Raw genomic sequence first — 57,671 nt, forward strand, 5'->3', positions numbered from 1 at the left:
CTTTGATTTCAGATGTGCTTACCATTTTAATGCTAACGCCTTGCTCTGCCAGTACGGCAAACATTTGCGCAGCAACACCCGGATGGCTAACCATTCCTGCACCTACAATGGAAACCTTCACCAAGTTTTCCTCAGACGTTACTTCACGGTACGGAAGCTCTCCACGAATACCTTCCAGCGTCTCCAGTGCCGCTTCACGATCCGTCAGAGCTACTGTAAAGGAGAAATCCGCTTTACCAGCTTCAACCCCGCTCTGTACAATAATGTCTACATCAATTTTGGCTGCCGCCAGTGTTCCAAATACTTTCGCCAGTACGCCGGGAATATCGGCGACGCCCAAAATACTGATTCTTGCTACATTTTTATCATATGCAATCCCACTGACTACAACGCCTTGTTCCATTACTGCATCCTCCTTTACGACCGTTCCTTCATTATGGTTAAAACTGGACCGCACGATCAGCGGTACCCGGTTATGTTTGGCATATTCTACCGCACGAGGATGCAATACAGCTGCACCCAGATTAGCTAATTCCAGCATTTCATCATAAGAAATTTCTTTTAGCTTACGAGCAACCTTCACGATCCGTGGATCTGTTGAATAAATGCCGTCCACATCCGTGTAAATTTCACAGGCATCCGCTTGAATCGCCGCCGCCAGCGCAACCGCCGTCGTATCAGATCCACCACGTCCCAACGTCGTAATGTCTCCCTCTACAGACATCCCTTGGAAACCAGCTACAACAACGATCTTGTTGCTGCTCAGTGCATCCAGCACACGCTGAGGTTGAATATCCGTAATCCGTGCTCGACCAAAGTCAGATTCAGTACGGAAACCAGCCTGCCATCCCGTAAACGATACCGCTTCATGACCCAACTGCTGAATAGCCATCGACAACAAGGCGATTGAAATTTGCTCACCTGTCGTCATCAACATATCCAACTCACGTGCAGGCAACTGCTCATTCAACAATTTGGCCTGGTCAATCAGTTCGTCTGTCGTGTCTCCCATTGCGGAAACGACCACTACACATTGATGCCCTTCACTCTGTTTCTCCACAACGCGTTTTGCCACGCGTTTCATGCGCTCCGTGTCACCGACGGAACTGCCTCCGAATTTCATGACATACAAAGACAACGATATTCACTCCCTCAGACTCAGTATGTAACCTTGAGATGGCACCCAACGACTTGAACGTGACATCCTGCGGAATAACTTTAGTACAGTATAATACGAAAGTGCTGTGCGGAGCCATTGTTTTTTAATATTAGTGCTTATAAAAATATCCCCTGCCCTTCACAAGGACAGAGGAAATCTAAAAGCAGCAAATTTTATGCGCGAGACATGTATTTGCCGTCACGTGTATCAATTAACAATACGTCATCTTGGTTAATGAACAAAGGAACTTGAACATTCAAACCCGTTTCCAATTTGGCATTTTTGGTAGCACCTGTAGCTGTATTACCTTTAATACCTGGTTCTGTTTCGATTACTTTGAGTTCCACGCTGGTAGGCAGGTTAATACCCAGGATTTCGCCATTATAGCTAACGATATTTACATTCATGTTTTCTTTCAGGAAGTTAAGTTCCCATTTCAGTTGATCGCTGGACAATGTGAATTGATCATATGTTTCATTATCCATGAATGTATGATCGTCTGCACTAGCATACAGATAAGATACACCGCGGTTTTCGATTTGCGCCCGACCGATCGTTTCACCCGCACGGAATGTACGTTCAACGGTGTTACCGTTACGCAAGTTTTTCAACTTGGAGCGTACGAATGCTGCACCTTTACCCGGTTTTACGTGTTGGAAATCCAGCACCGTAAAAATATCTCCGTCTACCTCGACGGTCAAACCTGTTTTAAAATCATTAACGTTAATCACTAAAATACCCCTCCTACAGGACTGTTATCGTTATTAAACGACTGTAAATTCTTTGCTCGAATGTGTTAATAATTTGATGCCGCTATCTGTAATAACGATATCATCCTCGATCCGTACACCGCCCAATCCAGGCACATAGATACCTGGCTCGACCGTTACCACCATACCCGGCTCCAGAATATCATCACTCGCCTTCGACAGGCGTGTAGATTCATGTACTTCAAGACCCAGACCATGACCTGTACTGTGCCCGAAATTGTCTCCATAGCCATGGCTTGCAATAATATCCCGGGTCAGTGCATCCGCTTCACGGCCTGTCATGCCCGGCTTAATATGTTCAAGTGCGTGAAGTTGCGCCTTAAGTACAATATCGTAGATCTCACGCAACTGGGGCGCTAAATCCCCTTGTGTGGCCACTGTACGTGTCAAATCGGAGCAATAGCCATCCAGCAACGCACCAAAATCAAACGTAATCAGCTCGCCTGCTTGTACTAACTTAGCACTGGCTACGCCATGAGGCAATGCCGAACGAACCCCAGAAGCCACAATTGTGTCAAATGAAGAGGATGTAGCTCCCTGCTTGCGCATGAAGAATTCCATTTCCAGATCCAGCTCACGCTCGCTGACACCTGGCTTGATGTAAGGTAAAATGTGTGCAAAAGTAGCATCTGCCAAATCCGCTGCCCGCTGCATCACTTCCAGCTCTTCTGCATCCTTGTACACCCGTAATTTCTCTACAATGCCCGACACCGGAACCAGTGAAATAGGTGACAAATCTTCGCTATAAGCTTTATGCGTCGCAACAGTTACAGCGTCTTGCTCAAAGCCTGTTTCGCTGATCTGATGGGAAGACAGCAATTCTTTCACCGTTTCCATGACCTGTGCAGCGTGCTGCACTACCGTGAAGCCTTCGGCTTGTTCGGTCGCTTGCGTCATATAGCGAAAGTCAGTCAGCAAATAGCTATGGGATTCCGTAATCAGCACATAACCTGCCGAACCTGTGAAGCCTGTCAAATATCGACGATTGACAGGGCTAGTAATCAGCATAGCCCGCAGATTATGCTCGCCCAGCGCCAGCCGCAGCTTTAACACCCGGTCATTCTTCATCTTTCATTCCGCTCCCCTCTGTCAAATAACCAAATGCTATTTTAACACAGGGAATAGGCGCTTGAGAAGTTTTTGTTACGTTCAGCTCTCAGCTTTCTCAGGCTCGCGCTTTCTTTCATCCGTATACTCGACAGCAACGGTATATCCGATAAATAGTCCCCACAGTAAAAACACACAAATTTCCGTATACAGGGAATTCCATGTTAACCGATCAGGAGCATTCATCATCCCTAGCTTAGGACCTGTTAATACAAATAAAACAACCCACCAAATCAGGCCATACACAATGCCGGGTAAAGGACCCTTAAATCTGCGCAGCAACAGAGTGTACACCAGTGAAGCTACGACGGATAATCCAATAAAAAACAGTAGCCCTACCAGATGTCCCGCCATGGTGTTCATAAATGAATGCTTGAAAAAAGGCTCTGCGAGAAAGCCAGGCGCTACTACGGTAAAGTGCAACTTATAAAACAGCCAGCGCAGCAATCCCCAGAGCAAACCCGAAAAAAAACCCAACTCAAGCGCAAAAGGAATGAGAGGCGTATGTATTTTGCCTGACTGCTGCCTGCCTCTACCACTGTCGTTATGATTACGTTGATCCTGAGATCCACGAGGTTGCTCCTGTTCATGTCCTATCTTGGGTATAGAGAAGGTTTCGCTCATGTTGTTTAATCCCCTTTCAATATGAAAACTTTTTCCCATCGTAAAGACTATCGCAATCGGATATGCATGTACTTCCATCGGATTCTGCATTCCATTTTGCTGGTAGTATGCTCCAAGGGGGGAGAGTTTAACAACGAACAGGAATGCTGAATAATGGCAGCTTTCGACTTGAGGGTACGGACCCGTTTTTTACATTGACAAAATTTCAATCCTCTATCATAATATAATGGTGAAAATGATAATCATTATCATTTTATAAAAACATATATACGGGAGAACGCTTCTATGAAAAAGGGATTCATCGGGATTTTATTGTTAATGGTTTTTACGCTCACTCTGGCAGGTTGCGGAGCAGCCGACAATGCATCGGACAAAGATCAGGTAGCCACATCGGGTAGTAAACCGACTGACACAGCGACCGGTCCTGTGACGGTAAAGCATAATCGTGGTGAGATCACGCTCGACAAGCCCGCACAGCGTGTCGTAGTGCTGGAATGGACATTTACAGAGGATTTGGTTGCGTTGGGCGTTCAGCCAGTGGGTAATGCTGACAATGCCAACTACAAGGTATACGTGACACCGGAGGCGGCTCTGGATAGTAGCGTGGTCGATGTCGGCACGCGTAACGAGCCGAATCTGGAAGCGATTGCTGCATTGAAGCCGGATCTGATCATTTCCAATGTTGATGGGAATGAAGCTATCTATGAGCAACTTAAGGCCATCGCTCCTACGATCGAATATAATCTGAACAATGGTAATGGCTACGATCATGATAAAATGGTAGAAATTTTTAATAGCATCGCGGTTGCTCTGGGAAAAGAAGACAAAGCTAAGCAGGTGCTTGCCGAACTGGATCAGCATTATGCTGAAGCCAAAGAAAAGCTCGCCGCTGCTGGCAAGTCGGATTATCATTATGTACTGACACAAGCTTTCACTTCGCAAAATGCGGCCAGCCTCCGTATGTTTTCGGATAACTCAGTCGTCGTGGCAACACTGGCGAAGATCGGTATGATTAATGATTGGAAACCAAGCAAAGTTGAACCGTATGGCTTTACAACCGTCGGTATTGAAGCTCTGTCTGCTGTTCAGAACAGCAACTTTATCTATATTGTGCAGCCGGACGATGATGTTTTCGGGGCACCTATGAAAAATAATTCGGTCTGGAACGGTCTGAATTTCGTTAAAGAAAAACGCACCTATCCACTGAACGGTACGACATGGACATTTGGCGGCCCCCTCTCATCAAAAGGACTGGTTGACCAGGTTGTTGGGGCAATTACGCAATAGGTTGTTTCCGAAGTTTTATAATGAGTAGCATTTATGTGAGCAGTCTGACGCTCCATAAATGCTTTTTTTATAAGCCTGTGGTTACACCAGTTTCATCTAACTAGATATTCCCTTCCAAATTCGATACAATATACAAAAAAGCATGTATTAAGAGAGGTGAGACGGTTGTCACAAGCATCCAAGCCTGTGAGCTACGGTGGTCAGGCAGTCATTGAAGGTGTCATGTTCGGCGGCAAGCGTGTCAATGTCACGGCAGTTCGCCGCAAAACTGGCGAAATCACATATTTGGAAGTACCACGCAAGGAGCAATCCTGGGTATCCAAATTCCGCAGAATTCCTTTATTGCGGGGGATTGTAAGCATCATCGACTCCAGCGCCAAAGGTACCAAGCATTTGAACTATTCAGCCGATGCGTATGCTGATGATGAAGTAGATCCGGAAGAACGCGCTGAGCAAAAGAAAAAAGAAGAATCTCGCTGGAGTCTGAGTATGATGATCGGTGTAGCGGCAGTCGGGATTATCTCCTTTTTGTTCGGCAAAATTGTGTTAACCCTCGTTCCGGTTGTTGTAGAAGACTTCCTGTTCGACGGCTTGTTTCACAGCCAAATTTTGCATAACCTCGCCGAAGGAGCCATTAAGCTGATTCTGCTGCTGGCTTATTTATGGGGCATTTCCCAAACTCCATTGATCAAACGACTGTTTCAATATCACGGTGCAGAGCATAAAGTAATTACGGCATTCGAAGCTGGAGAAGAACTAACCCCGGCCAATGTGCAAAAATACAGCCGTTTGCATTACCGCTGCGGTAGCAGCTTTATTATGCTGACCGTGATCATCGGGGTACTAGTCTATTCCCTATTCACCTACGATAATCTGTGGGAGCGTATGGGGCAACGGCTTCTACTGCTTCCGATCGTACTGGGGCTTTCTTTTGAATTTCTCAAGCTGACCAATGCTCTTCGTGAAATTCCGGTACTTCGTTATTTAGGTTACCCCGGTCTGTGGCTGCAACTACTTACCACCAAAGAACCGACTGATGATCAAGTGGAGGTATCCATTGCCTCATTTAAGCGTATGCTTGAATTGGATGCTGAGTTGGAAAATGTACCTGTAAAGGAGACCTTCAACAGTCCTGCACTTGATCCTGTGAAAGGATGAGTGAATAATGAACAGACATGCTGTTATTTTCTGGCTTACCCTTGCTTTGGGTGCATATGGGATTGTGGATATGCTGTGGAGAGGAAGTTGGGGCTTTCTCATGAGTTTACTCATTCCCGTCCTTGTTTTTGCAGTTATATTTCTGCTATACAAATACCTGCCAGGACAAAGCAATCGTACTCCCAAAATCAAACCCTCTGTGCGCACCATGGCTAAAACAGCCAACGCACGTAAGCAGCAGACTACGGGCAAGCGCAAAGCGTATCCTTTTCATGTGATTGAAGGTTCCAAGGGCAAAAATGAAGAAGAACAACCTAAATATCATTAACGATAATAATCATCCTTTAAAATGCAGCACAAAGGAGCCGTCACCCGCATATTCAAATATGACCGGGAAGAGGCTCCTTTTTTACACCCTTTTAAATTACTTTAACTGCCAATTAGTGTTCATTTCATAGCGTACATGGTATCCTTCATCAATTGGTATTTGCTATACTGCTGCTGGTAAGAAGTGATGCTCCATTTGTGGAAAAAAGCATCCCCTGCCTGCACACCGGAAGCATACAGCAAATCACTTTGCACTGTAGAAATGTTAAATTGTGCAGTGCGGATCCCCAATGTTGGAATTTTAATCGTCCGATACCGATTCTCCTGCTCAATATATCGTTCATCGTGTGCTGATAGCATGGTATCGAAAATAGCCTGCAGCATGGTCAAAGGACCCCGTATATAAGAAACTTTGGTCTCCGTACCCGTCTTGCCCACCATTTGAAACCCTACCGTTGGAATCGTTTTGGCCTCACGTTCATTTACAGGCTCATCAAAAAGCCACAAAGGCAAATTGCTTAGTAAAGCCCCATCAACTACAAATATAAATTGCTGAGAAAAGGTCTTTCCCTTGGCAAGTGCAGAATCAAGCCTTAACATAACGGGATCAAAAAAATAAGGGATACTTGTGCTCATCCGAATGGCCTTGGCTACCTCCAGTGAAGAGGGATTGATACCAAAACGTTTGATATCCTCAGGTAGCACCAGAATGCGTCCATTCGTGATATCTGATGCAATAATGCGCAGTTTGCCAGGAGGTAAATCCGCAAACGTACGCACTCCCTTAGCTCGTAACAGCTCACGTACCCAGTGCTCCAGTGCCTCCCCTGAGTAGAGACCTTTTTTAAGAAAGATACGAGCTGCTGGTCCAATCCACTTAATATTGAACACTGGAGAACGTCGTAACAACTTGACCAAGGGGGTTTTCTCAATTACGGCTTTCATTTCATCCGCAGAGTATCCCGCAGCCAATAAAGCAGCTACAATAGCACCTGATGATGTACCTGCTAAACGATTGAATACAATTCCATGCTCCTCCGCAGCCTTAACTGCACCCGCCAGCGAAATTCCCTTAACCCCTCCACCCTGGAACACAGCATTGATCAGCATAGATCAAAAAACCTCCGTTCTCTTGGGAGTAAGCAGTTCTACTGCTTATCTATGAGAACGGAGGCCCAAATAGAACCTATATGATCCAATTTATATCACATTTGATAATAATTTTGAAGAAGCTGAATGAGTCCATATGGATTTTTACGCAAATGCTGTGCACTAAAGTAAATATCCCCTTTGACCTGTTTATAATCTTTGTTCAGTTCAAGCTGCTTAATTAGCTCTTGAGCCGTTTGCCAGCCCTTTTCAGGGGTGCCGATTTTATACGGAGAATGACCGATATACAGCTTAACATCTGAATTTTTGACCTCATTGGACCACCATGCGACAAGCTTGTCATATCCCGCCGCAGGGAAACCGATACTCCAGTAAACTTGTGGAGCTACATAATCAATCCACTCTTTGTTAATCCAGGTTCTCACATCCGCAAACGTCGTATCATACGCTGTAACGCCTGCCTTCGTGTCTGAACCCGTTAAGTCCTGAGATTTGTTACGCCATACCCCAAAAGGGCTAATTCCGAATTGAACCTTAGACTTGCTGGCATGAATGCTTTTGCCCAAATCGCGAACAAAACTGTTCACATTATCTCTCCGCCAGTCGCCCTTATTAGAGATTTTGTTGGCATTATATGCTTTGAAGGTCGCATCATCATCAAAAGTCCCGCTGTAAGGATAAAAATAATCGTCCAAATGGACGCCGTCAATATCATATCCGTTCACGACCTCCATAATCGCCGCAATGACATGCTGACGTGCAGCCGGAATTCCTGGATTGATGTACAATTGGCTACCATTCTTAACAATCCAGTCCGGGTGTTGATTAGCCACATGGTTTGCAGCCAAACCGCTGGTTGTTCCTGTAGAATTCGCACGGAACGGATTAAACCAGGCATGGAATTCCATCCCTCGCTTATGCGATTCGCTAATCATAAATTTCAAGGGATCATAGCCTGGATTTTTACCTTGGGTGTTGGTCAAATACTTGCTCCAGGGTACGAGACTTGACGGGTAGAGCGCATCACCGCTGGCACGAACCTGAACAAATACCGCATTGATGCCCATCCCCTGCAAATCATCGAGCATTTTAGTAAACTCCTGCTTTTGCTTCTCGGAGCTGCTTCGGGCAGCGGAAGAAGGCCAATCTCCATTGATGGTAGAAATCCATGCCCCACGCATGGAAGTTGAAGCCTTTACCTGAACAACATTTGCCTGTGAAGAACTTGAACCGTCCTCACTAGTAGACGTTGACGGTGAAGTGACAACCGTCTGCTCATTATCGCTGGCTCCCTGATCCGTACTTACACTCTCCTGATTGCCAGATGCAGACGTATCTGATGTGGAAGCACTGTTTCCCGCCGAGCTACTCCCACCCGTAGAGACACCTTCCTTACCACTGCTTAACGTAATGACTCGCTCTGAAGCTTGCCAATCCACTTTTAATCCCAACTCTTCCCCAACAAAACGCAGTGGCACCATGACTCTTCCGCTTGTCATACGGGCAGATGCATCCAGTCGAACTGACTTACCATTCACCGTAGCGCTTTGTGCACCATTCTCCATAGATATATTTTTGTTCTGTGCTGTAATCGTTACCGTACCGGACGATTCCGACCAGTTGACCTGAGCGCCCAATCCCTCACTAATCACTCGCAAAGGAACCATCGTAACATTGGCTCCCTGTACAATATACGGTGATGCGTCACTTTGCAGGGACTGTCCGTCCAATATAATTTCAATATCACCAGTTGAAGCTGCTTGGACTCCAGGAACGATGGCAGTCTGCACTGCTAAGAGTATGCCTGCAGCCAATGCCACTATTTTCTTTCGATTCATATTATTACAATCCTCCGCTAACCCTGTTAATTTTAACCCCTATATTGTCCTGCTATATAATGGATAGACGCTAATCACCGGATATTTGTTGCGGTCGGAACAAATAAAAAAGCATCGTCCATAAGGACAGATGCTTTTAGGAATCTCCACTCAATTCCTTGTGTATGTCATGAAGCTGGCGCAAGCGATCTTCATCCCGACGAAAATATTCAACCAATGTTTCGATACGGGTGATGGAATCCCAGCTCAAATGATGCTCAATACCTTCCACATCTTTATATATCAGGTCCTTCTCAACCCCAATCATATCCAGAAATTGCTCTAATAACTGATGGCGATCAACCAACCGTTTGCCGACCTTTTTCCCTTTTGGTGTCAAAATCAGTCCCCGATACTTCTCATATACAAGATAATCGTCCTTATCCAACTTCTGAATCATTTTGGTGACGGACGAAGGATGCACCTCTAAACCCTCTGCGATGTCCGAGACACGAGCATATCCCTTCTCATCAATCAGTTGGTAAATGCGTTCCAAATAATCTTCCATGCTTGGCGTTGGCACTTGTTTCCCTCTTTTCTGTTATTGAACGGGCGCTTACCGCCTTCATTTCCTGCGTTAAACCTACTATGTAATGATACATGTTATCATTGCCCATTGGCAAGTCTCATCCCTTCACTCACATCTATTGCCACGATTTGTTCAATTTAAGCCGGGTACACTAATATCGTCGTCCCTGTATCGTTTACTTCTGCGGCAATATGTTAAAGTTGGACACCAGAGCACTGTGGATTTATTTTGAAAGGAGCGTTAGCCATGTCTACGCTTGAGCGTACTCCTGTCCAAACCAGAGGAACCAAGCCATTTTTGCCTGACCTGGTGTTTTTTGAGCCAGACGCACTAAATTATCCCAAGGGCCAGCGTATTATGGATTGGGTTAAAGCCAAGGATATTCCGTACCGGATGACTACCTCTCACAACCGAATTACCAATTTACCAGGTGAAACTGAAGTTGAAAAGTACCGAATGGCAAAAAAAACTTTGGTAGTTGGTATCCGTAAAACGTTAACTTTTGATCAATCCAAGCCTTCTGCTGAATATGCCATCCCCATTTCGACTGGTTGCATGGGGCATTGTCACTACTGTTATTTACAAACAACCTTGGGAGCAAAGCCGTATATTCGTGTATATGTCAACACTGACGATATCTTATCAGCAGCTAAAGCTTATATCGAGGAGCGTGCGCCTGAAATTACCCGTTTTGAAGCAGCTTGTACCTCCGATCCGGTTGGTTTGGAGCATATCACCGGAACGCTTGGAGACTTGATTCGTTTCATGGCAGATGAGGAATTTGGCCGTCTGCGTTTTGTTACTAAATATCATCATGTTGATCCATTGCTGGATATTAAACATAATGGTCATACTCGCATCCGCTTTAGCATTAATTCCGATTATGTTATTAAACAGTTTGAACCTGCAACTTCCCGCTTCGAGGAACGTATTGAAGCCGCGGGCAAAATCGCACGAGCCGGTTATCCGCTGGGGTTCATCATTGCACCCATCATCTGGTATGACGGCTGGGAAGAAGGTTACGGCGAGTTACTGCGCAAATTGGGAGAAACCTTGCCCCAGCATGCTACAAAAGATTTGACGTTCGAATTAATACAGCATCGCTTCACCAAAACATCCAAAGCTGTCATCGAGAAACGTTATCCGAAAACCAAGCTGGAGATGGACATAGAGAAACGCAAGAAAAAATGGGGACGCTGGGGACAAAACAAATACGTTTATCCCGATGAACAGCAAAATGCACTGCGAGAGTTTATCACAGAGCGTATTTTTGAACATTTTCCTTTAAGTCGTATTGAGTATTTCACATAACTAGCATCCAACCCGGGGTAATCCGTTGTAAAAATAGCGTTACATCGGTCATATGATCCGTTACCAGTAAAATGCCAGTGATAACAAGTAGTATGCCACCTGTTTTGATGAGGATGGAGGTATAGCGAGAGGATAGCCGAACAGAGCCTACCAGCAAAGCTAATACAAAAAATGGAATCGCAAACCCGAGCGCATAGCCTGTAATCAGTTTGAACCAAATGTGATGCTCTACTGCAGCCAAAGCGATAATAGCTGTTAGCATGGGACCGATACAGGGCGACCAGCCTGCCGCAAAACCAATTCCGATTACAAAGGAACCGGCGTACCCGGCAGGCTTCCATGTCCAGCGAAGCTTATGCTCCCTCATTAGAATCAAAGGACTTACCACACCGAGAGATACCAGTCCCATTAGTAAAATAAGTAACCCTGCTACCACTCTTAGCGTATCCCCATAATTGGCAAACCATTCTCCAAGCAACCCGACACCTGCACCCAGTGAATAGAAAACGACCGAAAAGCCCAGTACAAAAGCAAGTGTATGCCCCATCGTACGATAACGAACCTCGGCCTTATGCCGTCCTTCAGCCAGTTCACGCGCAGACATCCCTGTCATATACGATAAATAAGATGGATACAGCGGTAAACAACACGGTGAAAAAAAAGAAACCAGTCCGGCTACGATCGCCAATCCGGCGTTAATATCTGTCATCCTCATTTCCTCCCCTGTCTTAAGTGAACACGAGCAAACAAGCCCTGCCTACTAAACATACGTGTAGCGGGAGCAAAATATGATGCACGCCAAAAAGCGCATGCCCAAGAAGAATGATTCTCGGGCATACGCTCATTACGTTCTTTTATTAACTAGCGTACTACTTTACAACTGCACCATTCGGCATACCTTCCGGTACGGTGGCGAGCGTAAGCTGATCTCCATGTGAAGCTGCCAAAATCATACCTTGCGACAGCTCTCCCCGAAGTTTTACCGGCTTAAGATTGGTCACACAGATCACCTTGCGCCCAATGATATCTTCAGGTGTATAAAACTTCGCAATCCCTGATACTACTTGCCGCTGCTCATAACCAAGATCAAGTTGGAGCTTCAACAGTTTATCTGCCTTCTTCACAGGCTCGCAAGCGACGACCTGAGCAACGCGCAGTTCTACCTTGGCAAAATCCTCAATGCCAATCTCTTCCTTTGCCTCCGGCGCTTCCTGGCTCGTCTCAGATGCATTCTGTGGTTGAACTTGTGTCGTAGCTTCCTCTGGTTTCTTACCTCCTGTCATTGCTTCCACGATAAAAGCAACCTCTTGCTCTGAATCCAGACGTGGGAAGATCGGATTACCTTTGACCAACTGTGTTCCTTCCGGAATACGACCAAACTGCTTGCCGCTATCCCATGTAGTCAGCTCACCTTGGCTAATACCGAGCTGTTCCCAAATTTTATGAGGAGCACGGGTTAAGAATGGCTGAAGTAAGATGGAAGCGATGCGCAAGCTTTCTACCAAATGCAACATAACCGATGCCAATTCACGACGTTTTGCCTCATCCTTAGCCAAATTCCATGGTTGCGTCTCGTCAATATATTTGTTGCTACGGCTAATAAATTGGCTAATCGCCGTTAATGCCACGGAAAACTCCATGTTTTCCATGGCTTCTTCTACTTTGCTATAAGTCGATGTTGCCATGTCTTCCAGAGCTCCGTCGAATTCTGTTACATTTGCTTCATAAGCCGGAACCTTGCCGTCAAAATATTTATCTACCATCGCCACGGTACGATTCAACAAGTTGCCCAGATCATTTGCCAAATCCGAATTAACTCGATCTACAAAACTTTCTGGTGTAAATGTTCCATCTGCCCCAAAAGGCACCTCGCGCAGCAAGTAGTAGCGAAGTTGGTCCAGACCATAACGGTCAATCAACGTTACCGGGTCTACCACATTGCCTTTAGATTTCGACATTTTACCATCTTTCATAAGTAACCAACCATGTGCAAATACTTTTTTAGGTAACGGAAGATCCAATGCCATCAGCATGATTGGCCAATATATCGTGTGGAACCGTACAATCTCTTTACCCACGATATGCACATTTGCTGGCCAAAATTTATCGTACAGCTCAGTATTAGAAGAACCATATCCCAAGGCTGTGATGTAGTTGGAAAGTGCGTCAATCCAAACGTATACGACATGCTTCGGGTCCCCCTTGACCTTAACACCCCAGTCAAAAGTTGTACGGGAAACAGCCAGATCCTCTAGCCCCGGCTTGATGAAGTTGTTAATCATTTCTTTTTTCCGGGATTCCGGTTGGATAAACTGCGGGTTCTCTTCATAAAATTGCAGCAACCGATCAGCATACTTGCTCATGCGGAAAAAGTAGCTCTCTTCCTTGACCAATTCTACAGGGTGTCCACTATCCGGGCTCTTACCTCCAGTCACATTGCCTTCAGCGTCCTTCACCACGTCAACCAGCTGAGTTTCTGTGTAGTACGTCTCGTCAGGGATGCTGTACCAGCCTTCGTATTCTCCCTTGTAAATATCACCTTGTTTTAATAAACGATCAAAAATTTCCTGTACGACAGCCTTATGACGTTCCTCCGTAGTACGGATAAAATCGTCATTGGAAATGTCGAGCTTCCGCCACAGGTCTTGGATGCCTGCCACAATGTCATCTACGAAACGTTGTGGCGTTTTGCCAGCTGCACTTGCCTTTTGCTCAATCTTCTGACCATGCTCATCCGTTCCTGTCAAATAACGCACTTCATAACCGCGTAGCCGCTTGTAACGGGCCATTGCATCTCCCGCAACTGTCGTGTAAGCATGACCTATATGTAGCTTGTCGCTCGGATAATAGATCGGTGTCGTAATGTAAAATGTGTTCTCATTGGACATGTATGTTGCCTCCTGTTTTGTTCACGGCAGCTCGATAAGACCTGCTGACATGATGGTACTCCAATTTATGAATTTGGAACAAATTGGGCACAAAAAAGACCCCCGCCCCTATGGGACGAGAGTCACCTCACGCGTTACCACCCAATTTTCCTGTATCCTCGCAGACTACAGGCTTCACCGGTCACATCTGACCGCCCATTAACGCTGGAACACGCCTCCCCCTTACGTTTGCCTCCCGTGCACAAATAACTGTGGCAAATACGCTCGAAAAAGGTTCCTCCAGGACCATATTCAGGCTTCGCTCCAGACCGGTTTGCAGCTAACCCCGGCTCTCTGTACTGGACAATTCACCCTACTCATCCCTTCGCAGGAAAACAATATTAACCAAAATATAACCAAATCCGCATAGCGCTGTCAAGTCAGACTCTTCTCGGAATGAGTAGCCAAACGATCTTCGCTAGACCTGTCTGTCTCCTTTTTTGCAGGAGGAACCAAATCTACGCCTCCTGGATGAAAGGGATGGCATTTGGCTATACGCTTAGTAGCAAGCCATGAACCTTTGAGCGCACCATGCACTTCTACCGCCTCCAACGCGTACGCTGAACACGTTGGATAGAATCGGCAGGTAGCCGGCTTTAACGGTGAAATATAGGAACGATAAAACTTAATCGGAGCCTGTACCACTCTGCGTGTGGTGATTTTCATTTCAGTAGCCCCCGTGGCTGTGAGTGTGAGTGTGACTGCTCGTCTGTCTGAATCCCCCATCCGAATTACTATCAGTATGTCCATTCTTCTGTTGACATTCTTTACAATAACCAAAAATTTCAAACTTGTGCTCGACGATTTGGAATTGATCCGTTGTATCCGTCATTTGCATTGGGCAAAAAGAAATCGGTAATGTTTTCTGACAGCTCAAGCAAATCATATGGTGATGGTGATGATGCTCATTACAGCTCACCTTGAACTTCATTCCATCCTCAAAAGATACCTGTTCCAGCACACCTAATTCCTGCATTACACGCAAATTACGATAAACTGTATCAAAGCTAAGTCCACTGTACTTCTTACCCATATATTCATAAACGTCTTTGGGGGACAGATACCCTTCATTCTCGGAAAATAACGTGGCCAACGTTTTGCGCTGATCTGTAATACGCAGCCCCTGAGCGGACATTGTTGCAATAATCTCATCCTTTGTCAGCATGCGTTTCACCCTCCCCTGTCTGTAGTTTCAGGTTTTCTGATGCAGGCTTAGGCTTGCATCTATTTATTATACCACGATTAAAGTCAATATTATAAGAGATATTCGCATCTATACATAAGAAAAAGACGCTCTCCAGCGCTACGATCAAATTCGCAGCAGGAGAACGCCTATATTCTGCAAGTGACATCGACTTTTAAACGGTGAATGACGAGACCCAAGGTCTAAGCCGGTAAACAGTACCGGTTAATTCATATTAATTTTTAATAGCTGGTAAAGGCATAACTACTACGGAAACCGGCAAGTTACTTCCTGCAGCAGCAGTGAAATACATCTCTACACTTTCCTCGATATGCCCTGTGCGATACAGCACACTCATCTCATTTGGAGCCCATACCGAGCCGTTTGTCGGGATACCCACAACCTGATTGTTTACCATCGCATAGCCGGAATATTCGCCTCCACGCGGGTTGAACGTAATCAGTGAATACGGCGCTACATGATCCAATTTAACTTTATATACAACACCAAAATTACCGGCATTGGAAGCAGAAGAGCCGTCCAGACCATCCGTACCAATCAGGTTCGGGTCTACCTTATTATCGCCAAGAACGATACGTTGAGCTGTTTTACCAACCTCTTCGGTATAATTGAGTGAGATATCCGAATTAGCGTACGTTCCACGGTTATGAATACCGTCCTTAGGCAGTTTTGCCAAAGTAGGCAACACGGTCAACGGATCTGTATTTGCATCTAACACAATAACCGTGTATTGAATAGGTTGATCCGTATATAAATCGGATAACAGAGAAATGACTTGTTTTTGCTTGATTTTTTGTGCGTTCAGATCCTGTAAAATAACGCGGCTTTCGCCAGGATTTAGAACTGTGCTAGAACGCTTGCTTCCATCCTGCATGGATTGAAAATATCGTTGAATCGAGACTTTACCCGCAGCCGTTGCAAATTCAGATGGTCCGGCAAAACCGGAATTTTCGACATTCATGTTGGCAGGAGTAATATTGTTGTTGGTTGCAATCACGTACATTTTCACATCTCGACCCGTTTCATTCACATGATGGACGAGTATGCGCGTGCTTCCTGATCCGGTTTCCTGATACACAATTCCGTCCTGAAATACACGTTCCGGGCTGTTAGCACGGATCAAAAGACGCGGTGAAGATGTACTTGTCAAAGGAATGGTAGCCATGGTAGGCACCTGACTGCCGTCTACTGTATATTTATCACCATATGGTGTGAAGATTTTATTGAAATCATCTTCGTTGTACAGCAGTTCATTCGTAATTTTAATCGTTTCACTTTTGGTACCTGTTGCGCCGTGCTTATCAGTCACGGTTAACGTAATCGTTACATCACCTGGTTGGAAGAAGGCAAGTTTCTTGTTCTCCCAATCACGCTTAGTAATAGCATTCTCATCATCCGTACTCAGGTCCGTAATGGTGATCTTTTCACCCATCTTGTACTCTTTTTTATCTGTAGTAAACAGAGCGACTGGCGGTTGGTTCGGCGGTCTTACTGTAATTGTAACTGAGTAAGGATCACTCCAGTTTCCAGCAGAGTCAAGAACAGAATAGGTAACTACATATGTACCCGGCTCCTGAAATACGTCCTGCTTACCTTCCCAACGTTGGTTCACAATCGGTAGACCTGTAGGAGAAGATTCCTTCGTCAAATACGTAACTTGGGTTTCGCCCGCATAGATATCTTTTTGCTGAACCGTGAAGGAAGCTTTAGGCTTCTGATTCAAATCCATGATAACTTGTTTAGTCGTATTATTCACAGTATAAGGAATATTTAAGGCCTGTGTAATCGAGGTCAACGGCACCATAAATACGTTCTTTTGCTGAAAAGCCGGTCCCTTCATTTGTCTGGCTTCACCGTTAACCGTATAAACCTTGCTGTCTGTTTTGAAGCGCATGACATTTGTTCCTTGTGTGATTACGGTTTCTTTGGTGGCAGTGTCATAACTAAACTGCAATCCGACACGGCTGACAAGTGAACGGATAGCTACATAGGAAACTCCGTCCTTAACAGTCATCGGCTGAGTTGCCGTATACACCTGTCCGTTTTGTTCCATTTTCGCGCTGTTTAAATACAAAATCAGTTGATTAGCACCCATGTTTGTTGGAGCTCCACCAGGATTGGTGATCGTTCCGTCTCCACCGTATACATCATTGGATACGTTCGATCCGTTGGTTGTATCCGTAGGTAGGCCAGTCAATGGATCATTGGTTACGCCTGTGTTATCTGGTGTTACCGTGTTGTTTTGTGTGCCTGTTCCCTCTTGAGCTCCGATACTATTCTGAACGCTGGAATCAGCAACATTGGTCTGAGCCTGCTGTGCGCTAACCGAATCGGTGGATTGAACGGTTGTTGATGCTGCTTCTGCTCCTACAGGGGCTACTGCGGCCACCTGAGCTACCGCCAAAGCGGTGAGCATGGTCCATTTCTTGAAATTCATTGTCTGTCTCCTTCTATCACCAAATTATTATCATTCCCGTAAAAAGTCATACTATTAGACGCGTCAGTTGTTAAAAAGTTTCTGGAAATTTTGCTTATCATGAAAAAAAGGGAACTTTCTCCTGTGACTGCAAAAAATTCAACAACAAAAAACCGCCACCCATCTGACCTGATGTGGCGGCGGCTTCATTACTAAGAAATAGCTTTTGCACCATTTACATTATGATGGACGACAGACAGCATTCTTTCCTGCAGTCTCCAGACGACCCTCTTCAATGAGTCGGTAAGCACGTTGAACTTCTTCGTCTGTAGGAGATGGAACTCCCTCCAACGGATACTCCTTACCGAGCATTTCCCACTTGTAAACACCCATTTGATGGTAAGGTAAAATTTCGAATTTCTCGACTCCGTTCAACGTTCCGATAAACCGTCCCAAATTCAATAAATCTTGCTCGTCATCATGAATACCCGGTACAAATACGTGTCTAATCCACATTTTACGCCCTTGCTCAGACAACCAGCGAGCTGTGCTTAGCATACGGTCGTTGGACTTGCCTGTAAGCTTAATATGCTTGTCGTTGTCAATATGCTTAATATCAAGTAACACCAAGTCTGTTACGTCCAGCAGATCATGGATACGGCCCGCATCATTAAAGCCATTACTGTCCAGTGTCGTGTGCAAATTCCAGCGACGTTTCACTTCTTTGAACAGCTCTGCTACAAAATGAGCTTGCAATGTCGGTTCTCCACCGGATACGGTCAATCCGCCTCCCGAAGAACGGTAATAGGCTAAATACGGTTCAATTTCAGCCAATACTTCCTCTAGGGTCATTGGATTGCCTTCATTCAAGGCCCAAGTGTCCGGATTATGGCAATACTGACATTTCAACAAGCATCCTTGCATAAAGAGCACGAAGCGGATGCCGGGACCATCGACGGTCCCGAAGGTTTCCAATGAGTGTATGTGTCCTTTCAACATGTTGCATCATCCTTCCCGCATCCGCTATGCGTGCGTCATTGTAATACTTATTTACATTGTACCGTGGAAAGTACGGTTAATAACATCCAATTGTTGTTCACGAGTCAGCTTGATAAAGTTAACGGCATAACCGGAAACACGGATCGTCAGCTGTGGATAGTTTTCTGGGTGTTCCATTGCATCCAACAGTTGTTCGCGAGCAAACACATTGACATTCAGATGATGTGCGTGGCTTCCAAAATAGCCATCCATCATCGAAACAAGGTTTGTTTTGCGTGTTTCTTCTTCTTTACCCAGTGCTTTAGGCACGATAGAGAAGGTGTTCGAGATACCATCCAGACTGTGTTCATAAGGCAATTTGGCTACGGAACTCAGAGATGCCAAAGCACCTTTTTTATCACGGCCGTGCATTGGGTTTGCCCCTGGTGCAAACGGTTCGCCTGCTTTACGTCCATCCGGTGTTGTACCTGTTTTCTTACCATACACCACGTTAGAAGTAATAGTCAGTACAGATTGAGTAGGAAGCGCATTACGATAAGCTTTATGCTTGCGAATCATGCTCATGAAGCTCTCTACCAGTTCCACAGCGATGTTATCTACACGGTCATCGTTGTTACCGTAGCAAGGGTATTCGCCTTCAATTTCAAAGTCAACAGCAATCCCTTTTTCGTTACGGATTGGTTTAACTTTTGCAAATTTAATGGCACTCAAGGAGTCGGTAGCAACTGACAGACCCGCAATACCACAAGCCATGGTGCGGAGAATATCACGATCATGCAACGCCATTTCAATGCGTTCGTAGCTATATTTATCATGCATGTAGTGAATAACATTCAAAGTGTTCATATACAGTTTGGCCAACCATTCCATCATAGGTTTGAAGCGACTCAACACTTCTTCATAATCCAGAACTTCACCTGTAATGGCTGGGAATTCAGGCCCTACTTGGACGCCAGATTTTTCATCTTTACCACCGTTAATTGCATACAGCAGAGCTTTAGCCAAGTTAGCACGAGCACCAAAGAATTGCATTTGTTTACCGATTTTCATTGCCGATACACAACAAGCAATACCATAGTCGTCTCCATAAATCGGACGCATCAGATCGTCATTCTCGTACTGAATGGAGCTAGTTTCAATAGAAACTTTCGCACAATATTTTTTGAAGCCTTCAGGCAATTTTTCCGACCACAGTACAGTCAGGTTCGGTTCCGGTGCAGGTCCCAGATTGTAGAGGGTGTGCAGGAAACGGAAGCTGTTTTTAGTTACCCGAGTTTCTCCAGTTACGGACATACCACCAATGGACTCAGTAACCCAAGTTGGATCTCCACTGAACAGTTCATTATAGTCAGGTGTGCGCAAGAACTTAACAATACGCAATTTCATAACAAAATGATCGACCAGTTCTTGAGCTTGTTCTTCTGTCATTGTACCCTCTTCCATATCACGTTGAGAGTAAATATCAAGGAAGGAAGATACACGTCCTAAGGACATTGCTGCACCATTTTGTTCTTTGATTGCTGCAAGATATCCAAAATATACCCATTGGAAAGCTTCTTTCGCATTGTTAGCAGGTTTTGAAATATCAAAACCGTGCTCAGCAGCCATTTGTTTCAGTTCATTCAAAGCACGAATTTGCTCGGAAATTTCCTCACGCAGACGAATTACGTCTTCTTCCATGGAATCAACTTCAAGGCTTTTCAGTTGCAGCTTTTTATCTTGGATCAAGAAGTCTGCACCGTATAAAGCTACACGACGATAGTCACCGATAATACGACCACGGCCGTATGCATCTGGCAGACCAGTAATGATACCAGCTTTACGAGCCGCTCTCATTTCATCTGTATAAGCGTCAAATACACCTTGGTTGTGAGTTTTACGAATATGAGTGAAGATATCAATGATACTTTCTGGCACTTCAAAACCATAGGCTTTGCAAGCGTCGATCATCATTCGAATTCCGCCAAACGGCTGTAAAGAACGTCTGAATGGAGCATCTGTTTGTACACCGACAATTTGCTCTTTATCCCGGTCTAGATAACCCGGTTTATGTGAAATAATAGTGGATGGCGTATTCACGTCTACATCAAGCACGCCGCCGTTTGCCAACTCTTTTTTGGTAAGATCGGATACAATATCCCACAATGCAGTTGTGTTGGCCGTAGGACCAACCAAAAATTCTTCATTGCCAACATAAGGTAAGATATTGGTTTCAATAAAATCGTTGACGTTGACTTCTTTAGTCCATTTGCCTTTTTTAAAACCTCTCCAGCCAGATTGTTGCTCTTGTAATTCTCTCTCAATCACCGACATGTAAATCCCTCCAAATTGTTTGGTCTTCCGGACTTGTGATTTTTTTCACGATAAAGCTATTTCTTGAGCCCGGCCTGTTCACCGATGCCTTACGCTCAGTGTCGGGACCTTTCTTACACCCTTATTGTAGAATAATGATAGAGTGTAGTATGTGACAAAAATCACAATATGAGTGATTTTTGTCACTTTATTTTCCCTAGCTTCGCACCTATATCCTTAGCCTTGCCGTTCACCTCCCTTCCCAAACCAACAGGCCCTCTATATAGAGAGCCTGCATCGGTATTGAACGAGAAAATGCTTTTTCACAAGCCTCTTCTTACCTATTATATTATTGGTCAAAACGTCCGTAGAAGGCATTGCGATAGACATCAGCCAACTCAGTAACCAGTGGCAACTTAGGATTCGCAGTTGTACATTGATCTTCAAATGCGCGGTCAGCCAGATAATCTACACGTGATTCGAAATCTTTCGCATCGAAACCGATTTGTTGGAACGATTCCTCGATACCGAGTGTTTTGTTCATTTTACGGATCGCTTCGATCAAGCTGTTAACCCCTTCTTCGGTGGTGCGTGCAGGCAGTCCCAGTATGCGCGCGATTTCTGCATAACGCTCATCCGCAACAAAGTGCGAATATTTAGGGAACGAAGCAAATTTTGTCGGTTTTTTCGCATTATAACGAATAACGTGCGGCATCAAAATGGCATTCGTGCGGCCATGCGCTGTATGGTATTGTCCACCCCATTTATGTGCAAGACTGTGGTTAATGCCCAAGAATGCATTAGCAAACGCCATACCAGCAAGTGTGGAAGCATTATGCATTTTTTCACGAGCCAGCTTATCACCGGTCAGAGCCGATTGTTCTAGGTATTGGAATACCAATTGAATGGCTTTAATTGCCAGACCATCTGTGTAGTCATTAGCCATTACGGACACGTAAGCCTCGATAGCATGTGTCAGAACGTCCATACCTGTGTCCGCTACAGCTGTTTTAGGCAGCGAATATACAAACACTGGGTCAATAATTGCCACATCAGGAGTCAACTCATAGTCAGCCAGTGGGTACTTCGTGTCGCCCAGGTTTTTGTCCGTAATTACTGCGAACGATGTAACTTCGGAACCTGTACCCGATGTTGTAGGGATAGCTACAAATTGTGCTTTTTGGCCCAGACGTGGGTACTTGTAAATCCGTTTACGGATATCCATGAATTTTTGTTTTAAGTTATTGAAATCAGTATCTGGATATTCATAGAACATCCACATGCCTTTAGCGGCATCCATTGGCGAACCGCCGCCCAGTGCGATGATGCAATCCGGTTGGAAACGTCTCATCATTTCAGTACCACGTTCTACCGTAACTGTCGATGGATCTGGCTCTACTTCAGAGAACACTTCGATAGCTACTGGTGTTTGGCGCTGATGCAGATAATGAATAACACGATCTACATATCCCAGTTGTACCATCATAGGGTCTGTGATAATAGCTACACGTGTGATATCAGGCATTTTAGCAAGATACTGTGTCGAATTTTTTTCAAAATAGATTTTGGAAGGTACTTTGAACCATTGCATATTCACCGTCCGTTTCGCCACCCTTTTCACATTAATCAGATTGACTGCCGATACGTTCGACGAAGTCGAGTTACGACCGTACGAACCGCAACCAAGTGTCAACGAAGGAAGATTGGTGTTGTAAATGTCGCCAATCGCACCATGTGTGGAAGGTGCATTTACAATGATACGTCCTGTTTGCAAACGGTTTGCAAACCGAGCGATAACATCCTCATCGTTCGAATGAATAGCGGACGAGTGACCCATGCCCCCGAATTCCACGACTTCAGCAGCGCGTTGAATACCTTGTTCCGCATTTTTTACTTTATAGCAAGCTAATACAGGACTCAATTTTTCCGCAGACAATGGGAATTTTGTTCCTACCCCTTCAATCTCAGCGACCAAAATTTTAGTTCCTGCTGGTACTGTAATACCACTCATTTCAGCAATTTTCACAGCAGACTGCCCGACAATAGCTGGGTTCACTGCACATTTCTCGACATTCATAGCTCCTTGAGTGAGCTTAGCTGCTTCTTCTTTATTTACAAAATAGCAACCGTTAGCGATCATCAATTTTTTCACTTGTTCGAAGATTGGCTCTTCGATAATAACCGCTTGCTCCGAAGCACAAATCATACCGTTATCAAAAGATTTCGAGAGGATAAGATCGTTCACGGCCTGTTTGATATCTGCTGTTTTTTCAATAAAGCAAGGCACGTTACCAGGACCTACACCAAGTGCTGGTTTACCGCAGCTATAAGCTGCCTTAACCATGCCTGATCCACCAGTTGCCAAAATTAGCGCCACATCAGGGTGGTTCATCAATACATTGGTCTTATCCATCGAAGGTGCTTCAATCCATTGAATACAATCGGCCGGAGCACCATGTTTAACAGCTGCTTCGAGCAAGACGCGGGCTGCTTCCGCACTACACGATTGAGCAGATGGATGGAAACCGAAAATGATTGGGTTACGTGTTTTAATGGCAATCAGCGCTTTGAACATCGTAGTCGAAGTCGGGTTTGTCACTGGAGTGATCCCCATGATAATACCGACTGGCTCTGCTATCTTTTGAAAACTGTCAAAATCATTGTCTTCAATGACACCGACGGTTTTTTCATTTTTGATGCTATGATAGATATATTCTGTTGCAAACATGTTTTTGGTGATTTTGTCCTCGTACACACCGCGTCCTGTTTCTTCAACAGCCAACTTCGCCAGGTACATGTGTTTATCCATCCCTGCGAGTGCCATAGCTTGTACGATTTCGTCAATCTGTTCCTGATTCATACTCATGAAAGCTTGCTGTGCCCGGTTCCCCCGGTCAATCAGCGTTTGAATATACTGCTCTGCGCTTTGCTCTTTTTGAATAACCTCGTTTTTAACAGCCATTTCCCTCATCCTCCTGTTATCTCGTGTACTATCTCTTGTTCACGCACTGATCGTAACACAGCTTTTCAAGATATATTGTGATTTTTTTCACAATCTATTTAAAATTTTATTTTATGAAGTGAATTAAATCACAAAGTTTGGAATTCTGCCACTTTTACCCCCTCTTCTTGCCCCAAAAACTCATTGCACAAGTATATAATGAATTTGAATTGATCAAGTTGCAGATAAAAAACATAGGATACAAAGGGGAAATGGACGATGAGAAACCCTACAAATGTAATGGAAGCCCGCGGCAACACCTGTTGCTTCTCGGAGGCCAGCTTCAACCGATTGCAAGTAATGATGAAAGATCGAGTTATGCCAGAAAGCTCGCATCTGTTCTGGGAAGGAGATACAGCGGATAAGCTGTTTTATATTAAGCGCGGACGCGTGAAAGTAACCAAAACAACGGATGAGGGCAAGGAACTTATTCTATATATGTATCAAAGCGGCGATCTTGTTGGTCAAGCCGATCCATTTTTCGGTACTAAGCATTCCTTTTCTGCTGAGGTTCTGGAAGACAGTGATATTGGCGTAATCGATCATACAGATTTGGAACTGCTTATTTGCCAGCATTGTGATTTTGCGATTGACTTTATGAAATGGATGGGTTCACATCACCGCATTACTCAGACTAAGTTCCGCGATTTGATGATGTACGGCAAGCCAGGCGCTTTATGTTCAACGCTCATTCGTCTATGCAATACCTATGGTGAGCCTCACGGCGAACATATCCTGATTCATAAAAAAATTACTCATACTGACTTATCAAATATGATCGGTGCGACCCGGGAAAGCGTAAACCGGATGCTTAGTGATCTACGTAAGAAAAATGCAGTTGAATATGATAATGGTATGATTGTTGTCAAAGATTTGGAAATGCTGCAAGGTGTATGTCATTGTGAACTATGCCCTCGTGAGATTTGCCGGATATAATAAATCGTTTTTTTATGTAAAAGGGAGTGTTATAAGCCACTATAGCTTATAACACTCCCTAATTTATTTCCACTCCCCTACTTATACAGGAGCAGTAGCGAAGCATTTTAATGACAGTCCTTCTTCTGGCAACACTCTTTAAAACTGTAAACATAGATAACTTAAATTCCCCATCTCATAGCTTCTATGGATAACCTTGGCTTTGTTTGCAGGATTGCCACTCCCCATTGCAATAAACAACGGTACAAAGTGTTCTGCTCTGGGTACGGCCTGGCGAGCATACGGTGCTTCGCTTTCATAGTGATCCAAAGCCTCTATATCTCTACTTTGTACTTTTTCAATAATCCAATCATCAAAATCTATAGCCCAAGGTTCTGTTTTCGTTTCCCCCCATTTGACGATACGCAGATTATGAACAGTCACGCCACTACCAATGACCAGAATATCCTGTTCTCCCAGTCCTCGCAGCACTTCACCAATAGCATATTGTGCTTTGGGCGAGAGATATGGATTTACAGAGATCTGAACTACCGGAATGTCTGCCTCAGGATACATACGATGCAACAATGTCCAAGATCCATGATCCAAACCCCTCACCCGATCAGTTTCTACGTCAATGCCCTTTTGTTCATATAATTTTTTCAGCTTATTGGCCAGTTCCACAGAACCATGTGCTGGATATTTCACTGTGTACAGTTCCGGTGGAAAACCGCCAAAATCATAAATGGTATCGTACACGTCATCCATCGAACTGATCGTCAACGTTTGTGTTTCCCAATGAGCAGTAAAGATAACTATTGCTTTAGGACGAATACTTTTCCCCAGTTGCTCTAAAAATGAAGTATAGTCCGTCTGTTCAATAGCAAGCATCGGTGAGCCATGGGCCAAAAATAAAGATGGCATCATATAAAGATCCCCTTATCATCAACAATTTATTTTATTCATCAAGTAACTTTATGTAAGTAATGATACATAAGTAACAGAGTCATGTCAACACAGATTTTAACATACACTTAAAGGTCAAAGATTCTATAAATAAAGATTGATATAGGTATAATGTCATAGTAATATGTAACTAATAAATTTTAAAATTTCACTTTATTTCGATACAAAGGACTGGTTTCCATGGAGATACATACTTCTAATTGCCCAAAATGCGGTTCCGTTTTTCGTCAAAACCTTAGAAACCTCTGTAGTACTTGTATTGAGGAAGAAAATATATTCTTGGACCGCTGTTCTAACTATCTATGGAAGCATCCTTCTACTCATACTCGCCAGCTCAGTGACGTAACTGGTACACCTATAGAATTGCTCACAGATTGGGTAAGAGCAGGCAAATTTCCCTCCACATACAGTCAGCTTGATTATCCTTGTGAGTCCTGCCGTTCCCCTATTTATGCAGGGAGACTTTGTCATTCCTGTCTGGGTACATTCCGTTCGGCCGCGCTGGATATTCAAACCCGTGTGCCTCGCCGTGCAACAGCAGCATTATTCTCAGTTGCAGGGCGCGTCAAAGGCTATTAAGTCGTGCTGCCTAAGCACATCATTTCTGCAAAATGGATAAGTAGTCCTAAACGCAATATAAAAAACAGCCTTTTTTCTAGGAAAAGGCTGTTTTGCTATGAAAAACACTTATTTAGTTTGGTGCTCATCTAATCCATTCCTCAGCCCAAAATTGAATCTGTTCCATAACCGGCTGAAGTGCACGGCCTTTGGTTGTTAGCTCGTATTCAATGCGGACAGGAGTTTCTGGATATACATGACGTGTAAGAATTCCTTCATTTTCCAAATCTTTCATCCGCTCTGATAACATTTTGTCACTCATTGTGGGAATCAGATTGGAAATATCCTTAAACCGCTTAGGACCGCTCATCATGGATTGAATAATTAATCCATTCCAACGCTTGCCCAAACATGAAAAGGCGGTTTCAAAACGCGGACACATTTTTGTACATTGCGGTTGACTCTCCAAATTTTTCACCTTCTTTTGCATTTCGGTTTGATAAAGCTTTCCTTTTGTTAGTATATATCATTTTAGCATACTTTATCCCGAAAGAAAACACTTTCTTCTTAAATTAAATACCTGCGCCGATAAAGTTGCCATGACCAAAACTGATTATACAACAAACCAACACAGCAGGTATATGTCTAAATCGTTAAATCAAAAAAGGCGGAATCCCCTAGAGGTTCCGCCTTTCAATCTATTCATTATATAGCTCATCAAAATGTGATGATTGTCATTATACCAACACTCCACCGAGAGGTCTTACCGGTTCACTTCTACCATATATTGGTTTGTTAATACTTGTTGGAGAAGTCCAACGAATACTATTGGCAATAACCTTCAAAATATCAGGCTGGTAATAAGTCGGATAGGTCTCATGGCCTGGGCGAAAATAAAATATTTTACCACTACCTCGACGGAAAGTACATCCGGTTCTAAATACTTCGCCACCTTCAAAGTTACTAACAAATACCAATTCATCTGGCGCTGGAATATCAAAGAACTCGCCATACATCTCTTCCTGCTTCAACAATATTTTGGCGTCAATGCCTTCTGCAATGGGATGTGACGGATTCACCGACCAAATAATCTCCTGTTCACCTGCCACCCTCCATTTCAGATCGCAGCTAGTGCCCATCAGGGCTTTGAATGGCTTGGAAAAATGGCCTGAGTGCAGCACGATTAAGCCCATTCCTTCCTGCACTCGCTTGACAACACGCGCCGTAACTTCATCGCTCACCTGATCATGGGCTTTATGCCCCCACCACAGCAGCACATCTGTGGAATTCAAGACTTCTTCTCCCAAACCATGCTCTGCATCATCACGCAGTGTAGCTGTTCGAATGGCAAATCCCTCTCCTGCCAGGCCGTCAGCCAACGCTTTGTGTATCCCGTCAGGATATATCTGTTTGGCTTCATCATTCAACTTTTCGTTCAAAAATTCATTCCAAATGGTGACGTTAATCATCAACATTTCCCCCTATTAGGTTAGACCCACCACATCTCGCTCAGCGGTTCTTCAATCAGTACCTGGCGAAGATTGTGGACAGCCTTAGTAAAGCCCTCTTCCACGGACATCAGACCATCTTCATGCTCAATACTCACTACATGATCGTATCCCACCAAACGCAGAGCACTGATAATATCTGCCCAGGTTTTTACATCATGTCCATAACCCACAGTACGGAACTGCCAAGCGCGATCTAGCATTTTCGTATATTCCTGCATATCGGTAAGTCCATATTTATTTACATTAATTGGATCAATCGTCGTATCCTTGGCATGAAAGTGGTGAATAGCTCCCTCTCGGCCCAAAATTTGAACTGCCTGCACTGGGTCAATTCCCTGCCACCACATATGGCTCGGATCGAGATTAGCACCAATAACCTCTCCCGCAGCTTCACGTAAACGAAGCAAGGTCGCTGGTGTATGAACGGAGAAGCCTCCGTGTAGCTCCAGTCCAATTTTAACATGATGATCTGCTGCAAATTTCCCCGTCTCGGTCCAGTAAGGAATAATTTTATTCTCCCATTGCCACTTCAACACTTCTTGAAAATCATTAGGCCACGGAGCCACAGGCCAGTTTGGATATTTCGCATCCTCATGATCTCCCGGACAGCCGGAGAAAGTGTTCACAACTGGAACTTCCAGCTTTTCTGCCAATCGAACGGTTTTAAGAAACGTATCATGATCAGCCTGGGCCAAATGCTTTTGCGGATGAAGAGGATTGCCGTGACAGCTAAGTGCGCTAATCGTTAGTCCGCGGGACTCTACTGCCTTTTTAAAATTTTTGAGCGCTGCATCATTCTCCAGCAATTCATCCGGCTTACAATGCTTATCCCCCGGGTTGCCGCCTGTACCGATTTCTACAGCATCCAATCCTTGAGAAGCCACATAATCCAACGCTTCCTCCAGCGAACGGCCACCGAACAACACCATAAATACTCCAAGTTTCAAAAGAAATCCCCCCTGTATCATATGTGAAAAAAGCTGCTTTCATTATAACGATGGTCTATTCGGGATAATTACGGCTTAGTCAAAATAGACAGCTTTTCCCGTACGTGCCGATTCATAGATAGCTTCCAAAATTTCAGTAACAACCAGTGCCTGTTCCGGCTTCACAAGAGGTTCTTTGTCGTCCAGAATAGATTCGATCCACAGGCGGGCTTCGCGGTCTGCTTCATTTTCCGTCTCTCCAGAGTAAAAGGCAACACCACCTGCATCCAGATCTATTTTCGTATCAAATAAACGGCTGTTCTTTTCTCCGTTAATGCGCAATCCATCCTGCATATCGGCTCCGCCTTCGGTACCGCATAACAGTGTCTTCGCTTCGCCAAACTCTACAACGTTCAATGCCCAGCTGGATTCCAGTACAATCGTAGCTCCATTTTGCATCGTAATAAAACCAAAAGCTGAGTCCTCTACCTTAAATTCCTCAGGGTTCCAAGGCCCAAAGGCATTTGCCGCATCTTTACGATCCCCTAGCTTATGGAAAGTTGAACCTAGTACGCTTTTAGGCTTGTAATTATCCATCAGCCAGAGTGTCAGGTCTAGTGCATGCGTGCCAATATCAATAAGAGGACCACCGCCCTGCTTCTCTTCATCCAAGAATACTCCCCAAGTCGGAACCGCGCGACGGCGTAGAGCAATGGCTTTGCCCAGATAAATTTCTCCAAGCTCTCCTTGCTCGACTAATTGCTTCAGGTACAAACTGTCATCACGATAACGGTTTTGATACGCTATGGACAGCTTCTTACCTGTGCGGTTGGCCGCATCAAGCATCTCCCGTGCTTGCTCAGCAGTTTTAGCCATCGGCTTTTCACACAGCACATGCTTACCTGCCTCAAGCGCCGCTACGGTAATTTCCGAGTGCGAGTCGTTAGGTGTACATACATGTACGACTTCAATGTCTTTATTTTCTAACAGCTTACGGTAATCGCTATAAACTTGCGAGCCATCAACACCAAACTTTTCTGCTGCCTCTTCAGCGCGCTCCTGAATGATGTCACAAAATGCAACGATCTCCGCACGCTTCTGCTTGGCAAGACTCGGCAAGTGTTTGCCGTTGGCAATGCCTCCACAACCAATAATCCCGATTTTAAGTGTTTTAGACATGAATATTTCCTCCCTGAGCTGCGTATTGTTGGAGCCATTTAATGCTGGTTTCAATGCTTTCGATTGGAGGGTTTGAGCAGAAATCCTGTTCCACGACGACCCAATCCACACCTGCCTGAATAGCGGCGTCTGTAATGGCCTGAAGCTGCACTTCGCCTTTGCCAAGCTCTACAGTCACTGCTTTTTGCTGCTCGTCACGTGCCATATCCTTTAAGTGAATGATAGGCAGGCGTCCATTATAACGTCCGATGTATTCCACTGGATCATAGCCCCCGTAGTATACCCAACAAGTATCCATTTCGACCTGTAACAAATCATCGGAAACTGCATCATATAAAGCATCGAATACTGGGCGATCATTGATCTTTTCTGTTAATTCAAAATCATGATTATGATAAGCCAGTATCAAACCCTGTTCCTTCACTTTTTCACCAATACGATTTAAATTAGCAAAAAGTTCATCCCACTCCCGCTGTTCTTCGGTTAAATAAGGAACGATTAGGTACTTATTGCCCAATTCTTTGTGGTATGAAATCTCCTCATCCAAATGATCCAGCAAGCGAGAATATTGTACATGAGTTCCGACAACTTCCAGATTCAGTTCATCCAAGAGCGCTCTGACATCCTTGGCATTGCGTCCGAAAAAGGTATGAAATTCTACTCCTTTATAGCCAAGCTCAGCTACCTTGCGCAATGTACCTTCAAAATCCTGTTCAAGCTCTTCCCTTACGGTGTACAATTGCAATCCTACTTTAGCCATTACCCTTCACCTCTTTAAGTTAGGAACCATTATATCTGTTCCATAATACACATCCTCGTCCGGCTTGAACGTACTTACCAGCGTAATGTATTGCCTTCCAATGATGAGTGCTGAAAAGCATGCATGGCTTCTAACACATGGTAGGCCAGCTCAGCATTGGCACGATGGTCCGTGAATTTCAATGCGCCAAAGGCTTTTCACTGTACACATGCTTGCCTGCCTCTAGTATCGCTATATCTGACCATACGTGGCTGCCAGGCACGGTCAGATTAAATACAAGCTCAATTTCAGGCTGGCGCAGTAATTCATCCGATTTGTATACGTTTTCAATGTTGAATTTATCGGCCCTCTCCTTTGCCCTCTCATCCAGTAAATCAGCGATGGCCACCACTTCAATGAGTGGGCTCTTTTGGAGATTTTCAAGATATACCGAGCTAATAGTACCGCATCCGATAATCCCGGCCTTCATTCGTTCCACGTCGTCACACTCCTTGGCCTCCAACATGTACTTTCTCATCTAACATGTAAGCTTTACAGTTCACATAGTATTCTATTTCTGTTTCGTTTAAAATGAATAATATGATTAAAACATGAACAATCTGGTCAATATTTGAAACAGCCATATGCCCAAAGGAGTCATCATCATGTCTATCGTCGAGCCTTGTCAGGTTCTTACCGCAGGCTATTCCTTCCATCGAAAGCCCTTTTATTCGAACCAGCCTGAGGGGATCAAAAATTATTTATTCCGTTTGCAAACAGATGGACGTTGCCAAGCCCGCATTAACGGGGAAATGACACGGATTGAGGCAGGTGACCTACTGTTATTCAATCCTACCGAGCCTTATGAACTGGATATTCATAGTGAGTTGAATCCCATGGGAGAGCTGGTCGTGGAAAGCGGAGATTATCACATTTTTTTCGGTGGTTCCTGGGTAGATGAGTGGTGGAACCATCATAAACGACCCAACAGAATTAAGGTTCAGCTCACAGAAGCCCTGCTTGGCCTATTTCGTCAGCTTGTGATGGAGCAACGACGTATTTCTAATCCTTACCCGGAAATATCAAGTTATTACATACGCATTTTATGTTTGGAGTTTGACCGTATGCTATCCGATCATCCTATCGCTACTCATCATAACTATCTTGCGTATCAGATTAAAAATTATATTGAAGAAAATGCATCCTCTAACTTCAAACTGGATGACGTGTCTTCACACGTCGGTATCAGCGTATCCCGAGCAGTACATCTGTTTAAGGAAACATTCGATACGAGCATTATGCAGTACACGCTGGACATCAGGCTTAACATGGCGAGAGAACGAATCATTTTCAGTCCCATGTCACTGGAACAAGCCGCCGAATCGTCAGGATTTGCAAATTACACGTATTTTCACCGTGTATTTCGTTCCCGCTTCGGTATGTCGCCCAAAGAATTCAGGGTGATTCACCGCGAGCAATTGTAGGACAAAGAGAGCGTTTACCTGAACGCTCTCTTTGTTCATAACCAATAATAGTGGATGCTGCTTACATACCACGACCCAGCTTTTTTACGGAGCAATTGTCAGCATCACTACTGACATTGGTGGCAGTGTAACATCCAAATGCTGACCTTGAAGCTGATAGGATGTGAAAGCTTCCTTTTTCACACGCTCTGGCTGATCAAACGTATTATGTGCCTGCATATCGTCGTTGGCAAGGACAACACCACTGATCTTTTTAACCTCTTCCAGTCCTCTTAGCTCCAAATTCAAGTTTGCCGACTCGCCCGGATGGACGTTGCAAAAGCTGATATGAATATTACCATCCTGCGCCTTGGAGGCGGACACGCTTACTTGCGGGATGGAATCCCCGTCATATTCATAATCGCCTACCTTTACATGAACAGCCAGTGCTTGCGCATCCTGATGCACCTTAAACATTTCAAATATATGGTATGTCGGCGTCAACAGCATAGCAGGACCTTCGGTCAGAACCATTGCTTGTAAAACATTGACCATTTGAGCAATATTCGTCATCTGTACTCGGTCATGGTGATTATGGAAAATGTGTAGATGCAGCCCAGCTACCAGCGCATCGCGCATCGTATTTTGTTGATACAGGAAGCCCGGATTGGTCCCTGGCTCAGTCAGGAACCAAGTTCCCCATTCATCGATGATCAGTCCGACCCTTTTGTCAGGATCATATTGGTCCATAATAGCAGAATGACGAGTAATCAATTCATCCATGTGCAGTGATTTTTTCATCGTCTCGAACCATTCCGCTTCATCAAAGCCGAGTGCTTGCCGTTTCCCTTCCCAGTTTCCCGGGATCGTATAGTTATGCAGGCTCAAACCGTCCATAAGATGCCCAGCTTCACGCATCAACACTTCGGTCCAACGATAATCGTCCACATTCGCCCCACCTGCAATCCGATAAATGCGGTTCTCGCCATAGTTACGGACATATGTCTGATAGCGGCGATACAGATCGGCATAATATTCTGGGCGCATGTTACCGCCACAACCCCAGTTTTCGTTACCCACTCCAAAATATTTGAGCTTCCATGGTTTCTCACGACCGTTTTCCTGACGCCATGCAGCCATTGGGGACTCTCCATCGAAGGTCATGTACTCTACCCATTCCGACATTTCCTGAACTGTACCACTGCCGACATTTCCACAAATATAAGGCTCTGCATCTAACAGCTCGCACAATTGAAAAAACTCATGTGTGCCAAAATGATTATTTTCAACCACACCGCCCCAATGCGTATTTACCATTCTCTTACGATTTCCTTTGGGTCCGATACCATCTTTCCAATGATATTCATCGGCAAAACAGCCTCCCGGCCAGCGCAGCACAGGAATATTCAGCTTTTTCAGCGCTTCCACCACATCATTACGAATTCCGTTTGTGTTCGGAATCGGTGAGTCCTCTCCAACCCATATGCCTTCATAAATGCAACGTCCAAGATGCTCAGCAAATTGTCCATAAATGTTTTTATTAATAATGCCTTGTTTCCAATCGGTATTAACAACAATAGAACCCTTCACAACAAACCCTCCCCAAAAATATTAAGATTGTTGGAACACCCGCATAAATGTTTACGCTTTCATTTTGGTGTAAATATCACTCATTCCACCGAGCTTCTTTCGATTTTAATTTTTACGCATCATCACTTTTAGTAAATATTAATATAAATATTAATAATTAAATAAAAATATTTCACGTGTTTAATATATTTTATTGTCTACTTTTTGTCAATCGTTAAGAAAAGGTCCAATCAAACCAAAAAGCCTGCCATTAAGGCAGACCAAGGTATGACTACTTTAACCCGTAATCCAGGTTCAGCCGAGCCTGAGCATTGTATCTTTTAGGCTGTTCCTATCCACCGTGAACCATGGTAACTGGGACAATTTTGAGCTGCCGCCAAAGCACGTACACGAACAATACTTCCGCTGATACCACACGTATGTCCGGACATTAACTCTTCACATTGTGAGCAGGCCAACAGTCTGGCTTCGTACACTTCATCGTTTACACATTCCATTTTGGGTCTCATGTTGGTTAGAATTCTGGTAATTTGCTCTTCCGATATCGAGATATCTCTTTCACAACCTTTGCAGGTGCTTGGCACAGGTATATCTTCCATCGTCAGCTTACCTCCCCATCAACAATGTCTTAAGTAAATATAGTGAGTCCATGATGCCATAAATGATAACAGTATATCCTTTATTCTGGCTAGCCCTATTTCCGTTCCGACGGAAGGCTGGCAGCCGCCTCGGATACGACCATCGCCAAGTCCTCATTTCCGAACATGGATAGTACCCCTAATACTGTATCCAGCGGAATATCACCCGCTTCTTCACGCGATACAGTCAATTTGCGTACTCGTAGCAGACGCTCGTTGCTATCCTGATGCGGATACGCTACACGATATAATTCCTCTGGCTCCAACCCGTGATTGATACACCATTGCGCAAATACAAGAATCATCATATCTTCTTCTTGCTTATAATTTTCGATGATGGCTTCTTCTAGCTGTTTACCACGATTATCTTCTTCCATTCATTCATTTCTCCTTCAACCTAATTCTTGATGTCTGTCTGGACTGTTAAGATCATGTTCGGACGTTCCATATTAATCACTCAAACGGTTGATCAGTTCGTCAGCCAGCATATGGCTTTCCAATACTTTTCCAGCTCGTACAGCACACTCCTCCGGACGATGAATATGCTCCAGAAAATGATTCACGACTCCTGTGAATCCTCGTCTTTCCAAAATCGTATCCCAGCTTCCAAAAGCTTGCGTTAATGGTGAATGATTTTTTTGCATAAAAACAGCCTGTTCCATATTTGTTACTTCAACAGACCGTCCTGCCCCGTGAAGCTCCAGTTTTTCTATGTCAGCTCCTGCCTGTCTACTCATACTGTAGCTTCCGGTGGCATTTCCCAAACGTACAGTCCCGAACGCAGCATCCATATATCCTTCACTCGTCGTATTCAGACTACTATGCAGCAGTTCATAATCATCGCCACCCAGCCACAAAAGCAAGTCAAGCATATGAATTAAATCATCATAAACCGTCTGTGCCGCCGGTCTTCGATCATATCCAGTACGATGTTTAATAGCCGCACATTGACTGAATCCACCCGCTTCCTCTAACCAAGCCTTAGCAGCAACATAATGCGGGGCAAAACGCCGATTAAATCCCACCGCCAGCAGCACGGCCTGTGCTTCCGCAAAAGCGGTCATTTCCAGATTCTGACGAACATCATAGGACAACGGTTTATCCACATACACGGCAATCCCTTTTTCAATACACGCCATAACCAGATCAAAATGAGCTTCGGTCGCGGCATGTATAAATACAGCTTCCGGTTCCCATGCCAGCATCTCCTTCACATCTGTCGTTCCTCTAGGCAACCTATATTGCTCCATGACGGAACTTACCGGCTCCTGTGAACGGTTCATGACACCTACAATGTCTACACCTTGGTGTGCAGCCAGTAACGGCAAATATACTTTACGAGCAATACCACCCAGTCCCGCAATGGCTACCCTTGTCTTCGTTTGCTTGTCCATATCATTCCCACCTCTAATCACTCATTCATCTGTTGTCTAGTTTACATGGAAGTCTGCTGACAAGTAAAGAAAAGAGACTGCTCCGGGTCCAGTTGGACAATAACGGAACAGCCTCTATGGCATGAACATTCAGCTTCAGCTAAGTTTACCTCAATGTAAGTTAGCTTAGGCGTGCTGCACTTGCTTTCTTGTTTTTTCACTTTTGATTTTTTTAACACGCATCCCAATGGCTACAACCAGAACCACAACCAGAACCTCAAAGCCGTATTTAACGACCCCGTTCATAAACCAGTGTGCAATCAACGGTTCCGCCACCACCATTTTGGCAGCAGTATAAGCAAGTACAGCAGCCCCAATCGTAATAACTACTGGGTAACGTTCTGTCAGCTTCAAGATAATCGTACTTCCCCACACCATGATTGGAACAGAGATTGCAAGACCCAATATAACGAGTAGCATATTTCCATGAGCTGCGCCCGCTACAGCAAGTACATTGTCGAGCCCCATCATCGTATCCGCGATAATAATGGTGCGGATCGCTGCCCACATTTGATTCGTGGCTGAAATTTCATGCTTCTTCTCTTCGACCAGTAGCTTATAGGCGATATAGATAAGTGCGAGTCCCCCAATCAAACGCAATCCATAAATTTGCAATAAATACGTGACCAGCACCGTAGCAATCACACGAATGATGACCGCTCCGACCGTCCCCCAAATAATGACCTTCTTTTGATTGGCCTTATCAACATTGCGAGCCGCCAAACCGATTACGATTGCATTGTCACCAGCTAGCACCAGATCAATGATAATGATGGATACTAATGCGGTTAAAAACTCAATTGACAACAAATCCATACGTTTCTCCCACCTTTTTTATTTATTTGTTATACTGTACATAGTTCAGCGCTTTATACTAAAAAAGCGCCATTTCACGGAATCCGGAAACGGCGCTGACCCAAATTTGGCATCAAAAAAAGACCATTTACCCGGATTCCTAAAATCCTGGCAAAGGTCTCGCTTACAACATTACGTTGCCAATAAAGCCGGGGATTAAAAATCCCGTAATGACGACTTTACTCGTTGAGCTACTCCCCTTTGGGAACTATTCTATTAGTGGCAGTATAGCACACATTATTAGGAATGTGAACCCTATTTTTTTCTGTATAAGCGATAAGCCGTACAGGGATATTGAAAGAGGTATGTAAATGAAAAAATGGCTACTTGCCGCTGCTTATGTTTCGCTGCTTTGCATCGCGTTTATCTACAGATATGATTGGCTCGCCTGGGCGGACAAGCAAACCTCCTTTCCAGTTCTGCTACTGCTCGCATTTTTATTCGCGTTAATACCGTTTGTGCCTTACAAGCTGATTATCGCTTCTATTGCTTATGCCGCAGGTCCTTGGCAAGGTGCTCTGATTTGCTGGCTAGGCACTACCATGGCTGCACTGGTCGTTTTCATTGCAGTACGTACCCTGTTTCGTGACAAAGGACGAGCCTATTTGAAGCGGGTTCCTGCATTGGAGCGCTTCAATCGGGTCATGGAAAGGGAGCCTTTTGCTGCTGTTCTGCTGGCTCGCCTGATTCCGGTCATCCCCCAGGCAGCGGTAAATGTATACGCTGGAGTAGCGGGGTTTCCGTTCTGGAGCTTTATCCTAGGTACAGCTATTGGCAAGCTTCCCGCAATTGCGGTGTATGCTTATGCTGGCGGCACCTTTGCAGAACACCCAATCACTGGTTTGCTCATTTTGGTGCTATATACTGCATTGGTGGGCGGCGGCTTTATACTCTACCGAAAAAGGCTTCAACGCATCAATAGAATTTAATGCGACAGTTTGCTACCGTTTCTGTAGGATGTTTCATGGCGATTTTGAGGACAGAGCCAGTTACACTGCCGTTTGGTTTCTGACGTTTCGTTGGATTTTGCAAAAATCTCGTATATAATTTAATTGTAAGCTATTTAAATAACAACTAATTAAACATTCTCAGATTGGAGTGACAAATATGAGCACCAACAATCCACACACGGTAGAAAAAGCAACTTTTGCAGGTGGCTGCTTCTGGTGCATGGTTTCCCCTTTTGAGGAATTACCCGGTATTTTGAAGGTTAGATCTGGATACACAGGGGGACATACCGAAAATCCTACCTATGAAGAGGTATGCTCTGAAACAACGGGGCATGTGGAAGCCGTACAGATTACATTTGATCCACAAGTTTTCCCGTATGAAAAACTGTTGGAGCTATTCTGGCAGCAGATTGATCCGACGGATGAAGGTGGACAGTTTCACGATAGAGGTTCATCTTACCAAACGGTTATTTTCTATCATAATGAAGAGCAGCGAATCAAGGCAGAAGCTTCTAAAGAAGCTTTGGCTCAAAGTGGCCGCTTCGACAAGCCCATTGCTACACCGATCCTGCCTGCGACCACTTTTTATGAAGCAGAAGAATATCATCAGGACTACCATAAGAAAAACCCCGCTCATTACAAACGCTACCGCAAAGGTTCGGGACGTGAGGATTTTATCGAACAAAATTGGTCTGGCAAGATTGATAAATCCGATCTTAAAGATCGGCTGACGCCTATTCAATACGAAGTAACTCAAAAGAACGCGACCGAGCGCCCTTTTCAAAATGAGTTTTGGGATCATGAGGGTGAAGGCATTTACGTAGATATCGTATCAGGAGAGCCCTTGTTCAGTTCATTGGACAAATATGATGCAGGTTGCGGTTGGCCCAGCTTTACCCGTCCGCTGCGCAGCTATAATGTCAAAGAAAAAACCGATCTCAGCCATTTTATGATCCGTACCGAGGTGCGAAGTCGCGAAGCTGACTCCCATTTAGGGCATGTATTCGATGATGGTCCTGGTCCAGATGGTCTGCGTTATTGCATCAATTCCGCCGCGCTCCGCTTCGTGCCTCAAGCAGACTTGGAACGTGAAGGATACGGAGCATATAAGTCATTATTTGAACAGTAAGTAACCATAAAATCATTGGAGCTGACCCGCGATCTATCTTTAATAGATGATCACGGGTCAGCCCTTTTTTGGGATATGGCAGCAGCACATCATTACGAAAGCTAGCAATTAACTCATTACCCATCCAAGCCAAATTGCTAGCGGTACTAGCAATAGCTGAGCTAATAAAGTACCTGCCAAACGCGACATGATCATCCAGCCGTACATACTGTTCATCCGAGTTAAGGGTAGCTCCCCTCGTAGCGTTTTCTCCGACAGTACCGCCAATCTTGGATCAATTAACAAGGTCAATAATACCGTTGCAACGCCATTGATTAGACCTGACGACATTGACATTGCTGTACCTTGAGCAGGCCACAGGAATGAAGCATATAAAGCAGATACTACTCCTGTTGTATAGATCGCAGTAACGGTTATATTCAGAATAATTAGACGTTTGGGTATCGCTCCGCTAATCAATGAAGTAAGCATAGACCAGGTGGGACGTTTTATGTAGTAGCCTGCATGTTTCCAGCGACTTCGCAGCATTAAATGACGCACCAAAGCCGGAATAGATCCGGTATGCTCCAAATGCACAATCCATCTGGCTGACATGCGTACCACTGTTGGATACAGTAATATAGCAAGTATGGTTCCAACGGTTGCTGCCAGCAGTACCCCATGCATATATAGTTCCAGTCTAATATCCGTTCCGCCCACTTGTGCTGCAGCTTTAGCCTGATCGACCATCCCTCCGAGTAAAGGCCCCTGCGCCATGTTAGAGGTGCGTGAAACCAACAGCAGCATTCCCGCAACGGTTAACGCTAATCCAATCCGACGCGCTCGCAAACCACCAAGCCGCAGAGCATAGGACAAGCTATCTGTAGTATGAATGATGATAGTCAGCAAAAAAACAAAACCCCAGGCAAGCAAATGCTTCACTCCTTTTTCTGGTATTCTGCACACCATTATACGCTTTTTCTCAAGATACATTTTACAATATATTCATTTCTTTGATTTCCGTTTGTTTAATCCTACAACGGGTAATACATAGTACATCATCTGCTATAAGGAGTGTGCAACTATGCCTTGGAACAAACATGATTACCCTCCATCCATGAAAAACCTGGAACCTCGTGTGCGAGAAAAAGCCGTTGATATTGCTAACGCTCTACTCCGTGACGGCTATGAAGAAGGTCGCTCGATTGCGATTGCCACTTCCCAAGCCGAGGAATGGAACGATAATCATCCAGCCGAGCAAGATGAGAAACAGTAGAAAAAATATAAAACGGACGCATTCAGTCTACTTTAAAACCTTCCTGATAGAAGCTGAATACAGCGAAAGGGTGTTACGTAAGAAGATTTCTCTCCTAACGTAACACCCTTTCCTTATTGACGAAGGCTGTGGACGACCGGCACTGTTTTGGCAACTACCTTTTTAGCGGGAATAGCCGCTGGCAGTACCTTTTTCACAGGTCGGTGCAGTTGGAACGTGGTCGTCCATGTAATTATTTTTCCGGCAAGCCACACAGCCAGTATTGTAAACATTGTTTCCTTCATAGGCAGATACAATAGTGATAATCCCAGTACGATGATGTCACTGACAATAAACACGTTGCCGATTTTCCACCCGCGCCACTCACTGATCAGCAGAGATAAGATATCATCGCCCCCGGTTGCTCCACCGAATCGCAGTACGATTCCGGCTCCCAAACCTGTAAGCACCCCACAAAGTAGAGCAGCTATCAGCAGATTTCCATGTAGATCTATAACCAGAGTCGAATACTTCTCAAATCCTGCATAAAACAGTGAAAAAGCGACGGCTCCGATTAACGCAAGCAGCATAAATCTTTTGCCCTTCAGTACCCATGCCAGCAATATGACGGGAATATCAAGCAGCAACATACTCCATGCTGGAGATATGCCAAACGCGTAATGTCCCAGCAGGGCCAAGCCTGCAAATCCGCCTTCTGACAAATGATTTTGGGCATTAATGTGATAGTACGTAAAAGCTAAAATGCATGTTCCGAGCAACATGACAGCAATCTGTCTCAATGCTCCATTGTTCACGATAGATTCGTAAGTTTTCCTCATACAGGCTCCCTCGGTTTCTCGTAAGTTTGATGTGGATGAACCCACTCTTACGGAAACTACCAGGTAAGATGTGCCTGGAGGACTTGGTCCTTCGCATGTACAATCCCCTCTTCCGCAGAGTTGGCTTTCGCAACTTGACGTTACTCCGCGGAAAAGCTAAGTATAAGACAGATCAAATCGTTTCCAAATCGTCCTTTGGGGAAGTATCCTTCGGGGACACATGGTATCCTGATCCTTTCTTTTGTGGAATAAAACTCCGACATTTCTGTGGTACATATAATTCTATAATTTATTATACCACACCTTGTCACCTGCTAAACAGCTTGCTTTTTTGCTGCACCATATTTTATTTTATGTGTGAGCATGCTTTATTGTATGTGTGAATTAACGCATTATACCGAAGGTTTGGCGAATGTACATTTAATATAACCCAAATCGTATTTTATTTTTGTTTAGATTATTATCCACTTAATTTGGCGGTTCTACGCTGATTGGCCATAAACACTCCTCCAAGTATAAGGACCAGCCCGGTTAGAACGTTCCAGCCGATATGTTCATTCAAGAGCAAAAAGCCCCATACAATGGCACTTACTGGTACAAAATACGTCACCGAAGAAGCAAATTCCGCACTCCCCCGCAAAATCATGTAGTTGAACAAAATATATGCTACTCCTGATCCCAAAACTCCCAGTCCTATAAGAGAACCCAATACACCTGAATCAGAAACAATCGACAAATCAGGTCTCTCCACCATTGCCATCATAATGCCACCCCCTACCGCCGCACCAAGCAGTGTCGCAAAGGTAGCCTGATACATGGAAAGATTGGAAAGAAAACGTTTGGAGAGCTGTGTTCCAAATCCGTAGCAAAGAGTCGCAAGCAGCATACACCCAAAACCCACAGGATCAACAGAAATAATAGATGCAGGATTAATACCCAATAAAATAATAATTCCTACAAAAGCGAGACCCATTCCTAACCACTGCATTCGATGAAAAATAGCTCCGAAAAAAACAAGCCCCACCAACATGGTCCATATGGGCGTGGTAGCATTCAATACAGAAGCCATGCTGCTAGCTATTCTGGTCTCGCTAAAACCGATCAATGTCCATGGCAAGACCATGTTGACCGAAGCTACCAGAGTAACCGATTTCCACGGAATGCTTTTGATTTTAAACGGCCTGCGCATAAGTATCATTAACAAGACAATAAAAATAAGCCCAAAGCTGGACCTGAGAAATACAATAGTCCACGGCCCTACCTGATGTAGCAACAACACCTTGATAAACATAAACGAACCGCCCCAAATGAGGCTCAACAGTAATAAAGCTGCATATAACGAACGTGACAATATGTATACCTTCTTTCTCCACTTTCTTAAGTTAAATAGTAAAGGCTGACCGCAGTCAGAACGATCTCCCCTTTTATGTAAGTTTTTATCCATTAGCTTAACATAAACTCTGTTTGACTGTCATTGGCGATAAACGTAAGATTCTTTACATAATGGCACATGGGTATCGCTCCCCATCACTTTTCCAATAATTGATGATTGCTTTAGCCATGGAAAAATTCCTATAATGAGGTATAAATAGAACATACGTTCTATATACTGATTATATATTGTATTCTTACTCGGAGTAAAGGAGATTTTTATGCCAAGCCAAAAGATACTGAACCACAAGAGCAAAGCTCCTTTACCTTCTGAAGAAGACACAGGGCTGGTCAAGATGTGTGTACTTTTAACTCTTGTTCTGGATGTGCTGGAACGAGACATTCGTATTATAAATACCTCTCCTCTAAAAATGCCCGATTTGTATGTTCGTAGCCTGACTGGAGTACAACAGCGCGTAGCTGTTCAATTAGCAGAGACAAAAGCGCGAATGAAAACACTAGGAATTAAAATTTACAGCGAAATCCGAAATCATGAAGGCGTAGAGGTTTTGTATGTATGCCGTGGCTATCAAAGGCGATTTTTCATGCTTTCATCCTTTGCTCGCAGCGAGGTCCGGCGGAAACTGGGACACTATCTAGGAATTGATCCGACGCAAGATTAAGCCTCCTTGTAATCTGGTGATTCAAGAATGGATAAGTCACCAGATCATGGATAAACTCAGTCCATTTGGCACACATTATGCCTATCTCATCCAAAAGGAGGTGCTCTCTTGGCTGGACATGACGCAGCTTCCGTTGAATTAAGCAGAAATGTTTGAGCAGTTATCCATCAATCTGAATCTGATTCGCAAACAAATTGTCACCCCGTCACTGGTTGTACGCTACTTTATGTGGGATCTAAAACCCGAACTAAAATCGTTATTGTCTATGTTCAAGACTTGGCTAATCCTGAGCTGGTGAAAGCAGTGAAAACGAGAATTAAAGCAATCTCCTCCGATATGGCGCTCCCTGCCGGTTTTATTCAAGAATTTAAGGAGGACAATTCTTATTCTCTTCCCTCAATAGCTCAGACGGAACGACCGGATCGTGTGACCGCCAATCTAATGGAGGGACGGATTGCGATTTTGGCTGAAGGTAGCCCAACTACTCTAATAGCTCCCGTGCTATTTTTTTACATTTTACCAAAGCCCAGACGATTATCACGCTCGTTGGATTATTAGTTCATTTCTAAGAACGATTCGAATGACGAGCTTTTTGATCGCTTTTACGCTGCTTGCCATTACATTGCGACGATTACTTTTCATCCAGCTATTTTGCCATTAGAGCTGGCGCATACCATCAAATAATAGCTGGGAATTGGTTCCACATCCAATAATTTTGCTTATTTTTCCCTAATTGTGTTCCCTTTTTCTGCTGCTGATTCTATCCTATCTCTTCAAAAAAAAGGAGGGACCTGAAACATAAAAAAAAGAGCAGAGCACTTGGAATGCTGACTCTACTCATGTTTATAACAGGCTGCTGGGATCAGAACAATTTGAAGGATGCCCGATTGGCAAATGCATCGGCTTATGATCTCACTCCTGAAGGCGTGTTGTCGCAAACGCTAGAGACTGTAGATGATCCTCAAAGCAATCAGGAAAATGGATGTGATGCCTTTGGCGTAGACAGACAGTTGATCGCTCATCATCCAGTAGTATGGAAAAGTGTAGATTGGAATGAAGAATACCCCAATGTTCGTTTTCATCCGCAGGTCACTGTAGACATTGTTGGGAACGGCATTTTAAACTAAACCGTTCCTGTCGTTTAGTTTTTGGGTTGATCAGATATTATTTCTGGATAAGTAACTTCGTCAGATTGGTTTTTTGGAGTCTCACTCTGGCTTTCCGATTCAGAAGGAGTCTCCTGTTCATTTTCAACAGAAGGTTGCGAAGTATCTGTTGATGGCACATCGTTGTTCTCATCAGGCATATCTACTTCTGTGTCTGCGTCAGGAACAGCAGGATCCGTTTCCTCTGGTGGAATTTTCTCTTGATCTATTGCAGGGACCTCAACCTCTGGGACTGCTTTTTCCTTGATATCTGGTTTGGATGGGACCACTGGTCTAGCAGAACGCGGAATCTGTTCTCTTCCAACCTCGGTAGGCACATATTTTTGATTAAACCAGTCAGTCACGAGTTGACCCGATTGACGGGAATAACGCCCTGGTAGCTTACCTGTAAGGCTAGAAACCGTAACTCTTACAACACCTTCCGGCTGTATAAAGTGCTTATTCTTAAAAAGCTCAGGCTGGTCCTTGACCGCCTCATTCATGATCAGTGCCCACACTGACTGTGCTCTGGAATGACCTTCTTGAGATAATGTATTAACCTGTTGGCGGTAACCAGCCCAGACGCCTAGTGTAACGTCAGGTGTGTACCCCATAAACCACACATCACCAAAGTTTTGTGTCGTACCGGTTTTACCGGCGATATCAATGGCACCGTAGCTTTTAAAAGTATTTTGCAGACGTTTGCCAGTTCCCCTCGGATCTGATATAACCGTTTTGAGCATATCCGTCATCAAAAATGCGGTTTGCTGCGAATATACACGTCTCGTCTGCGGTTTAAATTCATATACGATCTTCCCGTTGGCATCCGTAATTTTGCTGATCAGATGAGGTGCATTATATACACCCATATTGGGAATCGTTCCATATGCTGCGGTCAGTTCCTCGACGGATACCCCTTTACTTAGTCCACCCAAAACCCCTGTCTGAGCATGTTCATCCTGCGGCTGAATCGTCGTAATTCCAAGAGAACGCACAAAATTCCAAGCGTTAGAAATTTTAACTTCATATAGAAACAGCCTCAGCGCAGGGATGTTGATTGACCGATTGAGTGCTTCACGGGCTGTCATAAGCCCCTCGTACCGTCTGTTATAATTTTTAGGAATATGATAACCTTTACGTCCGTCTTTCAATATGATTTGTGAATCATCAATAAGACCGGCTGGCTGAGTGTAGCCCTTTTCCAAAGCAGGTAAATAAGCAGCAATAGGCTTCATGGCAGAACCGGGCTGACGTGTCATTTGAGTTGCATAGTTCATTTGCTCGGTATTAAAATCTCTGCCCTCGATCATACCAAGTATAGCCCCTGTTTTATGATCAATCATGATTGCTGCAATCTGCTCTAATCCCTTCTTCTTACTGTACGGAGAAAAGTTTTGTGGATTGGCTGCAATCTGCCGCATATTATTATAAATTTTCTTATTTATCGTTGTATAAATTCGATATCCGGACCTTTGCAACTCTTCTCGCGTATTTTGAAGAAGCTCGGCATGCTCAGGCTTGGAAATTTCGGCTGGCGTGATATCCGGATTTTGCTGGAGCGCTAACAATTGAGCGGCTTCCCGCTCTGTCTCCAGCATCAAATAAGGGAATGTGTTATAACTTTTTTCGCGATGTGGCGCAAGAGTGGCTTTCACATCAAATTGAAGCGCCTCATTATATTCGGATAGCGTAAGTTTACCTGTTGCCAGCATTCTTCCCAACACGACACGCTGACGCTCCATCGCTTTATTGAAGCCTTCTTCATCAAAGTTCCCTTTACCATCAAAAGCGGAATAAACAGATGGCAGTTGCGGGAGACCTGCCAAATAAGCGGCCTGAGCAATATGAAGCTTATGTAGATCACTTACATTGAAAATTCCTAACGAAGCAGACTTGATTCCATATAAATTGTAACCAGCGGAACCATTACCAAAAGGCATTTTGTTTAAGTAAGCCGTTAATATTTTATCCTTGCCCATAAACCGTTCCATACGCAATGCTAGCAGCATTTCCTTCACCTTGCGGCTGTCCGTCTTATCCAGACTGAGAAAAACCCTTCGGGCTACCTGCTGCGTCAGTGTGCTGCCGCCTGTTTGGCGGTTTTCATTCAAAAGCTTCTGCTTAACGGCACGAGCTGTTCCCTTTAAATCCACACCACGGTGCTCATAAAATTGGCTGTCTTCCGTTGAAATGAGGGCGTCCACAATCGACTGAGGGACATCCTTCAGATCAACGAGCTGTCGATCCTCCTCCATGCGCATTCTTCCAACCGGAGTTACCTGATCATTAAATAATACAAAGCTGGTCAGAGCGTTCTCATTTACCTTTTCATATATCAACTGACGTGATCGTACAGGTTCATCATGAACCAGTGCCGCTACATAGCCGGATATAAGACCTCCAGCAAATAGCACTCCAAGTACACCCGCAAACGAGAACCACTTGATATTAATTAGCAAAACTCTGCCAAAAATACGCCACCTACTGCGTTTTTGAGATGATGGTCGACGTTTTGGGTTCATAAAAATGGTTTTCTCCCCTCAATATTCATTCATTTCCACTTGTTTTTGCTCAAGATATTATGATACGCCATGTTAGGTTTTACGTAAACTCTAACGTTCCAAAAAATACATTTGTATTAGGAACACTTGTTCTGTATATAATACTACTATAAGAGTATACATTCAAGAATATTTTGGTAGGATGATCAACACCTATCAGGAGAGGAGGTCGAATTTTTGAAGGAACGCAGAAATAAAACCATATTCTTATCGGACTGCCAAAGTTTTTATACCAGCATCGAAAAAGCAGATGATCCCAAATACCAACATAAGCCACTCGTTGTGGCCGGTGACCCTGCACTTCGTTCAGGCATTATTTTAGCTGCATGTCCGCTGGCCAAAAAATACGGTATATCTACAGCAGAACGTCTGGGAGAAGCGGTGAAAAAATGTCCTGACCTTATCATTGTACGCCCGCGTATGCAGCATTATATCGATGTTTCATTAAAAATAACAGAAATCTATAATGAATATACGGATTTGGTTGAAGTTTTCAGCATTGATGAACAGTTTCTGGATATGAGCGGAAGCCTCTCTCTGTTCGGAGATCCGGTGAGTATTGCAAGTGAAATTCAGCAAAAGGTACTGGCACAAACAGGAGTATGGATTCGAATTGGCATCAGCTCCAACAAAATGCTGGCTAAAACAGTAATAAGACAAACTAAATTACTTGTACATAATTATAAAATCCTGTAGGAACAAGATATTTAACGACTAAAGTAATGTACATTATTCAATTTCTTTGTTTATTGCTTTCGAAAAAAGTTTTAGATTAAAAATTTAGTTGTAGATGTCCAAGTATTTCTTATTGCTTAGACTAAGATAAGGCTTCTTTTAGAGCACTACATGCTACCCGCGTATGTTCTTTAATTAATAATTTAAATGGAATATAATGATGAGGACGTGACCCAAGCAAAGGTGCGGAAGCACCCTTTTTATTGAACTAACGGATAGCTTGGTTCCAATAATCAGGAATTTACACTGTACTAATAGTGAAAGATCGAATTTACTGGATGTATTAGTTTTAATACCTGTTTATTTATAATGCCCCCCGATTTTTAGGGATCTCTCTAGTGCCTGACCAGCTTGGGTCAAAGAGGACGCTCTTATGATAGCTGCGCTACCATAGCGTTCTTTAATTTTATCTGTTGCTTCTTCCAAGGAGCGGATACGCTCATGATCCTCAAAGAAGGAAAGTTGATAAGTTTGGTCGTCAACCAACCCACTTAAAGTGACACCTAAGCGTCGTATCGGCATACCGTTCCAAAAATTATAAAATATTTTTTTTGCTGCGTTGTACACTTTATTCGTATTGTTAGCCGGATCTGTTAGCTTTATTTGCCTAGAAAATCCGGTGGGAGCCTCATATGGACTGCATGTACAACTAACGGTCACGACAGAGCCCATGTACCCCTTACGACGACTGTCTCGACAAACTTCTTCCGAGAGTTCAAGCAGGATGGTCTCTACTTCATTTGGTTCCAAATAATCTTGGGGTAGGGTGATCATATGGCTTACCGACTTTTGTGGAGAACTGAGGGTATACGGAGCTACAGGACTCTCATCTAGACCATTGGCTGTTTTCCACATGACCTCCGCCTGTATATCCGACTGTTTTCCAAAACGAACGCGGAATTTAGACTTAAGGTCTGGTAGAGACGTTCTAGCGATATCACCAATGGTTGTCATACCAAGCCGCTCAAAATGGGACGACATCCGCGAACCTACCCCAAACATTTTATTAACTGGCTGTGGCCAGAGTAGCTGCTCTAATTCTGTCTTGGGTAACGTGAATATACCGCTTTTAATTTTTTTAGCCCAAATATCAGTTGCGCTTTTGGCAAGAACCTTATTGGAACTGATTCCTATTCGTACCCAAACCCCGGTTTGTAAAAGAATCTTCTTTTGAATTTCTCTTGCAACGGTTAAAGAATCTCCAAAAATTTTAAAACTACCCGAAATGTCCAGAAACTGCTCATCGATACTAAACACCTCTACTAGATCGGTGTATTCCTTGTATATATCCGTAATTGCTAAAGAGACATCAATATAATGTTTCATACGGGGACGGACGATCACAAGCTCAGGACATTTGTTGAGGGCTTCACCGAGCCGGTCTGCTGTAGACACCCCGAAACTTTTGGCCATAGGGCATGCTGCTAAAATAATTCCAGACCTGCGTGCAGGATCGCCTGCTACCGCAAGCGGTTTATTTTTGTACTCTGGGTAAGAAGCTTTTTCTACACTCGCATAAAAACTCTGACAATCCGCCAAAAGAATTGTCCGCTCAGTTGTTTTAGTCATGCTGTACCCTCCAAAACCGATTACGTATATACGAACATGCGTTCTTGATTATTATAATGCCAAACACGAGTTCTGTATTCAGGTAATTTATAGGACTTGTATAATTTGCAAGTGAAAAGATTGAGGAGTTTAAATGATTTTCTCCATAGGTAATGAAGTCAAAGAAACTTGCTCCTTGTTGTCAAAAAGCTAAAGAGGGACTATCCCCCAATGGAAATAGTCGTGTCTTTACCGGCGGCTTGCTCAGCCAGGATACACTGCTGCAGATTTTCCGCCACGATCTGGGCAATGGCTTTATCGGAAGCGTTACGTACGGTGGACAACTGTGGAACCACTTTCTTGCAGGACTTCCCTTCCTCCATTAGCCGTAACACGCCTCGAATTTGTCCTTCAATTCGGCGAAGGCGTGTTTTCATCAATTCCGATAATTGTATTCCATTTTAGTCTGCTCCTCTCTAACATACCGATATAGGTATAATATAGAGTAAAGAATTAAACTCATACACTTCTTAAATAAACAGATTCACCTTACCGTTCGACGCGTCTCCCAGGTAAGCAACCACACCTGCATATTCCAAACCATCGATCAATTCCTCCTGTTTCAAGCCAAGGAGATCCATAGTCATAGTGCACGCTACGAGTTTCACTCCCTGCTCCTGCGCAAGCTCGATGAGCTGCGGCAAGGACAGTGCATTGTTCTTCTTCATGACATGCTTGATCATTTGTGGGCCAAGCCCAGCGTAATTCATCTTTGACAGTCCGAGCCTCTTTGCGCCTCGTGGCATCATCCAGCCGAAAGCTTTTTCAAGCAAGCCTTTATTCGTCTTCACAATCTCGTCTTTACGAAGCGTGTTTAATCCCCAAAAGGTAAAGAAGATCGTCACTTCATGATCATATGCTGCCGCACCATTTGCAATAATAAACGCTGCAATTGCTTTGTCCAAATCGCCGCTGAAAAGGACGATCGTTGATTTTTCTGCCATCGTATTTAAACTCCTTTTCGTTTTGTACCAATACCCCTATAGGTAGGTATTATAAGTGAAATGTTGATGTAACTCTTTCTGCTATATCTTAAAGAATGGAGGACCAAACCTTTATAGCTGTAAGGGCAATCAGCACAACCAAGCCGTATCTAAGCACCTTAACATTGATTTTAGAACTTACTTTGGAGCCAAGCGGCGCACCAATCACGCTTCCGATGACAGTAAATACGGTCGGCAAGAGGGGGATTGCACCGCCGCTAATTTTACCGAGGACTCCGCCAATCGCAGATATAAATACGATAGCCAGTGAAGAAGCGATGGTTGTTCGCGTCGGAATCCTGAGAACTGTCAGCATAATCGGGATAAGGATAAACGCTCCTCCAGCACCTACGATCCCAGATACGATCCCTACCACAAAAGCAGATCCTACGGCAATCCACTTGTTGAAGCGCAGTTCTTGCACCTGTTCTTCTGTGCCTCTGCGGGGAATCAGCATGAGAATGACAGCCAAAACCGCAAGAATGCCATAAAGCAGGTTAATAACGCCCTCGTTGATCATACTGGAGACAAAACCGCCGATGAGACTGCCCGCAAGAATACTGCTGCCCATATAGGACACTAACCCCTTATGCACGATCGATGACCCATTTTTACTTTTCTTTCGAAACGCCAAAACACCAGCCAACGAGGCAAAAAAAACCTGAAACATACTGATGGAAGACACCTCATGCGGTGAAAAGTGGGCAACACCAAGCATAGACGGTACGTACATCAACAGCGGATAGTTGATAATGGCTCCGCCGATCCCTAACAGCCCTGAAAAAAAAGAGCCTACCAATCCAAGTATAATCATGACGATGAAGAGTAAATATTCCAAAGGTATCCCCCTTTCCGTTCAAGTACTGGCTTCAATAAAAACAGTATACGAAGCACATCATACAGGTTATAATAATACCAAGTAAACTTATGAGAAATGGGGAATAACGTATGCTGACCATATTAAAATCATTACTTGAAGACAGATGCCCCGTTTGCAGCAACAGGCTGCAAGTCATGAGCAATTCCGCTTGCTGTACAAAATCCTGTCCACAGGGTCATTATAAGGAAGAAAACTATTGCACACTTGGTGTTACGATTATTTATGACCGGCTTGAAATAAGCGAACACGCTTAGCGTGTTCGCTTATTTGTTTACACCTTCTTTACATAAAATTTATAAATTCCGTTTTCTTCCTCATGGCTAAGCAGCTCGTGATTCGTTTGCTTCACCCAAGCTTGGAAGTCGTTAACGGAGCCTTTGTCCGTAGACAATATTTCCATCACTTGGCCGGAAGCCAATGTACCCAGCGCTTTTTTCGCCTTCACAATCGGCATCGGACATGCCATTCCTTTAGTATCCACTACAAGATCTGTTTTCATATTCATTCATCTCTCCTTTATTTATCATGAACGGCACAGCGGTTAGGACCGATTTCCATTTCACGTTGTTTCTCTTCACTAGGGGTTGCTTTACCCATATTCGTTTGGCGTATTTCCTGGTAAGCATTAGGCTGCGGGGGCAGGTTTTCACTTACAGTGCGTCGGAATTCATCCTCTTCCCTAATATTCAGACCCGGATTATTGCGGTACAGGTCAGACAGCTTAGCCATCACCTTGCCGCCCTCTCCCAGCTCAGTCACTTTGCCAAAATGGGCTGGCAATACGATTAATTCCCGTGAAAGCTCTTTATAGCGGCTGTAGAGTGTTTCACGGAGATCACTTACCCAATCCTCTGCCTTTCCGGCCAAATCGGGACGACCAATCGATTCGATAAACAGGATGTCTCCGGTGAGCAGGTACTGATCATCAATGATAAACGAAGTGCTGCCGATCGTATGACCAGGCGAGTATATCGGCTGGATTCGGATTGTTGTACCGCCAACCGTGATGTCTCGTCCCTCTTCCAGCTTCTCGTAACTGAATGTTACTTCTTCTGCATCCTTAGGCGGCAACCAGTAGGTGGCACCTGTTTGCTTCGCAAGCTTCCTGCCACCGGAAATATGATCGGCATGCAGATGCGTATCAAGAGTGTGCTTAATCTGTGCGCCTTGCTCCTTGGCAAACTGTTCAAACACGTCGGTCATTCGAAGCGTATCGATGACGGCAGCCTCACTGTCCGAAATGACCATGTAGGAGAGACAGCCCTTGCCGATCCGGACGAACTGGTACAGAGATCCACCGCTCTTTAGGTCACCAATCTTCACCGGCTCCAGGTACTCGCTCCACGATTTCATACCGCCTTCCAGGTAATACACATTGGTTCTGCCCGCTTCGACGATTTGCTCGCCCACAAACTTGGAGGATCCTTCTTTTGCGCAGACAACAAGCAATTTTTTGCCATCAGGAATCTTTTCGAGCGCAGCATCTACACCATCTAAGAGGTCGAAATAAGGAATGTTGATGATATCAACACTGTCGCCTTCAACCTTCCAATCGTTAAAGTCGGTTTCATTACGAACATCAAGGATAAAGATTTCTTCTTTAGCCAAGACGATACGAGTAAGTTCCTTGGCCGTCATCGCTTTTAATTCCAATTTCGTTTCCCCCTTCATTTAGAAAGTCAATGTAGCGTTGGCATCCTTCGCAAAATCCAGAAAAGTGACAGCTCCGCCTACGTCAATGCCTTCAATAAAATCCTCTTTTGTCAGGTTCATAACATCCATTGTCATCTGGCAAGCAATAATCTTGACACCCATTTCCTGAGCCATTTCTACAAGCTGTGGGATCGATGGAACATTTGCATTTTTGAATCCTTCAGCAAAATGTTCAGCCCCTGCAGGTAGCGGCAGTTGATGATGAGCTTGCTTATGAATCAGATTCAAGCCTTCAAAAGTAAAGAAAATGGCAACCTCTGCTTCAGTCGCTGCCGAAGCAGTTGCGATATTAAACACTTTATATGCATCGAACATTCCACCATTGCTTGCAATAATAGCTACTTTAGTACTCATTGTTATACCTCCGTTTATTGTTGTTTTTTTATTTTTCTGTTGGACCCGTCCAACCAGTCATGCCCGGTTCTACATTTTTGACTTGCTTGAATCCTTTTTCAGTAAGCAATTGACAGGCAAGGTCACTGCGGCTGCCTGTACGGCATACGACATAAATATCTTCTTCTTGGTTAAGTTCCTGGATCCGACCCTCGAGTTCACCCAGCGGAATTGAAATGGCACTGGCAATTCGATTAAACGCATATTCGGCAGGTTCACGTACATCAAGTACGGTAATTTCCTCGTTATCTGCAAGTTTTTTCTTCAATTCATCATTGGAAATTACATGTGGATGCTTCTTCTCTTCCTTTGTTTCAGTAGCACTTGCCTTACGCACGTAATGCTTGAGTACATCGCCTTCCTCTATTGTACCGAGATAATGATGCCCGGTATTTTTGGCCCATCCTTGAATGTCTGCCAGAGACCCTTTATCTGTAGCTTGTACTTCAATAACTTGACCAGCATCAAGTTGATCCATCGCTTTTTTTGTTCTTACGATTGGCATTGGACATGCAAGCCCTTTGCAATCGAGTGTCTGATCTACTTTAATTTCGGCCACTGCAGAGACCCCCTCAAATTTTGTTATGAACTTGGTACAGAGTTTATATTTAAGTCTTCCCTTCTGACCTGTGGTTTACAATGCCAATTTCAATGGGGTCATTCATTTATTACCCATACCCCTATAGGTATATTACAAAGAGACATCATTTTTGTCAACTCCATTACTAAATAATGAGTTGTTGCTCCAACTGACCTACATCCCTTTTAAACTTCGTTTGTTAAGAAGCAATTTTTCATAAAAAAAGCCAACCTCTAAGCTGGTTGGCTTCTTCTATTCAAGCACTCTAAAGAGTTGCTTCATTTTTTACTTTTAACATAATAATCTACTTTAGGTCATTCCTCTCTGCGTCAATAATTCCGCCACCAACGAAGTTTACGCAAATGACCAGAGGATTGAATGCAAATAACGTTACAAGAATCTCTTTCAAGTAAACCTTTTATAATAAAAAATCTTATTGGGGGAGCTATCACTTTAATTATGTCAGCTATTTGAGTACAGAACTTGCACTTTTTATACATTACCTGATTCCATTTGGAATATTAAATCGCTAGCCACCTAGAATACTATATACCGAAGCTTTCTTGAAAAAGGAATAAAAAATATCATAAATCAGAATTTCAAACTCACGATTAAGCAATTCAGTTATTTAACAAAGAATTAATACTCACCAAGACTTGCTGAAGAATACTATCAAAATAGGAGCTCATCGTTTCATCCATTCCTATACCGCATTCCAGAACATTTACCTCAATGCCCAGCAAATAGGCTGTCAGATTGGGATATATTAACGGAATCATGTGTAGGATGTGAAGGTTATGGGCTGAAATCCCCCGTTCTTCCGGAATCAGATGATGAAGTTTGCAAATGGTCGTTGTCCCAACAGGATTTCCGGAAATAACTGCATCAACGATGAGAAGAATGTCGGCATCCTCAATGTATTGAAGACAAAAGTCAAGGTCCGTCTCTCCAGCTATGTACGTGACACGGTCATCAATATTCATAACTCTCAATGCCTCGACCACGTAAACCCCAATCCCGTCGTTCCCCATCAGTTGGCTTCCAATACCCAGCACGGTTAATCGACTCATCCCATCACCTGGAACGTTTGGATTGCATGTCCTTCACGATGAACATGCGTCGCACAGGACATACAAGGATCAAAGGATCGTAATATTCGGCCAAGCTCTATGGGGTCATCCGGATTAGCGACCCTGGTACCTATCAATGCCTGCTCCGCAGTTCCCTTGTTTGTGGCCGTACTTGCAGAGAAATCCCAGGCAGATGGTGTTATGATCTGATAAAAAGATATTTTTTTGTTATCGAGTTTAACCCAGTGCCCCAGTGCACCTCTAGTTGTGTCTACTAACCCTTCTCCTTGAGATTCGTCAGGTACTTGCCACTGTTGTTGTACATGAGTATCGGGGATAACCTGATCCAATAATATCTCTGTAACTTCGATGACTTTCTTAACTTCCAGACAGCGAGCAAGGATCCGGTCCATCGTCGAGATTCCATGGCGGTATTCCCCGCTAATCCACAGCCTGGCCAGAGGACCGACTTCATAGGGCAGCTCTTTATATCTGGGGGCTTTTACCCATGTATATCCTTGTTCCTTGTTCATATCAGGCTCCGGCATATTCTCAAACGGTCGATTCGGAGCCGTTCCTTCATACCAGGAATAATCAATATGCTCATTAATATAACTTCTGTCAAATTGCTCAAAATGGCCTTCGCGATACACGCCAGAATCCACATATAAGGTTCCCAGATCTAAATAGTTATTGAACAATCCATAAGTCATCAGGTTTCGTGGACCCGCTCCAATGTGAAAATAATCATCATAATATCTGGCCAGTACGTATGCGTCAGGGAGCATTTTGGCCAGTACAAAGTCCTTAATTTGTACAAGAATGGACTTCGCACTTACCAGTCTGTCCGTGGTTGCTGGAGTGGAATATCCTCCGACAAAAATGCCGTGGTTATGCGGGGCTTTACCTCCAAACAGTGCCAGCAATTGATGTCCCAGCCTGCTGATCGGCAAAGATTCGAAATAGTGAGAGGCAAGAAGTTCATTTAGCTGTGATGGCAGCCGAAAATCACTATGTGCATCTGTATAAATGGAGGTCACTTTAGGTATATTTACAAAATCGGGAAGCCCATATTGATAAAAATGCCTCAAGTGATTCTGTATAAATTCACAGGCATGAATAATATCTCTTAAATAACGTCCCTGCTCCGTAGGAACAATATGTAAAGCATCCTCCAAGGCAACGGAGGCTGCAACAGAGTGAGCTGTGGAGCATATACCACAGATGCGCTGCGTTAAATAAATCGCATCAAAAGGACTGCGGTCCACCATCATCTGTTCGAACCCGCGAAACATAACACCTTTTGTTTTGGCATCAACGACATGGCTGCCCTCCAGGGTCACATCCATTTCCATAAATCCACTAATTCGTGTTAACGGATTAATTTTTATTCTTTTAGTCATGGCATTACTCCTTGACTGCATAGGTGGTATCGAAGCTAATAAAAGGACTCATCTGATCAGGAAACCCGAACTGCGAGCATCCGATGCAGGTGCTCGCGCCAATAGGCCAATTGACATGATTATTCCATTTGCGCGTCGGACAGTCCACACGGGTGACCGGGCCGCGACATCCGAGCTTGAACAGACAGTAAGGCTCGCCCAGTGTTTTGGAAAAAATACCTTTATTAAAATAATCTAGTCTTGGACATCGGTCGTGAATTAATGTGCTATAAAACAAGAGCGGCCGATCTTTGTTGTCCAATGCAGGTTCGCCGTACATTAGAATATGGGAAAGCGTCCCCAGAAACCAATCCGGATGACACGGGCAACCAGGCAGTTTAATTACTTTACGCTGAAGAACACTTTGCAAACCTACACTTTGGGATAAGTTAGGCTTTGCGGCTGAAGGTCCGCCATCGACGGCACATGCACCTACTGCAATGACGTGGGCTGCTTTGTTCCCGAGCATCCTCGCAGCCTGGAGCCCTGTAATGGGTTTCCCCTCATAACTGCCTATAATCTGATAGTTCCCCTGATCACGAAGAGCCACAGCTCCTTCAACTGCCAGAATGAATTCTTCGTCCGATTTCAATAAATCAAACAGCTGATCAAGCGCCTTTTCTCCTTCAGGGATCATTAAGCTATTGCTGTATACAAGGTCCACCATGGAAGTGATCATATATTCGAAGCTGGGGTTCTGGCCATTAAGCAAGGATATAATGTTTCCGGAACAGCCATTCAGCTCAAGCCATACGAGCTTGGTCTTGGTAACTTCCCCGTTCTGAATCTTCTGCTTGGCTTCTTCGAATAAGCGGCTGGATATGGCTTCATTCGTCAAGGTTTCCGGTGGCAGCACGATTCTGTCACTCAATTCGTCAGCCTCCCTACAGGCGTTAATGTGTTCAGAATCCATTGCTCTGCAGCATGACAAGACGCAAATTCCCGTGTCCAATCCTGTCCCGCAGTAAGTCCAAAGTGGGTTCCTGCCGACCAGGCTGCATTACCTGTGACGTCATACACGATCCCTTTTACAGCAACATAGGCGGGTCTGCCGCTTTTCCCGTTGTATTCAGCCAGCTGCTCACGAGTGAAGTTTGGCTGATTGGCAGGAATGGAATTGCCGGATGGATTAGTTGGTAGTTGGTTGGTCGCAGCAGGATTAGAGGAGATGGTGGGGTTAGAATAGGAGAGATTTGCTGCATTTACTGGTAATGCGGTGTTATTCTGGTCTCTGTCGAGCTGCACCAGGAACTGGAGTTGAGAGATTTGATTCCAAAGTTGGTTTAGCGTCAATCCTTTCATCTGCGCATCCTGATGAGTATAGAGCAATCGTATTAAATATTGAATTTCCGAGAATGTACTATTTATTTGTTCCTGTACCAGCTGTCGATTCGTCACAAGTATGCCTCCCATACGATAGATATGGGCATTTTATTCAATTATTCAAAGAAGGTGAACTTAGGACGGGTTGCCGAAGGCTGAAC

At 44.2% G+C, this 57,671-nt stretch carries 56 protein-coding genes and 3 pseudogenes (2 of these 59 only partly in view); 15 read left to right on the forward strand and 44 right to left on the reverse strand.

Annotated elements, in window-relative coordinates:
* The 4 genes from G9G53_RS09460 to G9G53_RS09475 form a co-directional block, all read right to left on the reverse strand.
* Positions 1-1,138: the 5' portion of an aspartate kinase gene (locus tag G9G53_RS09460; RefSeq protein WP_165147069.1), read on the reverse strand. Its footprint begins 116 nt before the window's first position; the window shows 1,138 of its 1,254 coding nt (coding positions 1-1,138); the start codon lies at positions 1,136-1,138; its stop codon lies off the left edge, out of view.
* A gap of 194 nt (positions 1,139-1,332) precedes the next feature.
* A complete protein-coding gene (efp, locus tag G9G53_RS09465) occupies positions 1,333-1,890 on the reverse strand; it encodes an elongation factor P (protein WP_029517249.1) in 558 nt (185 codons plus the stop codon).
* Positions 1,891-1,923: 33 nt separating this feature from the next.
* On the reverse strand, positions 1,924-2,997 hold the full coding sequence (locus tag G9G53_RS09470) for a M24 family metallopeptidase (RefSeq protein WP_029517248.1): 1,074 nt from the start codon (positions 2,995-2,997) through the stop codon (positions 1,924-1,926).
* Between the two features lie 81 nt (positions 2,998-3,078).
* The gene (locus tag G9G53_RS09475; RefSeq protein WP_029517247.1) at positions 3,079-3,660 is read right to left on the reverse strand and encodes a YqhR family membrane protein; all 582 of its coding nucleotides are present in this window, start codon (positions 3,658-3,660) and stop codon (positions 3,079-3,081) included.
* A 285-nt stretch (positions 3,661-3,945) separates the two neighbouring features.
* Here G9G53_RS09475 and G9G53_RS09480 point away from each other — a divergent pair, with 285 nt between their 5' ends.
* From G9G53_RS09480 to G9G53_RS09490, 3 genes are all read left to right on the forward strand, one after another.
* Complete coding sequence (locus G9G53_RS09480) at positions 3,946-4,947, forward strand: ABC transporter substrate-binding protein (protein ID WP_029517246.1); 1,002 nt, start codon at positions 3,946-3,948, stop codon at positions 4,945-4,947.
* 165 nt (positions 4,948-5,112) lie between these two features.
* Positions 5,113-6,105, forward strand: a complete 993-nt coding sequence (locus G9G53_RS09485; RefSeq protein WP_029517245.1) for a DUF1385 domain-containing protein — start codon at positions 5,113-5,115, stop codon at positions 6,103-6,105.
* Between the two features lie 7 nt (positions 6,106-6,112).
* Positions 6,113-6,433: a hypothetical protein gene (locus G9G53_RS09490; protein WP_029517244.1), complete on the forward strand. Its 321-nt coding sequence runs from the start codon at positions 6,113-6,115 to the stop codon at positions 6,431-6,433.
* A 119-nt stretch (positions 6,434-6,552) separates the two neighbouring features.
* On the opposite strand, the gene G9G53_RS09495 is transcribed toward G9G53_RS09490, so the two are convergent.
* The 3 genes from G9G53_RS09495 to mntR form a co-directional block, all read right to left on the reverse strand.
* Positions 6,553-7,542 (reverse strand): patatin-like phospholipase family protein, encoded by a 990-nt coding sequence (locus G9G53_RS09495; RefSeq protein WP_165147072.1) that lies wholly within the window; start codon positions 7,540-7,542, stop codon positions 6,553-6,555.
* 95 nt (positions 7,543-7,637) lie between these two features.
* On the reverse strand, positions 7,638-9,380 hold the full coding sequence (locus G9G53_RS09500) for a family 10 glycosylhydrolase (protein ID WP_165147075.1): 1,743 nt from the start codon (positions 9,378-9,380) through the stop codon (positions 7,638-7,640).
* A gap of 136 nt (positions 9,381-9,516) precedes the next feature.
* Positions 9,517-9,942, reverse strand: a complete 426-nt coding sequence (gene mntR, locus G9G53_RS09505; RefSeq protein ID WP_029517241.1) for a transcriptional regulator MntR — start codon at positions 9,940-9,942, stop codon at positions 9,517-9,519.
* Between the two features lie 252 nt (positions 9,943-10,194).
* Here mntR and splB point away from each other — a divergent pair, with 252 nt between their 5' ends.
* Positions 10,195-11,259 carry a spore photoproduct lyase gene (gene splB / locus G9G53_RS09510; RefSeq protein WP_023989268.1) on the forward strand — a complete coding sequence of 355 codons (1,065 nt, stop codon included), beginning with the start codon at positions 10,195-10,197 and terminating at the stop codon, positions 11,257-11,259.
* On the opposite strand, the gene G9G53_RS09515 is transcribed toward splB, so the two are convergent.
* The 8 genes from G9G53_RS09515 to adhE form a co-directional block, all read right to left on the reverse strand.
* Positions 11,252-11,968 (reverse strand): cytochrome c biogenesis CcdA family protein, encoded by a 717-nt coding sequence (locus tag G9G53_RS09515; RefSeq protein ID WP_029517240.1) that lies wholly within the window; start codon positions 11,966-11,968, stop codon positions 11,252-11,254. The two genes, splB and G9G53_RS09515, sit on opposite strands and share 8 nt — an antisense overlap.
* Before the next feature lie 160 nt (positions 11,969-12,128).
* Positions 12,129-14,147: a methionine--tRNA ligase gene (gene metG, locus G9G53_RS09520; protein ID WP_165147078.1), complete on the reverse strand. Its 2,019-nt coding sequence runs from the start codon at positions 14,145-14,147 to the stop codon at positions 12,129-12,131.
* Between the two features lie 414 nt (positions 14,148-14,561).
* Entirely contained in the window at positions 14,562-14,852 is a 291-nt protein-coding gene (gene yidD / locus G9G53_RS09525) for a membrane protein insertion efficiency factor YidD (RefSeq protein WP_029517238.1), read from the reverse strand.
* Position 14,853: 1 nt separating this feature from the next.
* Positions 14,854-15,351 (reverse strand): Fur family transcriptional regulator, encoded by a 498-nt coding sequence (locus tag G9G53_RS09530; RefSeq protein ID WP_029517237.1) that lies wholly within the window; start codon positions 15,349-15,351, stop codon positions 14,854-14,856.
* Positions 15,352-15,604: 253 nt separating this feature from the next.
* Positions 15,605-17,827 carry a copper amine oxidase N-terminal domain-containing protein gene (locus G9G53_RS09535; RefSeq protein ID WP_029517236.1) on the reverse strand — a complete coding sequence of 741 codons (2,223 nt, stop codon included), beginning with the start codon at positions 17,825-17,827 and terminating at the stop codon, positions 15,605-15,607.
* Positions 17,828-18,046: 219 nt separating this feature from the next.
* Positions 18,047-18,805 (reverse strand): pyruvate formate-lyase-activating protein, encoded by a 759-nt coding sequence (pflA, locus tag G9G53_RS09540; protein WP_029517235.1) that lies wholly within the window; start codon positions 18,803-18,805, stop codon positions 18,047-18,049.
* 51 nt (positions 18,806-18,856) lie between these two features.
* Complete coding sequence (gene pflB, locus G9G53_RS09545; RefSeq protein ID WP_165147081.1) at positions 18,857-21,118, reverse strand: formate C-acetyltransferase; 2,262 nt, start codon at positions 21,116-21,118, stop codon at positions 18,857-18,859.
* A gap of 328 nt (positions 21,119-21,446) precedes the next feature.
* Positions 21,447-24,059 carry a bifunctional acetaldehyde-CoA/alcohol dehydrogenase gene (gene adhE / locus G9G53_RS09550; protein ID WP_029517233.1) on the reverse strand — a complete coding sequence of 871 codons (2,613 nt, stop codon included), beginning with the start codon at positions 24,057-24,059 and terminating at the stop codon, positions 21,447-21,449.
* Between the two features lie 258 nt (positions 24,060-24,317).
* Between adhE and G9G53_RS09555 the strand changes: the two genes are divergently transcribed.
* Positions 24,318-25,034 (forward strand): Crp/Fnr family transcriptional regulator, encoded by a 717-nt coding sequence (locus G9G53_RS09555; RefSeq protein WP_013310849.1) that lies wholly within the window; start codon positions 24,318-24,320, stop codon positions 25,032-25,034.
* Between the two features lie 138 nt (positions 25,035-25,172).
* Here the strand turns inward: G9G53_RS09555 and G9G53_RS09560 are convergent, their stop codons facing one another.
* On the reverse strand, positions 25,173-25,940 hold the full coding sequence (locus G9G53_RS09560; RefSeq protein WP_029517232.1) for a DODA-type extradiol aromatic ring-opening family dioxygenase: 768 nt from the start codon (positions 25,938-25,940) through the stop codon (positions 25,173-25,175).
* A 318-nt stretch (positions 25,941-26,258) separates the two neighbouring features.
* Between G9G53_RS09560 and G9G53_RS09565 the strand changes: the two genes are divergently transcribed.
* The gene (locus G9G53_RS09565; protein ID WP_223821919.1) at positions 26,259-26,558 is read left to right on the forward strand and encodes a hypothetical protein; all 300 of its coding nucleotides are present in this window, start codon (positions 26,259-26,261) and stop codon (positions 26,556-26,558) included.
* A gap of 124 nt (positions 26,559-26,682) precedes the next feature.
* On the opposite strand, the gene G9G53_RS09570 is transcribed toward G9G53_RS09565, so the two are convergent.
* From G9G53_RS09570 to G9G53_RS09595, 6 genes and pseudogenes are all read right to left on the reverse strand, one after another.
* Positions 26,683-27,027: a winged helix-turn-helix transcriptional regulator gene (locus G9G53_RS09570; protein WP_034095058.1), complete on the reverse strand. Its 345-nt coding sequence runs from the start codon at positions 27,025-27,027 to the stop codon at positions 26,683-26,685.
* Between the two features lie 247 nt (positions 27,028-27,274).
* The gene (locus G9G53_RS09575) at positions 27,275-28,006 is read right to left on the reverse strand and encodes a ThuA domain-containing protein (protein ID WP_029517231.1); all 732 of its coding nucleotides are present in this window, start codon (positions 28,004-28,006) and stop codon (positions 27,275-27,277) included.
* Between the two features lie 20 nt (positions 28,007-28,026).
* Positions 28,027-28,995 (reverse strand): sugar phosphate isomerase/epimerase family protein, encoded by a 969-nt coding sequence (locus G9G53_RS09580; RefSeq protein ID WP_029517230.1) that lies wholly within the window; start codon positions 28,993-28,995, stop codon positions 28,027-28,029.
* Between the two features lie 75 nt (positions 28,996-29,070).
* Entirely contained in the window at positions 29,071-30,153 is a 1,083-nt protein-coding gene (locus tag G9G53_RS09585; protein ID WP_029517229.1) for a Gfo/Idh/MocA family protein, read from the reverse strand.
* Positions 30,146-30,913, reverse strand: a complete 768-nt coding sequence (locus tag G9G53_RS09590) for a sugar phosphate isomerase/epimerase family protein (protein WP_029517228.1) — start codon at positions 30,911-30,913, stop codon at positions 30,146-30,148. The genes G9G53_RS09585 and G9G53_RS09590 overlap by 8 nt, the downstream gene beginning before the upstream one ends.
* A gap of 184 nt (positions 30,914-31,097) precedes the next feature.
* A pseudogene (locus G9G53_RS09595) lies at positions 31,098-31,391 on the reverse strand (Gfo/Idh/MocA family protein); the annotation flags it as partial.
* A 166-nt stretch (positions 31,392-31,557) separates the two neighbouring features.
* Between G9G53_RS09595 and G9G53_RS09600 the strand changes: the two are divergent.
* Positions 31,558-32,376 (forward strand): AraC family transcriptional regulator, encoded by an 819-nt coding sequence (locus G9G53_RS09600; protein ID WP_029517226.1) that lies wholly within the window; start codon positions 31,558-31,560, stop codon positions 32,374-32,376.
* A gap of 84 nt (positions 32,377-32,460) precedes the next feature.
* On the opposite strand, the gene G9G53_RS09605 is transcribed toward G9G53_RS09600, so the two are convergent.
* The 5 genes from G9G53_RS09605 to G9G53_RS09625 all read right to left on the reverse strand — a co-directional run bounded on the left by G9G53_RS09605 (position 32,461) and on the right by G9G53_RS09625 (position 36,832).
* Positions 32,461-33,945 (reverse strand): alpha-N-arabinofuranosidase, encoded by a 1,485-nt coding sequence (locus G9G53_RS09605; RefSeq protein ID WP_069012739.1) that lies wholly within the window; start codon positions 33,943-33,945, stop codon positions 32,461-32,463.
* 320 nt (positions 33,946-34,265) lie between these two features.
* Complete coding sequence (locus G9G53_RS09610) at positions 34,266-34,544, reverse strand: hypothetical protein (RefSeq protein ID WP_029517224.1); 279 nt, start codon at positions 34,542-34,544, stop codon at positions 34,266-34,268.
* 95 nt (positions 34,545-34,639) lie between these two features.
* The gene (locus tag G9G53_RS09615; RefSeq protein ID WP_013310862.1) at positions 34,640-34,960 is read right to left on the reverse strand and encodes a hypothetical protein; all 321 of its coding nucleotides are present in this window, start codon (positions 34,958-34,960) and stop codon (positions 34,640-34,642) included.
* Positions 34,961-35,032: 72 nt separating this feature from the next.
* Entirely contained in the window at positions 35,033-35,977 is a 945-nt protein-coding gene (locus G9G53_RS09620; protein ID WP_029517223.1) for a Gfo/Idh/MocA family protein, read from the reverse strand.
* 165 nt (positions 35,978-36,142) lie between these two features.
* The gene (locus G9G53_RS09625; protein ID WP_029517222.1) at positions 36,143-36,832 is read right to left on the reverse strand and encodes a TerC family protein; all 690 of its coding nucleotides are present in this window, start codon (positions 36,830-36,832) and stop codon (positions 36,143-36,145) included.
* 350 nt (positions 36,833-37,182) lie between these two features.
* On the opposite strand from G9G53_RS09625, the gene G9G53_RS09630 reads away from it, so the two are divergent.
* Together G9G53_RS09630 and msrA are read left to right on the forward strand one after the other, a co-directional pair.
* A complete protein-coding gene (locus tag G9G53_RS09630; RefSeq protein WP_029517221.1) occupies positions 37,183-37,800 on the forward strand; it encodes a TVP38/TMEM64 family protein in 618 nt (205 codons plus the stop codon).
* 178 nt (positions 37,801-37,978) lie between these two features.
* The gene (gene msrA / locus G9G53_RS09635; RefSeq protein ID WP_029517220.1) at positions 37,979-38,950 is read left to right on the forward strand and encodes a peptide-methionine (S)-S-oxide reductase MsrA; all 972 of its coding nucleotides are present in this window, start codon (positions 37,979-37,981) and stop codon (positions 38,948-38,950) included.
* Positions 38,951-39,058: 108 nt separating this feature from the next.
* Here msrA and G9G53_RS09640 read toward each other — a convergent pair whose 3' ends face one another.
* Entirely contained in the window at positions 39,059-39,862 is an 804-nt protein-coding gene (locus tag G9G53_RS09640) for a lipid II flippase Amj family protein (protein ID WP_029517219.1), read from the reverse strand.
* 151 nt (positions 39,863-40,013) lie between these two features.
* Here G9G53_RS09640 and G9G53_RS09645 point away from each other — a divergent pair, with 151 nt between their 5' ends.
* Positions 40,014-40,205, forward strand: coding sequence for a hypothetical protein (locus tag G9G53_RS09645; protein ID WP_029517218.1), 192 nt, complete (start codon positions 40,014-40,016; stop codon positions 40,203-40,205).
* Positions 40,206-40,318: 113 nt separating this feature from the next.
* On the opposite strand, the gene G9G53_RS09650 is transcribed toward G9G53_RS09645, so the two are convergent.
* On the reverse strand, positions 40,319-41,023 hold the full coding sequence (locus tag G9G53_RS09650; RefSeq protein WP_029517217.1) for a YitT family protein: 705 nt from the start codon (positions 41,021-41,023) through the stop codon (positions 40,319-40,321).
* A gap of 460 nt (positions 41,024-41,483) precedes the next feature.
* Positions 41,484-42,374: a DMT family transporter gene (locus G9G53_RS09655; protein WP_029517216.1), complete on the reverse strand. Its 891-nt coding sequence runs from the start codon at positions 42,372-42,374 to the stop codon at positions 41,484-41,486.
* A 301-nt stretch (positions 42,375-42,675) separates the two neighbouring features.
* Here G9G53_RS09655 and G9G53_RS09660 point away from each other — a divergent pair, with 301 nt between their 5' ends.
* From G9G53_RS09660 to G9G53_RS09670, 4 genes are all read left to right on the forward strand, one after another.
* Positions 42,676-43,077 carry a hypothetical protein gene (locus G9G53_RS09660; RefSeq protein ID WP_049816977.1) on the forward strand — a complete coding sequence of 134 codons (402 nt, stop codon included), beginning with the start codon at positions 42,676-42,678 and terminating at the stop codon, positions 43,075-43,077.
* A gap of 228 nt (positions 43,078-43,305) precedes the next feature.
* Complete coding sequence (locus G9G53_RS26820) at positions 43,306-43,635, forward strand: spore germination protein (RefSeq protein ID WP_338018496.1); 330 nt, start codon at positions 43,306-43,308, stop codon at positions 43,633-43,635.
* Positions 43,631-43,738, forward strand: a complete 108-nt coding sequence (locus G9G53_RS26825) for a hypothetical protein (RefSeq protein ID WP_338018499.1) — start codon at positions 43,631-43,633, stop codon at positions 43,736-43,738. Before G9G53_RS26820 ends, G9G53_RS26825 begins: the two co-directional genes overlap by 5 nt.
* A 163-nt stretch (positions 43,739-43,901) precedes the next feature.
* Positions 43,902-44,204, forward strand: a complete 303-nt coding sequence (locus tag G9G53_RS09670) for a Ger(x)C family spore germination C-terminal domain-containing protein (RefSeq protein WP_165147087.1) — start codon at positions 43,902-43,904, stop codon at positions 44,202-44,204.
* Positions 44,205-44,218: 14 nt separating this feature from the next.
* Here G9G53_RS09670 and G9G53_RS09675 read toward each other — a convergent pair whose 3' ends face one another.
* Positions 44,219-46,744, reverse strand: coding sequence for a transglycosylase domain-containing protein (locus G9G53_RS09675; RefSeq protein ID WP_165147090.1), 2,526 nt, complete (start codon positions 46,742-46,744; stop codon positions 44,219-44,221).
* Positions 46,745-46,960: 216 nt separating this feature from the next.
* Here G9G53_RS09675 and G9G53_RS09680 point away from each other — a divergent pair.
* A pseudogene (locus G9G53_RS09680) lies at positions 46,961-47,431 on the forward strand (Y-family DNA polymerase); the annotation flags it as partial.
* Between the two features lie 387 nt (positions 47,432-47,818).
* Here the strand turns inward: G9G53_RS09680 and G9G53_RS09685 are convergent.
* The 13 genes and pseudogenes from G9G53_RS09685 to G9G53_RS09745 all read right to left on the reverse strand — a co-directional run.
* Positions 47,819-49,087, reverse strand: coding sequence for a DNA polymerase IV (locus G9G53_RS09685; protein WP_165147093.1), 1,269 nt, complete (start codon positions 49,085-49,087; stop codon positions 47,819-47,821).
* Positions 49,088-49,287: 200 nt separating this feature from the next.
* Positions 49,288-49,526 (reverse strand): annotated as a pseudogene (locus G9G53_RS09690) (metal-sensing transcriptional repressor).
* 70 nt (positions 49,527-49,596) lie between these two features.
* Positions 49,597-50,070: a DsrE/DsrF/DrsH-like family protein gene (locus G9G53_RS09695; protein ID WP_165147096.1), complete on the reverse strand. Its 474-nt coding sequence runs from the start codon at positions 50,068-50,070 to the stop codon at positions 49,597-49,599.
* A gap of 88 nt (positions 50,071-50,158) precedes the next feature.
* Positions 50,159-50,947 carry a sulfite exporter TauE/SafE family protein gene (locus G9G53_RS09700; protein WP_165147099.1) on the reverse strand — a complete coding sequence of 263 codons (789 nt, stop codon included), beginning with the start codon at positions 50,945-50,947 and terminating at the stop codon, positions 50,159-50,161.
* Between the two features lie 313 nt (positions 50,948-51,260).
* Entirely contained in the window at positions 51,261-51,488 is a 228-nt protein-coding gene (locus G9G53_RS09705) for a sulfurtransferase TusA family protein (RefSeq protein ID WP_165147189.1), read from the reverse strand.
* A 17-nt stretch (positions 51,489-51,505) separates the two neighbouring features.
* On the reverse strand, positions 51,506-52,660 hold the full coding sequence (locus tag G9G53_RS09710; protein ID WP_165147102.1) for an MBL fold metallo-hydrolase: 1,155 nt from the start codon (positions 52,658-52,660) through the stop codon (positions 51,506-51,508).
* Complete coding sequence (locus G9G53_RS09715) at positions 52,661-53,056, reverse strand: DsrE/DsrF/DrsH-like family protein (RefSeq protein WP_165147105.1); 396 nt, start codon at positions 53,054-53,056, stop codon at positions 52,661-52,663.
* A gap of 28 nt (positions 53,057-53,084) precedes the next feature.
* A complete protein-coding gene (locus tag G9G53_RS09720) occupies positions 53,085-53,654 on the reverse strand; it encodes a sulfurtransferase TusA family protein (RefSeq protein WP_338018497.1) in 570 nt (189 codons plus the stop codon).
* Between the two features lie 641 nt (positions 53,655-54,295).
* The gene (locus G9G53_RS09725; RefSeq protein ID WP_165147108.1) at positions 54,296-54,745 is read right to left on the reverse strand and encodes a hydrogenase maturation protease; all 450 of its coding nucleotides are present in this window, start codon (positions 54,743-54,745) and stop codon (positions 54,296-54,298) included.
* A complete protein-coding gene (locus G9G53_RS09730) occupies positions 54,742-56,148 on the reverse strand; it encodes a nickel-dependent hydrogenase large subunit (RefSeq protein ID WP_165147111.1) in 1,407 nt (468 codons plus the stop codon). The genes G9G53_RS09725 and G9G53_RS09730 overlap by 4 nt, the downstream gene beginning before the upstream one ends.
* Before the next feature lie 4 nt (positions 56,149-56,152).
* The gene (locus tag G9G53_RS09735) at positions 56,153-57,058 is read right to left on the reverse strand and encodes a hydrogenase small subunit (RefSeq protein WP_238437749.1); all 906 of its coding nucleotides are present in this window, start codon (positions 57,056-57,058) and stop codon (positions 56,153-56,155) included.
* A complete protein-coding gene (locus tag G9G53_RS09740; protein ID WP_238794823.1) occupies positions 57,055-57,585 on the reverse strand; it encodes a cytochrome b5 domain-containing protein in 531 nt (176 codons plus the stop codon). The genes G9G53_RS09735 and G9G53_RS09740 overlap by 4 nt, the downstream gene beginning before the upstream one ends.
* 41 nt (positions 57,586-57,626) lie before the next feature.
* Positions 57,627-57,671 carry the end of a hypothetical protein gene (locus G9G53_RS09745; protein WP_165147117.1) on the reverse strand. It continues 216 nt past the right edge of the window, so the window shows 45 of its 261 coding nt (coding positions 217-261); its start codon lies off the right edge, out of view; its stop codon occupies positions 57,627-57,629.

This window comes from Paenibacillus sp. EKM206P (genome assembly GCF_011066155.1).
Classification (GTDB): Bacteria; Bacillota; Bacilli; order Paenibacillales; family Paenibacillaceae; genus Paenibacillus; species Paenibacillus polymyxa_D.

Excerpts from the sequence above, each read along its gene's own strand:
- G9G53_RS09470 (WP_029517248.1), bottom strand. The coding sequence starts at position 2,997 with ATGAAGAATGACCGGGTGTTAAAGCTGCGGCTGGCGCTGGGCGAGCAT.
- G9G53_RS09475 (WP_029517247.1), bottom strand. The coding sequence starts at position 3,660 with ATGAGCGAAACCTTCTCTATACCCAAGATAGGACATGAACAGGAGCAA.
- G9G53_RS09480 (WP_029517246.1), top strand. The coding sequence starts at position 3,946 with ATGAAAAAGGGATTCATCGGGATTTTATTGTTAATGGTTTTTACGCTC.
- G9G53_RS09490 (WP_029517244.1), top strand. The coding sequence starts at position 6,113 with ATGAACAGACATGCTGTTATTTTCTGGCTTACCCTTGCTTTGGGTGCA.
- G9G53_RS09495 (WP_165147072.1), bottom strand. The coding sequence starts at position 7,542 with ATGCTGATCAATGCTGTGTTCCAGGGTGGAGGGGTTAAGGGAATTTCG.
- G9G53_RS09500 (WP_165147075.1), bottom strand. The coding sequence starts at position 9,380 with ATGAATCGAAAGAAAATAGTGGCATTGGCTGCAGGCATACTCTTAGCA.
- splB (WP_023989268.1), top strand. The coding sequence starts at position 10,195 with ATGTCTACGCTTGAGCGTACTCCTGTCCAAACCAGAGGAACCAAGCCA.
- G9G53_RS09515 (WP_029517240.1), bottom strand. The coding sequence starts at position 11,968 with ATGACAGATATTAACGCCGGATTGGCGATCGTAGCCGGACTGGTTTCT.
- metG (WP_165147078.1), bottom strand. The coding sequence starts at position 14,147 with ATGTCCAATGAGAACACATTTTACATTACGACACCGATCTATTATCCG.
- yidD (WP_029517238.1), bottom strand. The coding sequence starts at position 14,852 with ATGAAAATCACCACACGCAGAGTGGTACAGGCTCCGATTAAGTTTTAT.
- G9G53_RS09530 (WP_029517237.1), bottom strand. The coding sequence starts at position 15,351 with ATGCTGACAAAGGATGAGATTATTGCAACAATGTCCGCTCAGGGGCTG.
- G9G53_RS09535 (WP_029517236.1), bottom strand. The coding sequence starts at position 17,827 with ATGAATTTCAAGAAATGGACCATGCTCACCGCTTTGGCGGTAGCTCAG.
- pflA (WP_029517235.1), bottom strand. The coding sequence starts at position 18,805 with ATGTTGAAAGGACACATACACTCATTGGAAACCTTCGGGACCGTCGAT.
- pflB (WP_165147081.1), bottom strand. The coding sequence starts at position 21,118 with ATGTCGGTGATTGAGAGAGAATTACAAGAGCAACAATCTGGCTGGAGA.
- adhE (WP_029517233.1), bottom strand. The coding sequence starts at position 24,059 with ATGGCTGTTAAAAACGAGGTTATTCAAAAAGAGCAAAGCGCAGAGCAG.
- G9G53_RS09555 (WP_013310849.1), top strand. The coding sequence starts at position 24,318 with ATGAGAAACCCTACAAATGTAATGGAAGCCCGCGGCAACACCTGTTGC.
- G9G53_RS09560 (WP_029517232.1), bottom strand. The coding sequence starts at position 25,940 with ATGATGCCATCTTTATTTTTGGCCCATGGCTCACCGATGCTTGCTATT.
- G9G53_RS09570 (WP_034095058.1), bottom strand. The coding sequence starts at position 27,027 with ATGCAAAAGAAGGTGAAAAATTTGGAGAGTCAACCGCAATGTACAAAA.
- G9G53_RS09575 (WP_029517231.1), bottom strand. The coding sequence starts at position 28,006 with ATGATTAACGTCACCATTTGGAATGAATTTTTGAACGAAAAGTTGAAT.
- G9G53_RS09585 (WP_029517229.1), bottom strand. The coding sequence starts at position 30,153 with ATGTCTAAAACACTTAAAATCGGGATTATTGGTTGTGGAGGCATTGCC.
- G9G53_RS09590 (WP_029517228.1), bottom strand. The coding sequence starts at position 30,913 with ATGGCTAAAGTAGGATTGCAATTGTACACCGTAAGGGAAGAGCTTGAA.
- G9G53_RS09600 (WP_029517226.1), top strand. The coding sequence starts at position 31,558 with ATGTCTATCGTCGAGCCTTGTCAGGTTCTTACCGCAGGCTATTCCTTC.
- G9G53_RS09610 (WP_029517224.1), bottom strand. The coding sequence starts at position 34,544 with ATGGAAGATATACCTGTGCCAAGCACCTGCAAAGGTTGTGAAAGAGAT.
- G9G53_RS09615 (WP_013310862.1), bottom strand. The coding sequence starts at position 34,960 with ATGGAAGAAGATAATCGTGGTAAACAGCTAGAAGAAGCCATCATCGAA.
- G9G53_RS09620 (WP_029517223.1), bottom strand. The coding sequence starts at position 35,977 with ATGGACAAGCAAACGAAGACAAGGGTAGCCATTGCGGGACTGGGTGGT.
- G9G53_RS09625 (WP_029517222.1), bottom strand. The coding sequence starts at position 36,832 with ATGGATTTGTTGTCAATTGAGTTTTTAACCGCATTAGTATCCATCATT.
- G9G53_RS09630 (WP_029517221.1), top strand. The coding sequence starts at position 37,183 with ATGAAAAAATGGCTACTTGCCGCTGCTTATGTTTCGCTGCTTTGCATC.
- msrA (WP_029517220.1), top strand. The coding sequence starts at position 37,979 with ATGAGCACCAACAATCCACACACGGTAGAAAAAGCAACTTTTGCAGGT.
- G9G53_RS09645 (WP_029517218.1), top strand. The coding sequence starts at position 40,014 with ATGCCTTGGAACAAACATGATTACCCTCCATCCATGAAAAACCTGGAA.
- G9G53_RS09650 (WP_029517217.1), bottom strand. The coding sequence starts at position 41,023 with ATGAGGAAAACTTACGAATCTATCGTGAACAATGGAGCATTGAGACAG.
- G9G53_RS09660 (WP_049816977.1), top strand. The coding sequence starts at position 42,676 with ATGCCAAGCCAAAAGATACTGAACCACAAGAGCAAAGCTCCTTTACCT.
- G9G53_RS09670 (WP_165147087.1), top strand. The coding sequence starts at position 43,902 with ATGCTGACTCTACTCATGTTTATAACAGGCTGCTGGGATCAGAACAAT.
- G9G53_RS09675 (WP_165147090.1), bottom strand. The coding sequence starts at position 46,744 with ATGAACCCAAAACGTCGACCATCATCTCAAAAACGCAGTAGGTGGCGT.
- G9G53_RS09685 (WP_165147093.1), bottom strand. The coding sequence starts at position 49,087 with ATGACTAAAACAACTGAGCGGACAATTCTTTTGGCGGATTGTCAGAGT.
- G9G53_RS09695 (WP_165147096.1), bottom strand. The coding sequence starts at position 50,070 with ATGGCAGAAAAATCAACGATCGTCCTTTTCAGCGGCGATTTGGACAAA.
- G9G53_RS09705 (WP_165147189.1), bottom strand. The coding sequence starts at position 51,488 with ATGAAAACAGATCTTGTAGTGGATACTAAAGGAATGGCATGTCCGATG.
- G9G53_RS09710 (WP_165147102.1), bottom strand. The coding sequence starts at position 52,660 with ATGAAGGGGGAAACGAAATTGGAATTAAAAGCGATGACGGCCAAGGAA.
- G9G53_RS09715 (WP_165147105.1), bottom strand. The coding sequence starts at position 53,056 with ATGAGTACTAAAGTAGCTATTATTGCAAGCAATGGTGGAATGTTCGAT.
- G9G53_RS09725 (WP_165147108.1), bottom strand. The coding sequence starts at position 54,745 with ATGAGTCGATTAACCGTGCTGGGTATTGGAAGCCAACTGATGGGGAAC.
- G9G53_RS09730 (WP_165147111.1), bottom strand. The coding sequence starts at position 56,148 with ATGACTAAAAGAATAAAAATTAATCCGTTAACACGAATTAGTGGATTT.